Source organism: Nonomuraea sp. NPDC049607, assembly GCF_040675375.1.
Lineage (GTDB): Bacteria > Actinomycetota > Actinomycetes > Streptosporangiales > Streptosporangiaceae > Nonomuraea.
Window position 1 is genome coordinate 56,248 of sequence record NZ_JBFAOV010000027.1, and the last position, 56,943, is coordinate 113,190.

The 56,943-nt window shown below is 72.6% G+C and carries 51 protein-coding genes (2 of these 51 cut by a window edge); 22 read left to right on the top strand and 29 right to left on the bottom strand.

The genetic code is table 11. The features are described 5' to 3' along the window. The 5 genes from AB0J97_RS37325 to AB0J97_RS37345 form a co-directional block, all read right to left on the bottom strand. On the bottom strand, positions 1-418 hold the 5' portion of the coding sequence (locus AB0J97_RS37325) for a hypothetical protein (RefSeq protein ID WP_357701071.1). It extends 29 nt beyond the left edge of the window; the window shows 418 of its 447 coding nt (coding positions 1-418); the start codon lies at positions 416-418; its stop codon lies off the left edge, out of view. Next, entirely contained in the window at positions 415-1,164 is a 750-nt protein-coding gene (locus AB0J97_RS37330) for a LytTR family DNA-binding domain-containing protein (protein WP_357701073.1), read from the bottom strand. The genes AB0J97_RS37325 and AB0J97_RS37330 overlap by 4 nt, the downstream gene beginning before the upstream one ends. Positions 1,165-1,273: 109 nt before the next feature. Continuing rightward, the gene (locus tag AB0J97_RS37335; RefSeq protein ID WP_357701074.1) at positions 1,274-2,452 is read right to left on the bottom strand and encodes a histidine kinase; all 1,179 of its coding nucleotides are present in this window, start codon (positions 2,450-2,452) and stop codon (positions 1,274-1,276) included. A 104-nt stretch (positions 2,453-2,556) separates the two neighbouring features. Continuing rightward, the gene (locus tag AB0J97_RS37340; protein WP_357701076.1) at positions 2,557-2,973 is read right to left on the bottom strand and encodes an HIT domain-containing protein; all 417 of its coding nucleotides are present in this window, start codon (positions 2,971-2,973) and stop codon (positions 2,557-2,559) included. Further along, complete coding sequence (locus AB0J97_RS37345; RefSeq protein WP_364097848.1) at positions 2,970-3,677, bottom strand: DUF1838 family protein; 708 nt, start codon at positions 3,675-3,677, stop codon at positions 2,970-2,972. Before AB0J97_RS37345 ends, AB0J97_RS37340 begins: the two co-directional genes overlap by 4 nt. Before the next feature lie 52 nt (positions 3,678-3,729). Here AB0J97_RS37345 and AB0J97_RS37350 point away from each other — a divergent pair, with 52 nt between their 5' ends. Together AB0J97_RS37350 and AB0J97_RS37355 are read left to right on the top strand one after the other, a co-directional pair. Then, on the top strand, positions 3,730-5,286 hold the full coding sequence (locus AB0J97_RS37350) for an MFS transporter (RefSeq protein WP_364097851.1): 1,557 nt from the start codon (positions 3,730-3,732) through the stop codon (positions 5,284-5,286). Positions 5,287-5,291: 5 nt separating this feature from the next. Then, positions 5,292-5,870 (top strand): helix-turn-helix domain-containing protein, encoded by a 579-nt coding sequence (locus AB0J97_RS37355; RefSeq protein WP_364097854.1) that lies wholly within the window; start codon positions 5,292-5,294, stop codon positions 5,868-5,870. On the opposite strand, the gene AB0J97_RS37360 is transcribed toward AB0J97_RS37355, so the two are convergent. From AB0J97_RS37360 to AB0J97_RS37380, 5 genes are read right to left on the bottom strand one after another with little or no spacing between them, the layout of a single operon-like run. Continuing rightward, complete coding sequence (locus tag AB0J97_RS37360; protein WP_364097857.1) at positions 5,857-6,303, bottom strand: protease inhibitor I42 family protein; 447 nt, start codon at positions 6,301-6,303, stop codon at positions 5,857-5,859. The genes AB0J97_RS37355 and AB0J97_RS37360 overlap by 14 nt on opposite strands. After that, on the bottom strand, positions 6,300-7,238 hold the full coding sequence (locus AB0J97_RS37365; RefSeq protein WP_364097860.1) for a YihY/virulence factor BrkB family protein: 939 nt from the start codon (positions 7,236-7,238) through the stop codon (positions 6,300-6,302). Before AB0J97_RS37365 ends, AB0J97_RS37360 begins: the two co-directional genes overlap by 4 nt. Positions 7,239-7,240: 2 nt before the next feature. Then, positions 7,241-7,876, bottom strand: coding sequence for a DUF3618 domain-containing protein (locus AB0J97_RS37370; RefSeq protein WP_364097863.1), 636 nt, complete (start codon positions 7,874-7,876; stop codon positions 7,241-7,243). Continuing rightward, positions 7,873-8,253, bottom strand: a complete 381-nt coding sequence (locus tag AB0J97_RS37375; RefSeq protein ID WP_357701090.1) for a phage holin family protein — start codon at positions 8,251-8,253, stop codon at positions 7,873-7,875. Before AB0J97_RS37375 ends, AB0J97_RS37370 begins: the two co-directional genes overlap by 4 nt. A gap of 51 nt (positions 8,254-8,304) precedes the next feature. Further along, positions 8,305-8,469 (bottom strand): hypothetical protein, encoded by a 165-nt coding sequence (locus AB0J97_RS37380; protein ID WP_357701092.1) that lies wholly within the window; start codon positions 8,467-8,469, stop codon positions 8,305-8,307. Between the two features lie 79 nt (positions 8,470-8,548). On the opposite strand from AB0J97_RS37380, the gene AB0J97_RS37385 reads away from it, so the two are divergent. Together AB0J97_RS37385 and AB0J97_RS37390 are read left to right on the top strand one after the other, a co-directional pair. Then, positions 8,549-11,461 (top strand): DEAD/DEAH box helicase, encoded by a 2,913-nt coding sequence (locus AB0J97_RS37385; protein WP_364097867.1) that lies wholly within the window; start codon positions 8,549-8,551, stop codon positions 11,459-11,461. Between the two features lie 2 nt (positions 11,462-11,463). Further along, the gene (locus AB0J97_RS37390) at positions 11,464-12,300 is read left to right on the top strand and encodes an SWIM zinc finger family protein (protein WP_364097870.1); all 837 of its coding nucleotides are present in this window, start codon (positions 11,464-11,466) and stop codon (positions 12,298-12,300) included. A gap of 1 nt (position 12,301) precedes the next feature. Here the strand turns inward: AB0J97_RS37390 and AB0J97_RS37395 are convergent, their stop codons facing one another. The 3 genes from AB0J97_RS37395 to ctaD all read right to left on the bottom strand — a co-directional run bounded on the left by AB0J97_RS37395 (position 12,302) and on the right by ctaD (position 18,026). Further along, positions 12,302-13,240, bottom strand: coding sequence for a diacylglycerol kinase family protein (locus AB0J97_RS37395; RefSeq protein ID WP_357701098.1), 939 nt, complete (start codon positions 13,238-13,240; stop codon positions 12,302-12,304). 79 nt (positions 13,241-13,319) lie between these two features. Continuing rightward, positions 13,320-16,070, bottom strand: coding sequence for an immune inhibitor A domain-containing protein (locus AB0J97_RS37400; protein ID WP_364097874.1), 2,751 nt, complete (start codon positions 16,068-16,070; stop codon positions 13,320-13,322). A gap of 222 nt (positions 16,071-16,292) precedes the next feature. Next, positions 16,293-18,026, bottom strand: a complete 1,734-nt coding sequence (ctaD, locus tag AB0J97_RS37405) for a cytochrome c oxidase subunit I (protein WP_364097877.1) — start codon at positions 18,024-18,026, stop codon at positions 16,293-16,295. Positions 18,027-18,209: 183 nt separating this feature from the next. Here ctaD and AB0J97_RS37410 point away from each other — a divergent pair, with 183 nt between their 5' ends. Further along, entirely contained in the window at positions 18,210-19,415 is a 1,206-nt protein-coding gene (locus AB0J97_RS37410; protein WP_364097880.1) for an aminotransferase class I/II-fold pyridoxal phosphate-dependent enzyme, read from the top strand. Here AB0J97_RS37410 and AB0J97_RS37415 read toward each other — a convergent pair. Then, entirely contained in the window at positions 19,412-19,966 is a 555-nt protein-coding gene (locus AB0J97_RS37415; RefSeq protein WP_357701106.1) for a hypothetical protein, read from the bottom strand. The genes AB0J97_RS37410 and AB0J97_RS37415 overlap by 4 nt on opposite strands. A 69-nt stretch (positions 19,967-20,035) precedes the next feature. Here AB0J97_RS37415 and AB0J97_RS37420 point away from each other — a divergent pair, with 69 nt between their 5' ends. The 7 genes from AB0J97_RS37420 (at position 20,036) to AB0J97_RS37450 (ending at position 30,483) form a co-directional block, all read left to right on the top strand. Further along, complete coding sequence (locus tag AB0J97_RS37420; protein ID WP_364097884.1) at positions 20,036-21,397, top strand: FAD-linked oxidase C-terminal domain-containing protein; 1,362 nt, start codon at positions 20,036-20,038, stop codon at positions 21,395-21,397. Positions 21,398-21,559: 162 nt separating this feature from the next. After that, positions 21,560-23,854, top strand: a complete 2,295-nt coding sequence (locus AB0J97_RS37425) for a protein kinase (RefSeq protein WP_364097887.1) — start codon at positions 21,560-21,562, stop codon at positions 23,852-23,854. 60 nt (positions 23,855-23,914) lie between these two features. Continuing rightward, complete coding sequence (locus AB0J97_RS37430; RefSeq protein WP_357701112.1) at positions 23,915-24,544, top strand: TetR/AcrR family transcriptional regulator; 630 nt, start codon at positions 23,915-23,917, stop codon at positions 24,542-24,544. Between the two features lie 53 nt (positions 24,545-24,597). Then, positions 24,598-26,130 carry a carboxyl transferase domain-containing protein gene (locus AB0J97_RS37435; protein ID WP_364097978.1) on the top strand — a complete coding sequence of 511 codons (1,533 nt, stop codon included), beginning with the start codon at positions 24,598-24,600 and terminating at the stop codon, positions 26,128-26,130. Continuing rightward, on the top strand, positions 26,127-28,016 hold the full coding sequence (locus AB0J97_RS37440) for a biotin carboxylase N-terminal domain-containing protein (protein WP_364097891.1): 1,890 nt from the start codon (positions 26,127-26,129) through the stop codon (positions 28,014-28,016). The genes AB0J97_RS37435 and AB0J97_RS37440 overlap by 4 nt, the downstream gene beginning before the upstream one ends. Then, positions 28,013-28,774, top strand: a complete 762-nt coding sequence (locus AB0J97_RS37445) for an enoyl-CoA hydratase-related protein (protein WP_364097894.1) — start codon at positions 28,013-28,015, stop codon at positions 28,772-28,774. Before AB0J97_RS37440 ends, AB0J97_RS37445 begins: the two co-directional genes overlap by 4 nt. Continuing rightward, the gene (locus AB0J97_RS37450) at positions 28,774-30,483 is read left to right on the top strand and encodes an acyclic terpene utilization AtuA family protein (RefSeq protein ID WP_364097897.1); all 1,710 of its coding nucleotides are present in this window, start codon (positions 28,774-28,776) and stop codon (positions 30,481-30,483) included. The genes AB0J97_RS37445 and AB0J97_RS37450 overlap by 1 nt, the downstream gene beginning before the upstream one ends. On the opposite strand, the gene AB0J97_RS37455 is transcribed toward AB0J97_RS37450, so the two are convergent. Then, positions 30,418-31,314 carry an ROK family protein gene (locus AB0J97_RS37455; protein ID WP_364097900.1) on the bottom strand — a complete coding sequence of 299 codons (897 nt, stop codon included), beginning with the start codon at positions 31,312-31,314 and terminating at the stop codon, positions 30,418-30,420. The genes AB0J97_RS37450 and AB0J97_RS37455 overlap by 66 nt on opposite strands. Positions 31,315-31,362: 48 nt before the next feature. Here AB0J97_RS37455 and AB0J97_RS37460 point away from each other — a divergent pair, with 48 nt between their 5' ends. The 5 genes from AB0J97_RS37460 (at position 31,363) to AB0J97_RS37480 (ending at position 34,840) form a co-directional block, all read left to right on the top strand. Next, positions 31,363-32,169, top strand: coding sequence for a GNAT family N-acetyltransferase (locus AB0J97_RS37460; protein ID WP_364097903.1), 807 nt, complete (start codon positions 31,363-31,365; stop codon positions 32,167-32,169). Positions 32,170-32,232: 63 nt separating this feature from the next. Further along, positions 32,233-33,246, top strand: a complete 1,014-nt coding sequence (locus tag AB0J97_RS37465) for a phosphotransferase family protein (RefSeq protein WP_357701124.1) — start codon at positions 32,233-32,235, stop codon at positions 33,244-33,246. An 86-nt stretch (positions 33,247-33,332) separates the two neighbouring features. Beyond that, positions 33,333-33,593 (top strand): hypothetical protein, encoded by a 261-nt coding sequence (locus AB0J97_RS37470; RefSeq protein WP_357701126.1) that lies wholly within the window; start codon positions 33,333-33,335, stop codon positions 33,591-33,593. Positions 33,594-33,652: 59 nt separating this feature from the next. After that, positions 33,653-34,504, top strand: a complete 852-nt coding sequence (locus AB0J97_RS37475) for a helix-turn-helix transcriptional regulator (protein ID WP_357701128.1) — start codon at positions 33,653-33,655, stop codon at positions 34,502-34,504. Positions 34,505-34,573: 69 nt separating this feature from the next. Then, positions 34,574-34,840, top strand: coding sequence for a hypothetical protein (locus AB0J97_RS37480; RefSeq protein ID WP_357701130.1), 267 nt, complete (start codon positions 34,574-34,576; stop codon positions 34,838-34,840). A 39-nt stretch (positions 34,841-34,879) separates the two neighbouring features. On the opposite strand, the gene AB0J97_RS37485 is transcribed toward AB0J97_RS37480, so the two are convergent. From AB0J97_RS37485 to AB0J97_RS37510, 6 genes are all read right to left on the bottom strand, one after another. After that, a complete protein-coding gene (locus tag AB0J97_RS37485) occupies positions 34,880-35,497 on the bottom strand; it encodes a TetR family transcriptional regulator C-terminal domain-containing protein (protein WP_364097908.1) in 618 nt (205 codons plus the stop codon). A 57-nt stretch (positions 35,498-35,554) separates the two neighbouring features. Then, positions 35,555-37,528 (bottom strand): glycosyltransferase family 39 protein, encoded by a 1,974-nt coding sequence (locus AB0J97_RS37490; RefSeq protein ID WP_364097911.1) that lies wholly within the window; start codon positions 37,526-37,528, stop codon positions 35,555-35,557. Continuing rightward, positions 37,525-38,700: a bifunctional glycosyltransferase family 2/GtrA family protein gene (locus AB0J97_RS37495; protein ID WP_357701136.1), complete on the bottom strand. Its 1,176-nt coding sequence runs from the start codon at positions 38,698-38,700 to the stop codon at positions 37,525-37,527. The genes AB0J97_RS37490 and AB0J97_RS37495 overlap by 4 nt, the downstream gene beginning before the upstream one ends. Positions 38,701-38,724: 24 nt before the next feature. Next, positions 38,725-40,104 carry a HAMP domain-containing sensor histidine kinase gene (locus tag AB0J97_RS37500; RefSeq protein WP_364097914.1) on the bottom strand — a complete coding sequence of 460 codons (1,380 nt, stop codon included), beginning with the start codon at positions 40,102-40,104 and terminating at the stop codon, positions 38,725-38,727. Next, positions 40,101-40,799 carry a response regulator transcription factor gene (locus AB0J97_RS37505; RefSeq protein WP_364097917.1) on the bottom strand — a complete coding sequence of 233 codons (699 nt, stop codon included), beginning with the start codon at positions 40,797-40,799 and terminating at the stop codon, positions 40,101-40,103. The genes AB0J97_RS37500 and AB0J97_RS37505 overlap by 4 nt, the downstream gene beginning before the upstream one ends. Before the next feature lie 64 nt (positions 40,800-40,863). Next, positions 40,864-42,066 (bottom strand): cytochrome P450, encoded by a 1,203-nt coding sequence (locus tag AB0J97_RS37510; protein ID WP_364097920.1) that lies wholly within the window; start codon positions 42,064-42,066, stop codon positions 40,864-40,866. A gap of 86 nt (positions 42,067-42,152) precedes the next feature. Here AB0J97_RS37510 and AB0J97_RS37515 point away from each other — a divergent pair, with 86 nt between their 5' ends. After that, a complete protein-coding gene (locus AB0J97_RS37515) occupies positions 42,153-42,707 on the top strand; it encodes a helix-turn-helix domain-containing protein (protein ID WP_364097923.1) in 555 nt (184 codons plus the stop codon). Between the two features lie 95 nt (positions 42,708-42,802). Here AB0J97_RS37515 and AB0J97_RS37520 read toward each other — a convergent pair whose 3' ends face one another. From AB0J97_RS37520 to AB0J97_RS37530, 3 genes are all read right to left on the bottom strand, one after another. Continuing rightward, entirely contained in the window at positions 42,803-44,308 is a 1,506-nt protein-coding gene (locus tag AB0J97_RS37520) for an NAD(P)/FAD-dependent oxidoreductase (RefSeq protein WP_357701145.1), read from the bottom strand. A gap of 82 nt (positions 44,309-44,390) precedes the next feature. Then, the gene (locus AB0J97_RS37525; protein WP_364097926.1) at positions 44,391-44,693 is read right to left on the bottom strand and encodes a hypothetical protein; all 303 of its coding nucleotides are present in this window, start codon (positions 44,691-44,693) and stop codon (positions 44,391-44,393) included. Positions 44,694-44,808: 115 nt separating this feature from the next. Further along, positions 44,809-45,699: a LysR substrate-binding domain-containing protein gene (locus tag AB0J97_RS37530; RefSeq protein ID WP_364097928.1), complete on the bottom strand. Its 891-nt coding sequence runs from the start codon at positions 45,697-45,699 to the stop codon at positions 44,809-44,811. A 70-nt stretch (positions 45,700-45,769) separates the two neighbouring features. On the opposite strand from AB0J97_RS37530, the gene AB0J97_RS37535 reads away from it, so the two are divergent. The 4 genes from AB0J97_RS37535 to AB0J97_RS37550 all read left to right on the top strand — a co-directional run bounded on the left by AB0J97_RS37535 (position 45,770) and on the right by AB0J97_RS37550 (position 51,165). Continuing rightward, positions 45,770-46,861, top strand: a complete 1,092-nt coding sequence (locus AB0J97_RS37535; RefSeq protein ID WP_364097931.1) for a putative sulfate exporter family transporter — start codon at positions 45,770-45,772, stop codon at positions 46,859-46,861. 119 nt (positions 46,862-46,980) lie between these two features. After that, positions 46,981-47,907 carry a pseudouridine-5'-phosphate glycosidase gene (locus AB0J97_RS37540; protein WP_357701153.1) on the top strand — a complete coding sequence of 309 codons (927 nt, stop codon included), beginning with the start codon at positions 46,981-46,983 and terminating at the stop codon, positions 47,905-47,907. After that, on the top strand, positions 47,904-48,833 hold the full coding sequence (locus AB0J97_RS37545; protein ID WP_364097936.1) for a PfkB family carbohydrate kinase: 930 nt from the start codon (positions 47,904-47,906) through the stop codon (positions 48,831-48,833). The genes AB0J97_RS37540 and AB0J97_RS37545 overlap by 4 nt, the downstream gene beginning before the upstream one ends. An 82-nt stretch (positions 48,834-48,915) precedes the next feature. Beyond that, positions 48,916-51,165, top strand: a complete 2,250-nt coding sequence (locus tag AB0J97_RS37550; RefSeq protein WP_364097939.1) for a hypothetical protein — start codon at positions 48,916-48,918, stop codon at positions 51,163-51,165. 17 nt (positions 51,166-51,182) lie between these two features. Here the strand turns inward: AB0J97_RS37550 and AB0J97_RS37555 are convergent, their stop codons facing one another. The 5 genes in view from AB0J97_RS37555 to AB0J97_RS37575 are tightly spaced (at most 58 nt apart) and all read right to left on the bottom strand, a layout consistent with a single transcriptional unit that may run on beyond the window. Further along, entirely contained in the window at positions 51,183-54,095 is a 2,913-nt protein-coding gene (locus AB0J97_RS37555; RefSeq protein WP_364097942.1) for an AAA family ATPase, read from the bottom strand. 58 nt (positions 54,096-54,153) lie between these two features. After that, positions 54,154-54,588, bottom strand: coding sequence for a GNAT family N-acetyltransferase (locus AB0J97_RS37560; protein WP_357701161.1), 435 nt, complete (start codon positions 54,586-54,588; stop codon positions 54,154-54,156). 55 nt (positions 54,589-54,643) lie between these two features. Then, positions 54,644-55,780 carry an acyl-CoA dehydrogenase family protein gene (locus AB0J97_RS37565; RefSeq protein ID WP_364097945.1) on the bottom strand — a complete coding sequence of 379 codons (1,137 nt, stop codon included), beginning with the start codon at positions 55,778-55,780 and terminating at the stop codon, positions 54,644-54,646. A gap of 2 nt (positions 55,781-55,782) precedes the next feature. Beyond that, entirely contained in the window at positions 55,783-56,688 is a 906-nt protein-coding gene (locus AB0J97_RS37570) for a hydroxymethylglutaryl-CoA lyase (RefSeq protein WP_357701165.1), read from the bottom strand. Further along, on the bottom strand, positions 56,688-56,943 hold the end of the coding sequence (locus tag AB0J97_RS37575; protein WP_364097948.1) for a biotin carboxylase N-terminal domain-containing protein. Its footprint extends 1,694 nt past the window's final position; 256 of the gene's 1,950 nt are visible here — the last part of the coding sequence; its start codon lies beyond the right edge, outside the window; it ends in the stop codon at positions 56,688-56,690. The genes AB0J97_RS37570 and AB0J97_RS37575 overlap by 1 nt, the downstream gene beginning before the upstream one ends.

A 56,943-nucleotide genomic window follows, 5' to 3' on the forward strand; every position in this document is an offset into this window, starting at 1 on the left:
GGCGTTCGTTGCGCTCGGCCTGGCGGACGTACAGCCAGGCGCCGATGACGAAGGCGGGGTAGATGAGCCCGGCCAGCACCGCCCACGGCAGGGAGACGCCGAGGACGTCCACCTCGCGCAGCTCGGGGATGAGCAGGAACAGCAGCGGCAGGCCGCCGACCACGCAGGCCAGCACGGTGCAGACGAACAGGGCGAGCCGGAACTGGGTGCGCAGCAGGGAGCGCATGTAGACCTCGCCGAGGCGGGTCTGCTCGTCGATCTCCCTGGTGGCCGGGTAGCGGGGGCGGCGGGCGGCGGCGCGCGGGCTGGTGACGCTGACCCGGCGCGGCGTCTCGGACCGGCGGAAGGCGTCCATGCGGCGGGCGGCGTCGGTGCGCGGCGCCCCGGCGGGGCGCCCCGGACGGGGGTCGGAGGTCATTCCGTCCTGCCCTTCCTGGCCCGGCGGACCAGCAGGTCGCGCAGCTCGCGAGTGTGCCGCCGGCTCACCGGCAGCTCGGTGTCGCCCACCCGGACACTGCACCGGCCCGAGTCGATGTGCAGCTCCTCGATGTGCCTGACGGCGACCAGATGACTGCGGTGCACCCGGACGAACCCGGCCGGCGCCCAGCGTTCCTCCAGCGTGGCGAGCGGGATGCGGACGAGGTGGCTGCCGGTCGCGGTGTGCAGCCGCGCGTAGTCGCCCTGGGCCTCCACGTAGAGGACGTCCGCGCTGGAGACGAACCTGGTCACACCGCCCAGCTCGACGGGGATCGTGTCGGTCTCACCGGTCTCGGCGGGCACGTCGGCCGAGACCGCCACGCGCCTGATGGCCTCGGCCAGCCGTTCCGGACGTACGGGTTTGAGCAGGTAGTCCTCGGCCTTGATCTCGAAGGCGTCCACCGCGTGCTCCTCGTACGCGGTGACGAACACGACCCGCGGCGGGTTGGCGAACTGCGACAGCAGCCGTCCGAGCACGACGCCGTCCAGGCCGCGCATGCGGATGTCGAGGAAGACGGCGTCGATCGGGCGGCCCTCGGCGATGCCCCGGTCCAGCAGGCGCAGCGCGGCCGCCCCGTCGCGCGCCGTCATCACCTCGCCGATGCGGGCGTCGGCGCGGAGCAGGTAGGACAGGTCCTCAAGTGCGGGTAGCTCGTCGTCCACCGCCAGGACGCGCAGCCCGGTCACACGTGACTCCTCACACCTCGAATGCATTAGACAGTGATGAAACCGGCACCAAACGTCAAGGCCGTCACGGCAGGGTCACAGGTGGGGGCAGGTGTGTGTGAGGGACGGGTCAGCGGGCCGAGACGCCGGGGTGGTACTTCGGCAGGCGCACGTTGACCTTCGTGCCCGCGCCCGGTCCGGTCTCGACGACCAGGCCGTACTCGTCGCCGTAGACCTGGCGCAGCCGTTCGTCCACGTTGGCCAGGCCGACGCCGCCGGTGGGGGCGATCTCGCCGGCCAGGATGCGGCGCAGCCGTTCGGGGTCCATGCCGAGCCCGTCGTCCTCGACGCTGATGCGGCACTCGGCGCCGGCGTCCTCGGCGATGATCGTGATGCGGCCGACGCCGTTGCGGCTCTCCAGGCCGTGCCGTACGGCGTTCTCGACGAGCGGCTGCAGGCACAGGAACGGCACCGCGACCGGCAGCACCTCGGGCGCGATGCGCAGGGTGACCTGCAACTGGTCGCCGAACCTGGCGTGCTCAAGGGTGAGGTAGCGCTCGATCGAGTGCAGCTCCTCGGCCAGCGTGGTGAACTCGCCGTGCCGCCGGAAGGAGTAGCGGGTGAAGTCGGCGAACTCCAGCAGCAGCTCGCGGGCGCGTTCGGGGTCCGTACGGACGAAGGAGGCGATCGTGGTGAGCGAGTTGTAGATGAAGTGCGGCGAGATCTGCGCGCGCAGGGCCCGGACCTCGGCCTCCATGAGCAGCGTGCGCGAGCGGTCGAGCTCGGCCAGTTCGAGCTGCGAGTTCACCCAGCCGGCCACCTCCTGCGCGGCCCTGACCAGCCCGGCCGAGGCGTTCTGCCCGTAGGCGGCCAGCGCGCCGACGAGCCGGTCGTCGGTGGTGAGCGGCACGACGACGGCGTGCCGGATCGGGCATTCGAGCAGCTCGCAGTCGATGGTGAGCACCTGGGTACGGCCGTCCTCCAGGGTGGCGGCGGCGTGCTCGAACGCCTGGGCGGCGTGGTGGTCGCCGGCGCCGTCGTAGACGAGCAGGCGCTCCCGGTCCGTGATCGCGAGCGCGGCCGAGCCGAGGAGCGCGCGCAGGTGGCGGGAGGCGCGCTCGGCGCCCTCGGCGGTCAGCCCGGCCCGCAGCGGCGGGCCGGCCATGGAGGCGGTGTGCAGGGTCTCGAACGTGGCCCGCTCGGCCGGGCTCGTGCCCAGCTCGCGACGGCCCCGCATGACGCGCCAGAGCACGATCGCGGGCACGCCCACGAGCACGGCCACGACGGCGACGCCGACCAGGTACTCCACGCGCCCCGAGCCTAGCGCCCCCGCCTCCCGGCCCTGACCCCGCCTGCGGCCCTCACTCCCCCACCTGCCCTCACTTCCCCACGGCCCTCACTCCCCCACGGCGCTCATTCCGCCGCCGTCAGCGCCTTGGCGACGGCCGCCGCGTACGACTCGGCCTCCTGCGCGGACTCGTACGTGGTGCGCGGCCAGAAGAAGCCGCGCAGGCCGTCCTTGCGGTTGCGCGGCACGACGTGCACATGCAGGTGGGGCACGCTCTGGCTGACCCGGTTGTTCATCGCCACGAATGTGCCGGCCGCCTCCAGCCCCTCCTCCACGGCCCTGGCCACGGCCTGGACGCGCGCGAAGAACGGCCCCACGTCGGCGAGGTCGGCCAGCGTCTCGACGTGGACCCGGGGCACGACGAGCACGTGCCCCTTGAAGACCGGCCGGGTGTCGAGGAAGGAGACGGCCACCTCGTCGGCGCTCACCACGTACGCAGGACGCTCACCCGCGACGATCTCGCAGAACAGGTCGGTGCTCACCGGCCGACCTTATCGGCGAAGGCCGTCCAGCTCGTCATGTTGGGCGCCGTCCACTCGGTGGGGGCGTGCAGGAAGTGCTCGCCGACGCGGTCGCGCAGGCGCTGGGGCACGTCGGTGACCTTGGCACCCCTGCAGTGGTAGACCAGCCCGCCCGGACGCTGCCCCATGGCCATCCAGGGCAGCCAGGGCGAGACCCGGCACCAGGAGAAGACCGCCGGCACGTCCGGCATCCCGGACTCGACGTCGGCGGCGGAGGCGAAGAACTGGAACAGCTCCAGCGCCCGGTACATGTCCCGAGCCGAGTTATCCGGATATTTCGCGACAGGCAGCGGCGAAGGGTAAGAAAGGCGGATATCGGCGTTGAAGACCACCTGCTCCCCCAACCGCGTCACCGGCACCGGATACGCCCCGAGCCGCTGGTTGACCGGGTCGTTGAAGACGTGCATCACCTCCACGGACCGCCCGGTGAGCGGGTTGTCCCACACGTCGAGCGGTTCCCTGGTCCTCGGGTCGAGGTAGAGCGCCGCCTCCCTGGTCAGCAACTCCCAGCCGCCGTCCGCCGGACGCGCCCGCGCCACGTTCAGCCCCTCGAAGCCGAACAGGTGGTGGGGGCCGTCGTCGTCCTGCCAGCCGTAGACGTCGCCGGTCCAATACGAGATCGTCTCGGCGCCGTCGGCCGAGGCACGCACCCGGATGAAGTCCATGATCCGGAGCTTACCCCTTGTTTCGCGACAGCTTGTTGCTATGTTTAGGGACATGGTGTCGCTAAATGAGCGGACCCGGCAGAGCTGGCTCCCGCTGTTCGTGCTCGGCGTCGGGATGTCGATGATCATCATCGACGCGACGATCGTGAACGTCGCCGTCCCCGCGATCATGGGCGATCTGGGGCTGTCGGCCACGGACGTCGAATGGGTGAACTCGATCTACTCGCTGGCCTTCGCCGCCCTGCTCATCCCCCTCGGCCGGACCGGCGACGTGCACGGCAGGCGCCGGATGTTCGCCGCCGGGCTGGTGGTGTTCCTGGCCGCGAGCATGCTGGCCGCCTCCGCGCCGACCGGCGCGCTGCTCATCGCCGCCCGGGTCGTCCAGGGAGTGGGGGCGTCCATGGTCGTCCCGATGACGCTGGCGATCATCAACTACCTCTACACGGGCTCGCGCCGGACGATCGCCTTCGCCGTCTGGGGCTCGATCATCGGCGGCATGGCCGCGCTCGGCCCGCTGCTCGGCGGCTGGGTGGTGACCGACTTCGGCTGGCGGTGGGCGTTCTGGGTGAACCTGCCGATCGGCCTGCTCGTGCTGCTCGGCGCGGCAAAGGTGCCCGAGTCGAAGGACCCGGCGGCGGGCGGCTCGGACGTCCCCGGCGTGCTGCTGTCGGTGATCGGCCCGGCCGCGCTGGTGTTCGGGCTGATCGAGGGCCAGCGCTACGGCTGGTTCACGCCGACCGGCGAGGCCACCCTGTTCGGATGGACCTGGCCGCTCGGCGGCGTCTCGCCGATCCCGTTCGCCTTCGCGCTCGCGGTGCTCGCGCTGGTGGCGCTGCTGCTGGTCGAGCGGGCGCGGGCGCGGGCCGGCCGCCCGGTCGTGCTGGACCTGTCCCTGTTCTCCATCCCCTCCTTCAGGTACGGCGGCGCCGCCGCGATGATCATCACGCTCGGCGAGTTCGGCCTGATCCTGGTGCTGCCGCTGTTCCTCCAGGCGGCCATGGGGTTCACCCCGTTCACCACCGGGCTGATCATCGCCTCGCTGGCCGGGGGCACGTTCCTGGCGGGCGGCGTCGTCCCCCGGCTCAACCTGGCGCCCAGGCTGATCGTGCGGTTGGGGCTCGTGCTGGAGGCCGCCGGCGCGATCGCCATCGGCCTGGCCGTCTCCCCCTCGCTCGGCCCGTGGACGCTGGTCCCCTGGCTCGTCCTGTACGGAGTCGGCGTTGGCTTCGCCTCGGCCCAGCTCCCGAACGTGATGCTCGCCGACGTCCCCGCCCGCCGCTCGGGGGTGGCCTCCGGGCTCCAGAGCACGATCCGCCAACTGGGCGCCGCCGTCGGCATCGCGGTGCTGGGCGCCGTCCTGGTCACCGGCCTGGACGCGGCGATGGCCGAACGCCTGCCGGACAAGCCCGCCCTCGGGCACGCCGTACGGGAGAGCGGCGGCGCGGCCATCGCGGCGATCAGGGAGCCCGCCGACCACGCCGCCGCGGTCGCGGCGGGCGCGGACGCCACCCGCCGGGTCACGATCGTGACCGGCATCGTGCTGTTCGGCGGCGTCGGGGCGACGTTCCTGCTGCCCGATACTGGGAGGAGACGACGCGAGGAGGAGTGAGCCCGGTGCCGAGGATCAGCGCGGCGACGGTGGCCGACCATCGGGCCAGCCAGCACGCGGCCCTGCTGGCGGCCGCCATGGAGATCCTGGTGGCCGAGGGCCCGGCCGGGCTCACCCCCGCGGCCGTCGGCGCGCGGGTCGGGCTGGCCCGCTCCAGCGTCTACCGCTACTTCTCCTCCACCGCCGACATCCTGTCCCAGCTCGTGGAGGACGCGATCCCCCGGTGGGCCGAACGGCTCGTCACGGCCACCCGCGACGGCGGCCTGGAGGAGCGGGTGCGCGCCTTCGGCACCGTGTCGCTGGCGTTCGTGACCAGCCCCGACTACGCGCTGCTGCGCGCGGTGGCCTCGGTCGACCTGCCCGGCGAGTGCCGGCACCGGCTCGACCAGCTGCACGAGACGATGATCGAGCCGCTGCGCGGCCTGCTCGCCGAGGCCGGGCAGCCGCATCCCGACCTGGTGGCCCACCTGGGGTGGAGCATCCTGGGCGAGGGCCAGCGCCGCCTGGCCGCGGGCGCCGACACCGACGTGGTCACGACGACCACGCTCGACGTGCTGTGCCGCGCCGTGCTCAGCGCACGGTGATCTCGAAGACCGCCTCGCCCGACTGCCGCCTGCTCGCCTCGTCGGGCGGCGTCGAGCCCTGCCCGCAGCGCCAGCAGTCGCGCAGCGTGATCCGGGCGCTGCCGGGGCTCTTGGTGTTGAAGACGAAGTAGGCGGTGCCGCCGCTGCCGGGGCCCTCGCCGGCGCTCTTGCGCTCCTCGCTGATGTAGGAGGCCACCTTGGCGTCGGGCACCGCCACCAGCCGCCAGTTGTCGCCCACCGACGGGTTGTCCGGCACTGCCAGCGAGAACCGCTGCCCGGCGCGCAGCTCGGCGCGCACGGTGGTGCCCTTGGCGCCCTTGACCACCGTGCCGAAGTCGCTGACCGCCGAGCCGTCGCCGCAGCCGGCCACCAGGCCCGATGTCGACACCGACGTCAACAGGGCGATCGCGACGACGAACCTCCCACGCTTCACTCCGGCAGGCTATCCGCCTTCGGCGGGTCCCGGGGCTCCACGTACGGCTCCCGCTCGGCGGGCTCCCCCTCGGCGATCCGGCGTTCCCTGATCAGCTCGGCGTCCAGTTCGGCGCCCAGCAGCAGGGCCATGTTCGACAACCACAGCCAGATCAGGAACACCACGACACTGGCCAGCGTGCCGTAGGTCTTGCCGTAGGAGCCGAAGTTGGCCACGTACAGGGCGAAGCCGCCGGAGACGACGACCCAGAGCACCACGGCGAGCAGCCCGCCGGGGCTGATCCAGCGCACGCCCGGCTGGCGCACGTTCGGCGCGGCCCAGTAGAGCACCATGATCAGCCCGGCCGCGACGAGCGCGAGCACCGGCCATTTCACGATGTCCCAGGCGGTCACCAGCGCGCTGCCCAGGCCGAGCGCCCTGCCGACGGTCCTGGCCAGGTCGCCGGTCAGTGCGACGGAGATCGCGCCGAGCGCCAGCAGCACGGTGGCCAGCACGGTGAGCCCGATCCGGAGCGGGGTCACCTTCCAGAACGGGCGTCCTTCGTCGATGTCGTAGATGGTGTTGCCGGCCCGGATGAAGGCGCCGATGTAGCCCGACGCCGACCAGAGCGCGACCAGCAGGCCGATGACCGCGACCAGGCCGGCCGAGGCCGCGTTCTGCTGGACCGACTGGACGCCCGACACGATCAGGGAACGCACCTCGTCGGGCGCCAGCACCACGAGGTTGCCGACCAGGCTGGCGGTGTCGCGCCGCCCGAGCAGCCCGAACACCGAAACCAGCACGATCAGCGCGGGGAAGATGGACAGGACGGCGTAGTAGGTGAGCGCTGCCGCGAGATCCTGGACCCCGTCGTTCCGGAACTCGACGACGGTCCTCCTGAGGACGCTCCACCAGGCCCTGCGCGGCAGTTCAGCGGGTCTTTCGGGGGAACGCACGCCTACTTCGTCCTGCTGCGCTTCCTGAGGCTCCGCACGATGATGGCGGTCACCGCCGCCGCCGCGGCCATCAGCAGCACGGGACGCTTCCTCGCCCCCGTGGCGGCGTCCTTGACCTGGTGGGGGGTGGCCTCGCGGACCTTGTCCGCGACCTCGCCGGCCTTGCCCTTGGCCACGCCGGTCACCTCCGCGGCCTTGCCCTTGGCCACGCCGGTCACCTCGGCGACCTTGCCCTTGGCCGTGCCCGCCGCCTCGGCGGCCCGGCCCTTGAGGTCGGCCTTGTGGGCCAGGGCACTCACCGTGTCGCCCAGTTCGTTCCTGGTCTCCTTGATGCTCTTTCGCACGTCGTCGTCCTCCTCGTCTTCGTCTTCGTCCTCCCCGCGTCCCCCGGTCAACGACTCCTCCTCGACCGCGCGGCTGTCCACCGCCTCGGTCCGGTCGTCGGGCACGGGGGTCTCGGGGATGAAGGTCTCGTGTTCCTGCCGGGCCAGCTCGGCGCGCCTGGCGTTCTCCGCCGCCCCGGGTCTCGTCGGGGGCACGTTGATCGACTCGCGCTCGGTCGGCGTGCCGACGGTCGCCCTGCGGGCGCCCACGTCACCGGCGTGCTGTTCGCTGTATCCGGGATCCGTCTCGCTCATCGGCGTGCCCTCTCCTTGACCATGTCGATATCGGCCTTGACGCTCGCGATGGTCTCCGCGGGGACCGGCGGCCCGGCCTGTTTCACCTGGTTCTTGCCGGTCAGGCCGAGCAGTGCGGCGGCGATGAGCAGGACCGCCCCCACGATCGCGGCGGCCGCCCACCCGGGCAGGACCAGGGCGAGGAGCAGGATGACGGCGGTCACCAGCGCGGCACCGCCGAAGAACGCGGCCATCCCGGCCGCGCCGAACAGCCCCGCGCCGAAGCCCGCGCGCTTGCCCTTCTCCGCCAGCTCCATCCTGGCCAGGCGCAGTTCGTCCTTGACGAGCCTGGAGACCTGGTCGGAGAGATCACTGACCAGCTTGTGGGTATCGTTCACGACGTCGCCTCCTCCGCTGCGGAAGGCGACTACCCAGCTGACCGCCGGTTATTACCTCTTGGCGGCCTTCAGCAGGAACCCCAGGACGGACACCACCGGCGACTTGGGCACGTCGCACCAGTTGTCAGGCTGCTTCGGCCTGCTCCACGGAGAGGGCAGCTCGCACGAGGGAGCCTGCGGCTCGGGCCGCTCACACCACGATCCGGGAGGATTCATACCTTCATGCTACAACTTCGGGTTCGGCTGGGCTAAGCCGCGGGATCGGCCGCCCGGCGGGCGGCGGTAATCTGCCGAGGTGCTGGTACACGGGGTTTGGGCGGGTGACGGGCTCGCCTTCTGGGGTGAGGATCCCGGTCGTGCCGGCGCCGCCGTGCCGCGTGGGGCGGGCGCGCGTCCCCATCCGTTCGCCGCGTCGCCGGGTGAGCTCGCCGGCGTGGCGGGGCTCGGGGTGGGCGGGCCGCCGTCCAGGGTGCTGGAGCTGCTGCTGCCGGGGTCGGCCAGGGGCCCGCTGCCCTCGCCGGAGACCGGGCTGCTGACGGAGGTGGTCCGGCCGCGGCTGCTGCCGTGGGAGGTGCCCGCGGTGGTCCTGCCGCCCGCCGAGGCCCTTCAGGCGCTGGAGGAGCATCCGGGCGAGGCCACCGCCACCGTGCGCCACTGGGCCGCCGTCGCCGCCCTGGCCCGCGACCTGGTACGCCGCGGCCGGGTCGTCCCCCAGCTCATTCCCGGGAGCCCCGAGGACGGCGGCGCGCTGGCCCTGTGGCGGCCCGTGCCGACCGGGGCCGACGCCGCCTACTTCCGCGACCTGGCGCTCGCCATGCCGCCCGCCTGCCGCACCTGGGCCGCCGAGCGCCCGGCCGCCGTCGTGCAGCTCCAGGCGCTGGAGGCGTTCACCGACGCGCTCGTCCGGCGGGCTGTGGCCGCGCCCCTGGCCGCACCCCTGGTCGCCGGCCCGAGGACGCCGCGGGAGCGGTGGCTGGCCGCGCTGACCGGCGACCCGGCCTGCCCCGACGACCCCGCGCTGCGCGAGGAGCTGGACCGCTGGCGGGCGGCCGTCACGGCGGCCGAGGGCGCCACCCGCGTGTGCTTCCGCCTGCTCGAACCGGCCGAGGGCGACGACTGGCGGGTCGAGCTGGCGTTGCAGGCCGCCGACGACCCCAGTCTGTACGTCCCCGCCGCCCGCGTCTGGAGCGGCGAGAAGGGCCTGCCCGGCCGGCCGGAACGCGAGCTGCTGGCCGGGCTCGGCCGGGCCGTGCGGCTCTACCCGGAGCTGGACCGGGCCCTGCGCGTTCCGGAGCCGAGCGAGCTGGCCCTCGACACGGCGGGCGCGTTCGGCTTCCTGCGTCAGGCCGCGCCGCTGCTCCAGGCGGCCGGGTTCGGGGTGCAGCTGCCGCGCTGGGCGGGCCGTACGCGGCTCGGGCTCAAGCTCACCACCAGGACCAAACCGCAGACGGCGGCCGTCAGCCAGGGCTTCGGGCTGCGCGAGCTGGTCGACTTCCGCGTCGACCTGGCCGTGGGCGAGGAGACGATCAGCGAGGCGGAGCTGGCCGAGCTGGCCAGGCTCAAGGTGCCGCTGGTCCGGGTCCGCGGCCAATGGGTGGAGCTGGACGACCGGCAGCTCAAGGCGGCGCTGCGGGCCGTGGAGGGGGTGCGCGCGGGCGAGGCGGCGGCGGCCGACCTGCTGCGTCACATCGTCCAGGGCGACGACGAGCTGCCGCTGCTGGAGGTCGACGCCGACGGGGTGCTCGGCGACCTGCTGTCCGGCCAGGCCGAGCGGCGGCTCGTCCCGCTCGCGACCCCGCCGGGCCTCGACGCGGTGCTGCGGCCCTACCAGGAGCGCGGGCTGGCGTGGTTGAGCTTCCTGTCGGAGCTGGGCCTCGGCGGGGTGCTCGCCGACGACATGGGGCTGGGCAAGACGGTCACCACGCTGGCGCTGCTCGTCCACGAGCGGGCCGCCACGCCCACGCTGCTGGTCTGCCCGATGTCGCTGGTGGGCAACTGGCAGCGGGAGGCGGCCAGGTTCGCCCCCGGGCTGCGGGTCTACGTCCACCACGGCGCCGGCCGGGACGCCGCCCGGATCGCCGGGGCCGACCTGGTGATCACCACGTACGGCACCGCCCACCGCGACCTGGAGACCCTGCGCGGGCACGAGTGGCGCCGGGTGGTGTGCGACGAGGCCCAGGCGATCAAGAACAGCGGCACCCTCCAGGCCCGCGCCGTACGGTCGATCCCCACCGGCACCCGGCTGGCCCTGACCGGCACGCCGGTCGAGAACCACCTCGCCGAGCTCTGGTCGATCATGGAGTTCGCCAACCCGGGCCTGCTCGGGCCGCGTTCCCGCTTCCGCACCCGCTTCCAGGAGCCCATCGAGGCCCACCAGGACGAGCAGGCCACCGAGGCGCTGAAGCGGGCGACCGGCCCGTTCATCCTGCGCCGTCTCAAGACCGACCGGTCCGTCATCTCCGACCTGCCGGAGAAGATGGAGGTCAAGGAGTGGTGCCCGCTCACCCCCGAGCAGGCCACGCTCTACCAGGCCGTCGTCGACGACATGCTGGCCAGGATCGACGACAGCGAGGGCATCGAGCGGCGTGGCCTGGTGCTGTCGGCCATGGCCCGGCTCAAGCAGGTCTGCAACCATCCGGCCCACCTGCTCAAGGACGGCTCCCGCCTGGCCGGCCGGTCCGGCAAGCTGGCCCGGCTGGAGCAGCTGGCCGAGGAGATCCTGGCCGAGGGCGAGAAGGCGCTGCTGTTCACGCAGTACGCCGAGTTCGGCACCATGCTCCAGCCCTACCTCGCCCAGCGGCTCGGCCGCCCGGTCCTGTGGCTGCACGGCGGCCTGCCGAAGAAGACCAGGGACCGGCTGGTCGACCGGTTCCAGCACGACCCCGAGCCGATGTTGTTCCTGCTGTCGCTCAAGGCGGCCGGCGTCGGGCTCAACCTGACGGCCGCCGGCCACGTGATCCACGTCGACCGCTGGTGGAACCCGGCCGTCGAGGACCAGGCCACCGACCGCGCCTACCGCATCGGCCAGCGCAGGAACGTCCAGGTGCGCAAGCTCATCTGCGTCGGCACCCTCGAAGAGCGCGTCGACCAGATGATCGAGCGCAAGAAGGCCCTGGCCGAGCGGGTGGTCGGCACCGGCGAGGAGTGGCTGACCGACCTGTCCACCGACGAGCTGCGCGAGGTGTTCCGCCTCACGGGAGGGGCCTGACCATGCCCAACCGGCCCAACCGGCCCAACCGGCCCAACCGGCCCGACCGGCCCGACCGGCCCGACCGGCCCGACTGGTACGACGGCGGCGGGCCCGTCGAGGTCGAGGGCGGCCTGCGGGCCCGCTCGCAGCGCGGCAGCATCGGCTCGGCCTGGTGGTCCAGGCTTTTCGTGGACATCCTGGAACGCGTCTGCGACAAGGGCCGGCTCGGCCGGGGCCGCGCCTACGCCCGCAAGGGCCAGGTGCGCTCGATCGACCTGTCCGCAGGGCTGGTACGGGCCTCCGTCCAGGGGTCGCGGCCCGCGCCGTACGACGTCGTGGTGCGGATCGACGCCTACGGCGAGGACGTGTGGGCGCGGCTGGAGGAGGCCGTCGCGGCGCAGGCCGTCCACCGGGCCAGGCTGCTGGCCGGGGAGATGCCGGTGGAGATCGAGGAGCTGTTCGCCGCGCAGGGCGTCGACCTGTTCCCGCGCGACCTGGACATGGAGTGCTCGTGCCCCGACTGGGGGTTCCCGTGCAAGCACCTGTCGGCCGTGCTCTACCTGCTGGCCGAGTCGTTCGACGACGACCCGTTCCTGGTGCTGGCCTGGCGTGGGCGCACCCGCGAGCAGCTGCTCGGCTCGCTGGCCGACGACCCGCCCGCGCCCGATCCGCTGGAGGTGGCCGACGTGCCGTTCGCCGACCGGCTGGCCGACTTCTACGCGCCCGGCGCCACCGCGCACCGCCCCGAACGCCGCCCGGCCGCGGACGCGCCCGACCTGCTGCCGCGGGTCTTCCCGCCGCCCGCCGGCCTGGCGGACGCGCTCATCCCCGCCTACCGGTCGCTGGGCGGCGGCTGAGTCAGTTGTCCTCGAAGGAGTCGGGCACCATCACGCGCACGCCGTTGGGCACCACGCGCAGCGTGATCGGGGTGCGCAGGCGCACCTCGCCGTCGACGTCGGCGGCCATCGGCGGGTCGGTCTCCAGCAGCATCTCCCGGCCGACCACGAACGGGCCGCCCGCCAGGCTGCGCCAGCGGCCGGTGGTCGCCCGCAGCAGCGTCTCGCCGAGCAGGCGCAGCTTCTTGCCGGAGCCGAGCTGGTAGGCCACCAGCATGCCGTTGTCGATGCTGATGTCCTTGGCCACCTGCCAGCCGCCGTGGAATCGGCCGTTGGCGATGTTGAGCTGGTGGGTGAGCAGCTCGTGCCGCCGCCCCTCGACGGTGATGTACGCCCGGAAGGGCCGGTGCCCCGGCAGGACGGTGAGGGCGGTCATCGGGTAGGCCGGACGGCCCACGATGCGCTTGAGCCACGGCTTGACCCGGCCGGCCACCTCGACCGAGACGCCGAAGCTGGCCAGGTTGGCGAAGGGCCGGTCGCCGGCCATGCCGAGGTCGATGTCGGCGACCTTGCCGGTGGAGAACACCCTGATGGCCCCGGCCAGGTCGAGCGGCAGGCCGAGGCTCCTGGCGAAGTTGTTGGTGGTGCCGAGCGGCAACACACCGAGCGCCACGTCGCGGTGGGCGACGTGGCGCACGGCCGAGGAGAGGGTGCCGTCGCCGCCGCCCACGATCAGCAGGTCGGGGTCGGTGGCGAGGGCGGTGTCGAGCAGGTCGCGCAGCCGCTTGGGGTTGTAGACCGACAGCTCGGCCAGCGGCTCGAACCCCAGGTTGTGCAGCTGCTCGATGACCTCGAAGTAGTGGCGGCGGCCGCGGCGTGAGCGAGTGTTCACCACCACCGCCACCCGGCGATCCCGCCGGATCGCCTCAGTGTGCTCGATCTTGGTGCGCAGTTCGCTCATGGTCATCAATCGTAGGCGCTGGATCCGCCGTTCCGTGCTGGAACGAGGGGCCGCCGGGATGCGGCGGCCCCTCGTCGCCCTACTTCTTCGGCGGGACGACCTGGACGATGGCGCCCAGGTTGCCCGGCAGCGGGCTGATCAGCTTGAACTGCACGCCCAGCGCCTTGCCCTCGTCGCCCGGGTTGCCGGTGCCGGCCACGTGGCCGTTGCCGAGGTCGGTCCCGTACAGCTCGGTGGCGGGGGTGCCGTCCACGTGCACCACGCGGGTGCTGTACGGCTGGTCGCCCTTGCTCGGCACCACCGTGGAGGCGTCGAAGTCACGGTAGTAGAGCGAGCCGTTCTGCAGCTCGAAGCCCGGAACCCAGGTCTTCGCGTCGGTGAAGTTCGGCACGCCCTTGAGCGCGGGGATGGTGGAGCAGTACTCGCTGAACGGCTCGTCCGGCGCCTCCAGGCACTCCTTCAGCGGGTAGGTGTTGTTGAAGGAGAAGGCCGCGTTGGAGGACTGCGTACGGCCTTCCAGGTTCTTGTGCCTGCTCGGGTCCTTCTGGGCGGCGGTGCCGTTGCGGCGCAGCGGGTCGTAGTGCGAGTCCACGACCAGCAGGCTGCCCTTGGAGCCGATGCTCGGCGGCAGGGTCAGGTTGTTGACCACCGAGTTGTTGGTGAAGGTCGAGTCGCGGTACCAGACCAGCAGGCCGGGCGCGTTGTACTTGACCTTCTCCACCTTCCACGCCCCGTCGCGGGAGTAGTTGGTGTCGTAGGCGTACTGCAGGCCCTTGTCGAAGCCGTCGAAGTTGCGCCACTCGGCGAGGTAGAAGCGGGCGATCTCGCGGGAGCCGTTGTTGACGGTCCAGCCCTGGCCGCTGGTGTTGGTGAACGTGCCGCCGGTGGCCTTCCAGCCGTTGTCGCCGTTCTCGACGTCGTCGCTCCAGACGGTGGTGCCGCCGTTGGTGAGCGAGAAGTCGTCGGCGTGCCAGCCGCGCGGTTCGAAGGCGGCGTCGGTGTTGTAGGCCAGACGCAGCTTGACGGACTGGCCGGCGTACGGCGTCAGGTCGACGTAGTCGTGCCGCCACTGGCCGCCGGTGTCACCGGTGAGCCCGTACTTCTTGTTGCCGAACGTCTTGAGGTTCTTGTTCGGGTCCGGGTAGCCGTCGGGCGTGGTGACCTCGTTGCCGGCCTCGTCGCGCACCTTGAGCTGGCTCCACGTCTGGCCGCCGTCGGTCGAGACCTCCACGAAGCCGAAGTCCCAGTCCTGCTCGATCTCGTAGTTGTTCCACATCCAGAACCGCACGTCGGAGCCGGCGGGCACCGGGACCTCGCGGGTCAGGGTCTGGTTGGCCCAGTCCTGGTCCAGGTTGGACCACCAGGCCTTCGTGCCGCTGTGCGGGTCGATCATCTTCAGCGGGGTGGAGGCCAGGTTCACCCGGACGCCGTCCTCGGTGAGCTTGGGTGTGCGCGAGGACTGTCCGACCGTGACGATCCTGGAGGCGTCACCCGGGTTGAACGTCTTCGGGTTGGCCCAGCCGAGCACCCACTTGTCCCACAGGCCCATGTGCGTGGGCATGGACTGGAAGATGGGGCCGGAGTGGGAGCCGCTGGACATCAGGTCCCAGAAGTCCACCGCGGAGCTGGCCTGGCCGCTGGTGTCGTACAGGTCGGGCAGGCCGAGGTCGTGGCCGTACTCGTGGGCGAAGACGCCGACGCCGGAGTCCTCGGGCTGCACGATGTAGTTGGAGATCTTCTTGTCGCTGCCCGGGATCTTGTAGCCGCCCGCGACCGCGCTGGAGTGCGCCCAGATGGCGTAGGTGCCCTCGGCGCCGCCGTCGGAGGACTTGTCCTTGCCGGCGTGCACCATGACCAGGTGGTCGATGACGCCGTCGGGCTCGTCGAAGTTGCCGTCACCGTCGGAGTCGGCCACGTCCTCGACGTCGTAGTCGGCCCACGGGAAGTTCGGCTGCGCCTTGGCGAGGGCGTCGACCGTGTCGATGGCGAGCTGGCCCGCGCCGGTCGGGTTGCTGGGGTGACCCGACATGTCCTGCGGCTGGCCGCCACAGGCCGCGGCGCCGTAGTACGCCTCGGAGTGCGGGGCCTTGATCCAGCCGACGGCCGAGCCGGTGACGGAGTAGGCGCCCTTGGACAGCTCCTCGTACATCTTCTTCATCGTGTAGCCGGAGATGTCGATGCCGGGCTTGCCGTCGCGGGGGTCCTTGAGGTCCTTGCGCACGCGCTCGGTGATGCCCTTGTCGCTGTAGAGCATCTTGTTGAAGTGGTCGGTGCTGAAGTCCTTGAGCCAGAAGGAGTTGTTGTCCTTGTTCGGCAGCGTCGCGGGGTCGGGGATGTTGTTGTGCAGCGGGCCGTTCTTGAACGTGCCCGCCGGCTCGACCACGCAGTCGTCCGGCGCGCTGTCGGTCGTGCGCAGCCGGTTGAAGCCGGAGAAGTCGTCGTTCGCCTGGTCGTTGAACTCGACCAGCACGGTCAGGAGCTTGGCGGTCTTGACCTGCTTGGAGTTCTTGAAGATCCATTCGGCCGGGTTGCGGCCGGTCCTGATCGCCTGGTTCTCCCGGGCGGCCAGAACGCGGGCCGCGGCGGGGTTGCCGGTGACGAACTTCCTGTCGAACTTCTCCGCCGGTGAGAGCGAGCGGGCCTTGCCCTTGTTCAGCCCGGGTTCCTGCGGCTCCTTCTCGACCCGCGGAGGTGCGTAGTTGATGTAGTAGTCCGCCGCCGTGGGCTGGTAGTTGGCCACTGACGTGGCCTGGGCCGCGGGGACGGTCAGCGCGGCGCCGAGGAGGGCGACCGCCGGGAACGCGACTAACAGGCGCTTTGAGCTTGGCACCAGGTACCCTCTCTGCCCGGGGTCGCCGGGCGCATGGCCATAGGGTGTGCAATGCCGGACGCTAGAGGGTGGATAAACGGGTCGTAAAGTACGTTGTTGAAACGTGATCAAACTACGACATTTCAACCAGCAGAATTGCGGCGGCGGTACTGCCCGCAATGGCCCTCGGATAAACGCGACAACGCGATCATGAAATGCCGGCCGCACGGCCCTCCGGGAAGGTCAGTCGGAGGCGAGCACCGGGGGCGGCTCGGGGCCGGCGTCCGGCTCGACCGAGGGCTCGACGGCGGGCTCGTCGTCGTGCGGGGCGTCCTTGTGCGGGGCGTCCTCGTGCGGGTAGTGCAGGTCGAACGCGGGCCGCTCCGAGCGGATCGGCGGCATGCTGGTGAAGTTGTGCCGCGGCGGCGGGCAGGAGGTCGCCCATTCCAGCGAGTTGCCGTAGCCCCAGGGGTCGTCGAGCGTGACCTTGGGCGCGTGCCTGGTCGTCTTGTAGACGTTGTAGAGGAACGGCAGCGTCGAGGCGCCGAGCAGGAACGCCCCGGCCGAGGAGATCTCGTTGAGCGCGGTGAAGCCGTCGGCCGCGCTGTAGTCGGCGTAACGCCGCGGCATGCCGAGCTGGCCGAGCCAGTGCTGGACGAGGAACGTGGTGTGGAAGCCGACGAACAACGTCCAGAAGTGCACCTTGCCGAGCCGGTCGTCGAGCATCCTGCCGGTCATCTTCGGCCACCAGAAGTAGAAGCCGGCGAACATGGCGAACACGACCGTGCCGAAGACCACGTAGTGGAAGTGGGCGACGACGAAGTAGGTGTCGCTGATCTGGAAGTCGAGCGGCGGCGAGGCCAGGATGACCCCGGTCAGCCCGCCGAGCAGGAACGTGACCAGGAACCCGACCGAGAACAACATCGGCGACTCGAACGACAGATGCCCCCGCCACATCGTGCCGACCCAGTTGAAGAACTTCACCCCGGTCGGCACCGCGATGAGGAACGTCATGAACGAGAAGAACGGCAGCAGCACCTGCCCGGTCGCGAACATGTGGTGCGCCCACACGGTCATCGACAGCCCGGCGATGGCGATCGTGGCCCCGATCAGGCTCATGTAGCCGAAGATCGGCTTGCGGCTGAACACCGGGATCACCTCGGTGATGATGCCGAAGAAGGGCAGCGCGATGATGTAGACCTCGGGATGGCCGAAGAACCAGAACAGGTGCTGCCACAGCAGCGGCCCGCCGTTGGCGCCGTCGAAGACGTGCGTGCCGAGCTTGCGGTCCGACTCCAGCACCAGCAGCGCGGCGGCCAGCACGGGGAAGGCCATCAGCACCAGCATGCTGGTCAGCAGCACGTTCCAGGTGAAGATCGGCAGGCGGAACATGGTCATGCCAGGGGCGCGCATGCCGATGATCGTGGAGATGAAGTTGACCGCGCCCAGGATCGTGCCGAGCCCGGACATCACCAGGCCCATGATCCACAGGTCGCCGCCGACCTGCGGCGAGTGGATCGCGTTCGACAGCGGCGTGTAGGCGAACCAGCCGAAGTCGGCGGCGCCGCCGGGGGTGAGGAAGCCCGCCAGGACCATGAGCCCGCCGAACAGGAACAGCCAGTACGCCACCGCGTTCAGCCGGGGGAAGGCGACGTCGGGCGCGCCGATCTGCAGCGGCATGACCACGTTGGCGAACCCGGCGAACAGCGGCGTGGCGAACAGCAGCAGCATCACCGTGCCGTGGATGGTGAACAGCTGGTTGTACTCGTGCTGGTTGACCAGTTGCATGCCGGCCTGCGCCAGCTCGGCCCTGATGATCATGGCCATGATGCCCGCGACCAGGAAGAAGCCGAAGGAGGTGATCAGGTAGAGGTACCCGATGACCTTGTGATCGGTCGTCGAGAGCCAGGAGGCGATGACGGTCCCGGTACGGCGGCGCCTGACCTGCTCGATCGAGGTGTCCCGAACAGTCGTCACGGCTGCTCCCTCCTTCGCGGAGTTGTGCCTGCCCGATGCCGTCCATTCCACGCCAACCAACGCCGGACGGGAAGCGCTTCTTTAGAACGTCTTTGAACCGGTGTCCCACATGCCGGGCGATTACCGGTCCCCCTGTGGATTTCTTCTATCCTTTGGACCGAACCGACCCGGAGGAGAGATCTCGTGACCGCACAGAGTGACTACGCCGCCCTCGTCCAGCGGGGGCTCTCGCTCGACCTCACCAGGGGCAAGCCGTCACCGCGCCAGCTCGATCTCTCCGACGGCCTGCTCGGGCTGCCCTCCTCCGTCAAGGCCGCCGACGGCACCGACGGCCGCAACTACGGCAACCTGCAGGGCCTGCCCGAGCTGCGCGAGATCTTCGCGCCGCTGGTCCAGGTGCCCGCCGGGCAGCTCGTCGTGGGCGGCAACTCCAGCCTGACGCTGATGCACGACACGATCGTGCACGCGCTGCTGTCGAAGGTGCCGGGGGCCGAGCGCCGCTGGGTCGAGGAGCCGGAGATCACGTTCCTGTGCCCGGTGCCCGGCTACGACCGGCACTTCACCATCTGCGAGCGGCTCGGCATCAAGATGACGGCCGTCCCCATGGACGGCGACGGCCCCGACATGGACGTCGTCGAGCGCCTGGTCGCCGCCGACCCGACGGTCAAGGGCATCTGGTGCGTGCCGAAGTACAGCAACCCCTCCGGGATCACCTACGGCGACGAGACCGTGCGCAGGCTGGCCGCCATGCCGACGGCCGCCCCCGACTTCCGGATCATGTGGGACGACGCCTACGCCGTCCACCACCTCACCGACACCCCTGACGAGCTGGCCGACCTGCTCGCGCTGGCGGCCGAGCACGGCAACGCCGACCGCGTGTTCGTCTACGCCTCCACCTCGAAGGTCACGTACGCGGGCTCGGGCGTGTCGTTCTTCGGCTCCTCGCCGGCGAACGTGGAGTGGTTCCTCGCCAACACCGCCAAGCAGTCCATCGGCCCCGACAAGCTCAACCAGCTCCGGCACGTCGAGTTCCTGCGCGACGCCGCGGGCGTGGCCGCGCACATGCGGCGGCACGCCGCGCTGATCGGGCCGAAGTTCGAGCTGGTCGACAAGGTGCTGACCGAGCGGCTCGGCGACCTGGCGAGCTGGACCAGCCCGCGGGGCGGCTACTTCATCAGCCTGGAGGTGCCGCACGCCGCCGAGGTCGTGGCCAGGGCCAAGGCCGCCGGCATCGCGCTCACCCCGGCCGGCGCCACGCACCCCTACGGCCAGGACCCGGCCGACAGCACGATCCGCATCGCCCCCACCTTCCCCGAGCTGGACGAGCTGGAGCAGGCCATCGAGGGCCTGGCCGTCTGCGTCCGCCTGGTGGCGGAGGAGCGCGGCTAGATCGCCCGGCCCCTGAAGCCGAAGATGTACTCGCGCGTCTCGCCCGGATGGAACGAGACGCCGACCCCCGGCTCGAACGCGACGTTGTCGCGGGCGCAGTAGTACAGCCGTTCCCACACGGCCAGCGCCTTGTCCCGGGCCGGGGCCTCGGCGTGGTCGCGCCTGCGGGCGCCGCGCGCGCCGAGCACGAACAGCAGCCCGAGCCCCCAGAACAGCCCGGTGAGGCAGAACGGCGCCAGCAGCACCTCGGTCCACCGCGAGTCCTTGCCCATCGCGATCACCAGCGACACGACGAGATGCACCAAGGCCGCCGCGCCGAGCATGATCCACCCCTGGTTCCTGGCCCAGGGCGTGTAGTGGCGGCTGGGGAACGACATCCACACCGCGAGCTGCGTACGGCTCATGACGTGCTTCGACGCGCCCATCGACGGCGCCGTCGGCAGGTCGGCGATCTGCCGCTGCCCGGGCAGCCTGACCCTGCCGATCCGGTATGTCGTCCCCGCGGCGACCGCCCCCGGAACCGAGACGAGCTGGTCAGCCTGCGTACACACCGGGCACCTGACTTCCACCCGGGCAGTCTGGCCTTAAGGCACGTTCCGCGCAAACCGTAAGGTGCAGGTGTGAGACCGATTGATGCCCTGGTGAACTCGCTGTCCGAAGCTCGTGTGCTGACCGACCCGGACGTGATCGACTCCTACGCCCGCGACCGCACGTTCGTGGAGCCCGGCAAGCCGCTCGGCGTGGTGCTCGCCGCCTCCCGCGAGGACGTGGTGACGACCCTGCGGTGGGCCACCGAGCACCGGGTGCCGGTCGTTCCGCGCGGCGCCGGGACGGGCCTGGCGGGCGCGGCCACGGCGGGCGACGGGACGATCGTCCTGTCGCTGGCCAGGATGACGGCCATCAGGGAGCTCTCCCCCGCCGACGAGATCGCCGTGGTGGAGCCGGGCGTCATCACCGCCGACCTCGACCGCGCCGCCCGCGCGCACGGGCTCATGTACGCGCCGGACCCCTCGTCGTACGAGATCTCCACGATCGGCGGGAACCTGGCCACCAACGCCGGCGGCCTGCGCTGCGTGAAGTACGGCGTCACCAGGGACGCCACGCTCGGCCTTGAGGTCGTGCTGGCCGACGGGCGCGTCCTGAACACCGGCCGGCGCACGATGAAGGGCGTCACCGGCTACGACCTGACCGGGCTGTTCGTCGGCTCGGAGGGCACGCTGGGCGTGATCACCGCGGCCACCGTGCGGCTGAGGAGGGCCCCCGCCGCGCCGCCCGCGACGTTCGCCGCCGAGTTCGGCTCGCTGCGCGAGGCGGGCGCGGCCGTGTCGGCGATCATGGCCGCGGGCTGCCAGCCCTCGCTGATGGAGCTGCTGGACCGGGCCACGCTGGAGGCCATCGACGACTGGCGCAACATCGGGCTCGAACCCGCCACGCAGGCCATGCTGATCGGCCAGTCCGACGCGACCGACAGCCAGGACATGGCCGCCCGCATGGAACGGCTCTGCCTGGACAACGGCGCCTCGTTCGTCGCCGTCTCCTCCAGCCCGCAGGAGACCGAGGAGCTGGTCGGGCTGCGCAGGATGGCCTATCAGGCCAAGGAGCGGCTGGGGGCGTGCCTGGTCGAGGACGTGTGCGTGCCGCGCTCGGCGCTGCCCGAGATGATCACGGCGATCGAGGCGGCGGCGGTCCGGCACGGTGTGCGCATCTGCACGGTCGCCCACGCCGGGGACGGCAACCTGCACCCGGTCTTCATCTTCGAGCACGGCACGGCCGAGCCGCCCGCCGAGGTGTGGGCCGCGGCCGACGAGGTGTTCCGGTACGCGCTGTCGCTCGGCGGCACCCTGACCGGCGAGCACGGCGTGGGCGTGCTCAAGCGGCGCTGGCTGGGACTGGAGTCGGGGCCGGTGGCGACCGAGGTGCAGCAGGGCATCAAGGCGGTCTTCGACCCTCTGGGGATCATGAACCCGGGCAAGGCCATCTGAATTTGCCAAGCCGTGACCTTGGCCTCCGACACGGACACGACCTGCGACGAGACACTGACATCTTTCGTCAGAAAGTGGAAGTTACTTACACGTCCGGCAGACGCCCCACTTGTCACGCTGGTAGCGTTTTGCCCCATCTGTTGGTTGTGATGGGGGTCCGACGTGAATCAGTTCCAGCCGTTGGCAGGGGACGACCCGCGGCGGCTGGGGGCGTACGACATCGTCGCCCGGCTCGGCGAGGGTGGTCAAGGCGTCGTTTATCTGGGCAAGAGTGACTCAGGTGAACAGGTCGCCGTCAAGCTGCTGCACCATGCCCTCGTGGCCGACGCCGACGCGCGGACCAGGTTCCTGCGCGAGGTGGCGGTGGCCCAGCGGGTCGCCCGGTTCTGCACCGCGCCCGTCCTCCACGCCGACCTGGACGGGAGCCGGCCGTACATCGTGAGCGAGTACGTGCCGGGGCCCTCCCTGCGCGAGCTCGTCATCAACGAGGGCCCGCGGCGGGGCGCGGCGCTGGAACGGCTGGCGATCAGCACGGCCACCGCGCTGGCGGCCATCCACCGGGCCGGGATCCTGCACCGCGACTTCAAGCCCGCGAACGTGCTCATGGGCCCCGAGGGGCCGGTCGTGATCGACTTCGGCATCGCCCGCGCGCTGGACTCGCCGGGGGCGACGGCCACCGGGATGGCGATGGGGACGCCGTCGTACCTGGCGCCCGAGCAGCTCAGCGGGGCCGCCGTGTCGGAGGCCGCCGACGTCTTCGCGTGGGGCGTCACGATGGTGTACGCGGCCACCGGCAAGCCCGCGTTCGGGGCCGACTCCATCCCCGTGGTGATGAACCGCATCCTGAACGAGGAGCCGCAGCTCGGCGGGATGGAGGGCGAGCTCGCCGCGCTGGTGGGGCTGTGCCTGTCCAAGGACCCGGCGCAGCGGCCGAGCGCCGACGAGCTGATCGTCCGCCTCACGGGGCAGCCCGCGCCCAAGGCCGCCGTCGAACCGGTCACCGGCGCCACCGTCACTCCCGCCGTCCCGCAGCAGGCCGGTCCGTCCGGGGCCGGGCAGGACGCCTATCCGGGGCCGTGGACCCAGATGTCCGGGACCAATCCCGTCCCGCAGCAGGGCGGGCCGCACAACCGCCCCGCCCCCGGCGCCCCGCAGGGACCGGCGGGCGCCATGCCCGGCGCTCCCCAGGGCGTCCCCCACGCCGGTGCGCCCGGCGCCCCGGGCGCGTCCGTCCCCGGCGGCCAGCACGCACCGGGCGGCCCTCAGCCAGGCGCGCCCCAGGGCGGCGCGCCGAACGGCCCTCAGGGCGGCGTTCCCGGCGCACCTCAGCACGGCGCACCCCAAACCGGCGCACCCCAGCACGGCGCGCAGGGCGGCCCGCAGGCCGGCGCCATGGGCGGACCGGCCGCGCAGGGCGGCCAGCCGGGTGCGGCCCCGCACGGGCACCCGCACGGCGGCATGCCCGGTGGCCCTCAGGCGGGACACCCCGGCGGACCCCAGGCGGGTCATCCCGGCGGGAACCCGGGGGCGACCCGGATCGGAACCGCCGGTGGTCCGCAGGGCGAGCCGTCCGGTGGAGCGCCGGACAAGCAGCGGCGGACGTTGACGCTCGCCCTCTCCGGCGCGGCCGCCGCCGCGCTGCTCGTGGTGGCCGGGGCCGTCGTCGTGCAGGCCAACAGCGGCGACGTCGCGATCACCGCCACCGGCAACGCCTCCCAGAACCCCAAGGGTGACGGCCAGGGCGCCGGGCAGCCCGGCGAGCCGCCGGTCGCCGAGGTGACCCCCGACCCGATCCTGACGGCGGACACCGGCGAGCCCGTCCCCACGCTGGACGTCGGCCAGGCCGATCCGCCCAAGAAGGCCAAGCACACCAAGGAACCCGTCATCGCGGTCCCGAACCCGGTGACGAACGTGCCCACGACCCACCCCACCACCACCAAGGCCCCCACGGCCAAGCCGACCCCCACCAAGACGAAGAAGCCCACCGGCCTCGTCGACGGCGAGGACGAGCCGACGGCCGACCCGACCTCCGGCCTCTCGGCCACGGCCCCGACGAAGAAGCCGGCGACGACCAAACCCACCACGAAGCCCACCGCCAAGCCCACGGCCAAGCCGACCGCCACGCTCAAGCCGAACACCTTCAACGTGGTGACCGTCTGCGGCTCGGGCTTCAAGGTGATCGACTCGCACGCGCTGGGCGGTTCGGCCACGATCTACCTGCTCTACAACACCAGCGCGGGCAAGAACTGCGTGGTCACGATGTCGAAGCTGGTCTATCCCGGCAAGGTCTCCATGAACGCCACCCTCCAGGTCCAGGGCGGCGCGAGCGGCAGCAACCCGGGCAAGTTCACCGCGTACGCGGGGCCGGTGCGGCTGGCGGCCGTGAAGAAGTGCGTGATCTGGGGCGGTTCGTGGAACTCGCTGAGCTGGAAGTCCGGCTGGAGCCACTGCACCTGACCCGGCCGCGCGCGGCGGGACCCCTTCCTTCCGCGCGCCCCGGTCGCTACCGTGACTGACGTGATCGTCAGGTCCCTGACCCTTCGTGGCAAGCGCACGCGGGCCACGTTGCTCGCGGCCGGGCGCGAGGCGTTCGAGGAGCACGGGTACGACGCCGTGCGGATCGACGACGTGTGCGCGCGGGCGGGTGTCTCCCACGGCACCTTCTACACGTACTTCGACTCCAAGGAGGCGTTGTTCGGGGAGGTGGCGCAGGCGGTGGTCGGCGAGATGTTCGCGGCGAGCGCGGTCGGCGCGGCCGCCCCCGACGACCCCTACGCCCGCGTCGAGGCCGCCAACCGCCTCTACCTGCGAGCCTGGGCGGCGAACTCGCGCCTGGTCCGCATGGTGGAGCACGCCGCCGACGCCGACCCCCGGTTCGGGCGGCTGCTGCTGGAGCTGCGCGAGGCGTTCGTCCGGCGCGGCGCCGACGGGCTGCGCCGCCTTCAGGAGCAGGGCCTGGCCGACCCCTCGCTCGACCCGCGGCTGACGGCCGTCATGCTGGGCGGCATGGTCGAGCACTTCGCCCACGTGTGGCTGGATCTCGGTGAGCAGGCCGGCGAGCAGGACGCCGTCGACCACCTGACCCGGCTGTGGGCGCGGGCCATCGGGTTGACGCCCACGTCGACTTCGTCACAGGAGGCTTCGTGATCAGGAGCCGGCTCGACCCGCGCGGCGCCGAACAGCGGGCCCGGCGCGAGGCCATGCTCGCCAAGCTGGCCGAGCTGGACGCCGAGCACGCCAAGGCGGTGGGAGGCGGCGGCGAGAAGTACGTCGAACGTCACCGCCGGCGCGGCAAGCTGCTCGCCAGGGAGCGCATCGAGCTGCTGGTGGACCCCGACTCGCCGTTCCTGGAGCTGTCGCCGCTGGCCGCGTGGGGCAGCGAGTTCCAGGTCGGCGCGGGCGTCGTGACCGGCATCGGGGTGATCGAGGGCGTCGAGTGCCTGATCACCGCGAACGACCCCACGGTCAGGGGCGGCGCGTCCAACCCGTGGACGCTGCGCAAGACGCTGCGCGCGGCCGACATCGCGCTCACCAACCGGCTGCCGTACGTGAACCTGGTCGAGAGCGGCGGCGCGGACCTGCCGACGCAGAAGGAGATCTTCATCCCGGGCGGCCGCGTCTTCCGCGACCTGACGCGGCTGTCAGCGGCGGGCGTCCCGACGATCGCGCTGGTCTTCGGCAACTCCACGGCCGGCGGCGCGTACGTGCCCGGCCTGAGCGACTACGCGGTGATGGTCCGCGACCGCGCCAAGGTGTTCCTCGGCGGCCCGCCGCTGGTCAAGATGGCCACCGGCGAGGAGTCCGACGACGAGTCGCTGGGCGGCGCCGAGATGCACGCCAGGACCAGCGGCCTGGCCGACCACCTGGCCGAGGACGAGCACGACGCGCTGCGCATCGGCCGCGCCGTCGTGCGCTCGCTCAACTGGCGCAAACAGGGCGTGACGCCGCTGCCCGCCCGCGAGCCCGCCTATCCGGCCGAGGAGCTGCTGGGGATCGTCCCGGAGGACCTGAAGATCCCCTTCGACCCGCGCGAGGTGCTCGCCCGGGTGGTGGACGGCAGCGAGTTCGACGAGTTCAAGCCCCTGTACGGCCCGTCGCTGGTCACCGGCTGGGCGCGGGTCCACGGCTACCCGGTCGGGGTGCTGGCCAACGCGCGCGGGGTGCTGTTCAGCGAGGAGTCGCAGAAGGCCACCCAGTTCATCCAGCTCGCCAACCAGTCGCGCACGCCGTTGCTGTTCCTGCAGAACACCACCGGCTACATGGTGGGCAAGGACTACGAGCAGGGCGGCATCATCAAGCACGGCGCCATGATGATCAACGCCGTGTCGAACTCGACCGTGCCCCACCTGACCGTCGTCATGGGCGCCTCCTACGGCGCCGGCAACTACGGCATGTGCGGGCGCGCCTACGACCCCCGGTTCCTGTTCAGCTGGCCGAGCGCCAAGTCGGCGGTGATGGGCCCGGCCCAGCTCGCCGGGGTGCTGTCGATCGTCGGGCGGGCCGCGGCGCAGGCCAGGGGGCAGGTCTACGACGAGGAGGCCGACGCGGCGATGCGGGCCATGGTGGAGTCCCAGATCGAGGCGGAGTCGTTGCCGTTCTTCCTGTCGGGGCGGCTCTACGACGACGGGGTGATCGACCCGCGCGACACCCGTACGGTGCTGGGCATGTGCCTGTCGGCGATCAACAGCGCGCCGGTGCCGCCGGCCGCGGGGTTCGGGGTGTTCCGGCCGTGATCACCCGTCTGCTCGTCGCGAACCGGGGCGAGATCGCCCGCCGGGTCTTCCGCACCTGCCGCTCGCTCGGCGTCTCCACGGTCGCCGTCTTCTCCGACGCCGACGCCGGCGCGCCGCACGCCCGGGAGGCCGACCTCGCCGTCCGCCTGCCGGGGTCCCACCCGGCCGAGACGTACCTGGCGGTGGACCGGATCGTCGAGGCGTGCCGGGCCTCCGGCGCCGACGCGGTGCACCCGGGTTACGGCTTCCTGTCGGAGAACGCCGCGTTCGCGCGGGCCGTGCTGGAGGCCGGGCTCACGTGGGTGGGTCCGCCGCCCGCGGCGATCGAGGCGATGGGCTCGAAGATCGCGGCCAAGCGGCTGATGGCTGAGGCCGGGGTTCCGGTGCTGCCTTCGCTCGACCTGGCCGCGCCGGGCGAGTTCCCGCTGCTGGTGAAGGCGTCCGCGGGCGGGGGCGGGCGCGGCATGCGGATCGTCCGGGACGCCGGCGGGCTGGCCGCCGAGGTGGAGTCGGCGCGGCGGGAGGCCGCGGCGGCCTTCGGCGACGGCGCCGTGTTCGCCGAGCCGCTGCTGGAGGCCGCCCGGCACGTCGAGGTGCAGGTGCTGGCCGACGTCCACGGCACGGTGTGGGCGCTGGGCGAGCGCGAGTGCAGCGTCCAGCGCAGGCATCAGAAGGTCGTCGAGGAGTGCCCGTCGCCGGGGATCTCGGAGCGCACCCGCGAGCTGCTGTGCGCGGCGGCCGTACGGGCGGCCCGCCGGATCGGCTACGTCGGGGCCGGCACGGTCGAGTTCCTGGTCAAGGACGACCGGGTGGCGTTCCTGGAGATGAACACCCGGCTCCAGGTCGAGCACCCGGTCACCGAGCTGGTCTTCGGCGTCGACCTCGTACGGCTGCAACTTGAGGTGGCCGAGGGCGCGGCGCTGCCGCCGGAGCCGCCCGGCCCGCGCGGCCACGCGATCGAGGCGCGGCTGTACGCCGAGGACGCCGGCTACGTGCCCCAGACGGGCGTGCTGCGCCGGTTCGAGGTGCCGGGTGACGTGCGGGTGGACTCGGGCGTCGAGTCCGGGTCGGAGGTGTCGCCGCACTACGACGCGATGCTGGCCAAGATCGTCGGCTACGGGGCGACGCGGGCGGAGGCGGCGCGGAAGCTGGCCGCGTCCCTGCGCCGGGCCCGGCTGCACGGCGTCACCACCAACCGCGACCTGCTGCTGGAGATCGTGACCAGCCCGGCCTTCCTCGCGGGCGAGACGAACACCGCCTTCCTCTCCTCCGGCGGCCCGCTGTCGCCACTGTCGGCGCCGTCGTCCCCGCCTTCCGGCGACGGCGGACTGCCGGCGCTGGCCGCCGCGCTCGCCATGGCCGCCGCCAACCGTCGCGACGCCCGCGTCCTGGCCGGGCTGCCGGCCGGCTGGCGCAACGTGCGCTCGCAGCCCGCCCGCGCCCGCTTCGAGGAGGCCGACGTCGTCTACGACCCGCTGCCCCCGGGTGTCAGCGTGGTCTCGGCCCGGCCGGAGGAGGTCGTCCTGGAGAGCGGCGGCCTGCGGCGGACGTTCCAGGTCGCCCGGTACGACGGCGACGACCGCGTCTACGTCGACTCCGCGGCGGGCGCGGCGGTGCTGACGCCGGTGCCGCGCCTGCCCGAGCCTGTCGAGCACGTCGCCCCCGGCTCCCTGCTCGCGCCCATGCCGGGCAGCGTGCTGCGGGTCGAGGTGGCCGAGGGCGACACGGTGGTCCAGGGCCAGCCGGTCCTGGTGCTGGAGGCGATGAAGATGGAGCATCGCATCGCGGCCCCGGCGGGCGGCGTGGTGTCGGACGTACGCGTCGAGAAGGGACAGCAGGTCGAGGCCGGGGCCGTGCTGGCGATCATCCAGGAGGAGAACCCATGACGAGCCTGGTGCACAGGGAGCTGGCGGAGGGCGTGGCCACCGTCACGCTCGACTCGCCGGCCAATCGCAACGCGCTGTCCAGGCGGCTGCTGGCCGAGCTGGCCGAGCAGCTGCGCTGGGCGCTGGCCGAGCCGGACGCCCGGGTGATCGTGCTGACCGGCACGGGCCGGGTGTTCTGCTCGGGCGCCGACCTGAAGGAGCAGCGCGGCGACTCCGACGCGCCGGTGACGGCGTCCTTCCCGGAGATCATGACGCTGCTCTGGGAGAGCCCGAAGCCGGTGATCTGCCGCCTGAACGGCACGGCCCGCGCGGGCGGCCTCGGCCTGGTCGCCGCGTGCGACTTCGCGATCGCGCCGGACACGGCGTCGTTCGCGTTCACCGAGGTGCGGCTCGGGGTGGCGCCTGCGATGATCTCGGTGCCCGTGCTGCGCCGGCTCGACCCGCGGGCGGCGGCCGAGTACTTCCTGACCGGCGAGGTGTTCGACGCCGCCACGGCGGCCCGCATCGGCCTGCTGACCAGGGCCGTGCCCGAGGACGAGCTCGACCCCACCGTGCGCCACTACGCGGGGATGCTGGTCAGGGGCGGCCCCGAGGCGCTGGCCATCACCAAGCGGCTGGTGCGGGAGGTTCCGGCGGTGTCGTTCGAGGAGGGGCTGCGGCGGATGAGCGAGCTGTCGGCCGAGCGGTTCACCTCGGCCGAGGGGCAGGAGGGCATCGCGGCGTTCATGGACAAGCGGCCGCCCAAGTGGATGCCGTGATGGCGTTGCGCGTCGCCAATTGCAGCGGTTTCTACGGCGACCGGCTCTCGGCGGCCAGGGAGATGGTCGAGGGCGGCCCGATCGACGTGCTCACCGGCGACTGGCTGGCCGAGCTGACCATGCTGATCCTGGCCGGCAACCGGCTCAAGGGCCGTCCCGGCTACGCGCCCACGTTCCTGCGCCAGCTTGAGGACGTCCTCGGCGCCTGCCTCGACCGCGGCATCAGGATCGTGACGAACGCGGGCGGGCTCGACCCGGCCGGGTGCGCCGAGGCCGTGCACGAGCTGGCCGCCCGGCTGGGCCTGTCGCCCAAGGTCGCCCACGTCACCGGCGACGACCTCATGGGCCGCCCGCTCGACCTGATCGACACCGGCACCGACACCGGCGAGCGCGCGCCGGCCGCGCCGCTGACCGCCAACGCCTACCTCGGCGGCCGTCCCATCGCCGCCGCGTTGTCGGCGGGCGCGGACGTCGTGGTGACCGGCCGCGTGACCGACGCCGCCCTGGTCACCGGCCCCGGCATCTGGCGGTACGGGTGGGGCCCCGGCGACCTCGACCCGCTGGCCGGCTCGGTCGTGGCGGGGCATGTCATCGAGTGCGGCTGCCAGGCCACGGGCGGCAACTACGCCTTCTTCCAGGACGTGCCCGACCTGGCCCACTGCGGCTTCCCCATCGCCGAGCTGCGCGCCGACGGCTCGTCCGTGATCACCAAGCATCCGGGCACGGGCGGCCTGGTCTCGGTCGGCACGGTCACCGCGCAGCTCGTCTACGAACTGGGCGGCCCGCGCTACCTGGGCCCCGACGTGGTCGCCCGGTTCGACACGATCACGCTCTCGGACGACGGCCCCGACCGGGTGCTGATCTCCGGCGTCCGGGGCGAGGCGCCGCCGGACACGCTCAAGGTCGCCGTCAACTACCCGGCCGGCTACCGCAACACGATGACGCTGGTCCTGACCGGCCTGGACGTCGAGGCCAAGGCGCGGGTCGCCGAGGAGGCCATCTGGGCACGGGTGCCGCGCGAGACCTTCGACCAGGTGGACGTGACCCTGACGGACGCGGGCCTGCTGCGGATCACCGTCATGGACGCCGACCGGCGCACCGCGGGCCGGGTCTTCTCCTCGGCCGTGGTGGAGACGGGCCTGTCCAGCTACCCGGGCTTCTACGGCCTCACCCCGCCGGGGGACGCCTCCCCGTACGGGGTGTACCGGCCGGCCCTGGTGCCGGCGTCCGAGGTGCGGCCCCGCGTCTTCCTGGACGGCGTGGAGCTGCTCCTCCGGGAGACGCCTCCGGTTTCCCAGGGCGAGCCGATCGAGCCGCCGGTCGAGCCGTCCGTTCCGGCGCCGCCCGGCGGACCCACCGTGCGCGTGCCCCTGGGACGGGTAGCGGGCGCGCGCTCCGGCGACAAGGGCGGCGACGCCAACCTCGGCGTGTGGGCCGCGACCGGCGAGCAGTACGCCTGGCTGGCGGCCACCCTCACCGCCGACCGGCTCAAGGTCCTGCTCCCGGAGCTGGCCGCCCACCGCGTCGACCGGCACGAGCTGCCCAACATCAGGGCGCTCAACTTCGTCGTCCACGGGCTGCTGGGCAGGGGCGTGGCGGCCAGCCCGCGCATGGACCCGCAGGCCAAGGCCCTGGGCGAGGAGCTACGCGCCCAGGTGGTCGACGTCCCCGCCGCCCTGCTCCCGCAGGCCGAGCAGGCCGGCGCCTAGCAGGCCCGCGTCCACGCCGAGCGCCGAGACCCGTACCTCGGGCGCGGGACGGAAGGCGAGGCGGGCGGCCAGCCGGGTCCGCAGCGGGGTCAGCAGGGCGTCCCCGGCCAGGGAGAGGCCGCCGCCGACGACGATCACCGCGGGGTCCAGCACCAACGTGTACGTGGCCAGGCCCAGCGCGAGCGCCTCCACGGCCTCCGCCCACACGCGGGCGGCCGGTTCGTCCCCGGCCGCGGCCCGGCGGACGACGTCCTCGGCGGAGGTCTCGCCGGCGCGGGCGGCGACGGAGGCGGCCGAGGCGTAGGCCGCCAGGCAGCCGCGCTGCCCGCACGGGCACGGGAGCCCGCCGGGGTGCACGGGGACGTGCCCGATCTGCCCGGCCCACCCGGCGGCGCCGCCGTACAGGGAGCCGGACAGGACCACGGCTCCGGCGATGCCGGTGCCGATGGGCACGTACAGCGCGTCGGCGGCGGCCGATCCGTAGGCCAGCTCCGCCTCGCCGGCCGAGCGCACGTCGTGGCCGAGGGCCAGCGGGAGCGTCCCGTCGGTGAAGGCGGCGGCGGGGACGTCCCGCCAGCCGAACGCGGCCGAGAAGACGGCCCGCTCGGGCGTGACCAGACCGGGCACGGCCAGGCCCACGGCCTGGGGGCGCAGGAGGGCGCCGGAGACCGTGCGCGGCGGGGTCAGGTCGGCGACGAAGGCGGAGATCGCCGCGATGACGCGTTCGGGCCCTTCGGAGCGGGGAGTGGGACGGCGTTCCCGGTAGAGGATGGTGCCGTCCTGGGCGATCAATCCGCCTTTCAGGGTGGTCCCGCCCACATCAATCGCCACAACACACTTCATCAACCCATATTCCCCCAATGCGGGATGATGTCTGACATGACGCTACGTCGCCTGACATTTGATGACCTGGAGGACTGCACCCGGCTCGCCGAGGACCGCGGCTGGGGCGCCGAGCGGCACAAGTGGCGCCTGCTGTTCGAGGTCGGGGAGCCGTACGGCATCGAGGCCCCCGACGGCGACGGCCTGGCCGCCACGAACATCCTCACTCTCTACGGCGACGACCACGCGGTGATCAGCATGGTCCTGACCGCCTCCAGGTTCGCCCGGCAGGGCCTGGGCCGCACGCTGATGCGGCACGTGCTGGAGCGCGCGGGCGGCCGCACCGTCTCGCTGCACGCCACCGAGCACGGCCGCCCGCTCTACGAGGAGTTCGGCTTCCGCGTCACGAACCGGACCGCGACCAGGACCGGCGTCTTCCACGGCGAGCCATCGGGCCGCACCCGCCCGGCCACCCCGGACGACCTGGACACCATCCTCGCCCTGGACGCCGAGGTGTTCGGCACCGACCGGTCGCCCGTGCTGCGCCGGATGTTCGGCTTCGGCGAGGGCGTCAGGATCACCGACGGCGGCTACGCCCACCGCTGGGACAACGACGGCACCGCCACCATCGGCCCGGTCGTGGCCCAGGACGAGCGGACCGCCCGCGACCTGATCGGCGACCTGGCCCTGGACTCCGGCCGCAAGGTCAGGATCGACCTCGACCTGGCCAGGGAGGACCTGACGCGCTGGGCGGACGGGCACGGCCTGACCGAGGCGTTCACGAGTTCGCAGATGGTGTGGCACGGCGACCTGCCCGGCGACCGCTCGCGGCAGTTCCTGCCGTTCATGCTGGCCCTGGGTTGACCGGCCCTCGGAGGCTCTCATAGGTTGAAGCTCTCCAGAATATCGTTCTGTCAAAGGGCGGCCATGACCTCCACCCACATCGACGTCAGCGCCATCGACCTCGACGACCTCGGCGCGTGGATGGACGCCGAGGGGCTGCCGGGTGGGCCGATCACGGAGGTCGCCCCGATCCCGGGGGGCACGCAGAACGTCATGGTCCGCCTCGAACGCGGCGGCCGGCCGTACGTCCTGCGCAGGCCGCCCCTGCACGCCCGGCGCAGGAGCAACGAGGTGCTGCGCCGCGAGGCGCGGTTGCTGGCCGCGCTGAGCGGCACGGCGGTGCCCGCACCGCGTCTGGTGGCCGCGCAGACCGCCCGGGAGCCGGTGTTCTACCTGATGGAACCCGTGGCCGGGTTCAACCCTTCGACCGGGCTGCCCGAGCCGCACGCCTCCGACCCGGCGATCCGGCACCGGATGGGCCTGGAGGCCGCCGCCGCGCTGGCCGAGCTGGGACGGGTGGACCCGGACGTGCTGCCCGGCTTCGGCCGTCCCGAGGGCTTCCTCGAACGCCAGGTGCCGCGCTGGCTGAAGGAGCTCGACTCCTACGGCGAGCTCGACGGCTACCCCGGCCCCGACATCCCGGGCCTGGAGGCGACCGCCGGCTGGCTCACCCGCCACCGTCCGGCCACGTTCGTCCCGGGGATCATGCACGGCGACTACCACTTCGCCAACCTGATGTTCGCCCTCGACGGGCCCCGGGTGGCGGCGATCGTCGACTGGGAGATGTGCACGATCGGCGACCCGCTGCTCGACCTGGGCTGGCTGCTGGCCACCTGGCCGGTCAACAACGGGCACGTGCCTGGACTGCCGGGCGAGCGGGAGCTGGTCGCGTACTACGCGGAGCTGTCGCGGCGCGACCTGTCGGCGATCGACTGGTACGCGGTGATGGCCTGTTTCAAGCTCGGCATCGTGCTGGAGGGCACGCACGCGCGGGCGTTCGCCGGCAAGGCGCCCCGCGAGATCGGCGACGTGCTGCACGCCACCACCCTCGGCCTGTTCGCCCGTGCCCACGACATCATGGAAGGTTTGTTGCGCTGAACCCGATGCGGGAAAAGGATCACGCCGGACGCCCAGATGCGTACAATTGCGCGCAATTGCATCTGGTATTCGGGGAAAGGATCGTCATGCGCATGCGGTTCCTCGGCTCCACCTCGGAGGCGGGCGCCTGCCCCACCCTGTACGAGACCGATCGCGGCACCATCGTCGTCCAGGGGCTTCACGTCACCGACCCCGAGGCGCTCGCGGACCTCCGCGACGTGCTCGACGGCGAGGCCGCCGTCGAGGTGCCCCGCGAGCTCCTGACCGAGATCGCCCGCCGGGTCCTGCCCGACGGGTCCGCCGGTGTCCGGCCCACCAGCGACGGGACACCGTCGGCAACCGCTTGATCACGATTGCGCGGCTGGGCCTGGCATGATCGGTGCCCGCGAGGCTAGCCTCTTGCCGCGTGACGTCCTATCAGCAGGCGCGGATCGACCTCGGCGGCCAGCTTCGACAGCTGCGCGAGGCCGCCCACCTGTCGGGCAAGGACCTGGCCGAGCGGCTGCGCTGGCAGCCGTCCAAGGTCTCGCGCCTGGAGAACGCCAGGCAGACGGCGACCGAGGACGACGTCGTCGTGTGGGCGCAGGCCGTGGGGGCCTCGCCCGACACGGCCGACGAGCTCATCAGGCAGGCCATCGCGCTGCTGGAGCGGCACGACGACTGGAAGCAGCGTCACCGCAGCGGCCTGGCCGCCATCCAGGAGGACATCCGCGACCTGGAGGCGCGCACCAAGCTGTTCCGCGTCTTCGAGCCCGGCATCGTGGTCGGCCTGCTCCAGACCTCCGAGTACGCCCGGCACGTGTTCCGCAAGGTCAAGCGCCTCTACAGCGCGGCCGACCAGATCGACGCGGCCGTCCGCGTGCGCATGCAGCGCCAGGAGATCCTCTACGACCGCACGCGCACGTTCCGGTTCGTGGTGCCGGAGTCGGCACTGCGCAGCGCGCTGGCCCCGGCCGACGTCATGCGCGGCCAGCTCGACCGGCTGCTGGCCGTCAGCACGCTGCCCAACGTGGAGTTCGGCGTGATCCCCTTCGGCACCGAGCTGCCGTCCGCGCCGATCAACGGGTTCTGGATCTACAACGAGGCCATGGTCGGCGTCGCCACGATGACCAAGGACCTGGTGCTGCGCGACCCCGACGACATCGCCTTCTACGTCCGGGCCTTCGACGACTACGCCAAGGTGGCCGAGTTCGGGGAGCCGGGGCGAGAAGTCATCATCCGTATTCTTCGCGAATACCTGCAACAAACTCCACATTAACCTCAGCAATTGCTTGCCACCCGCAGCAAGATCGTGCAATTCTGTCGCGAGACGTTGCGGAGGTGACGCATGATGCTGGATACCGCGCTATGCCTTGAGCGGTTCGCGTGGCACGCGGGCCGTCACGCCGATCTTTCGGTGCAGAGTGTCGCGCTGGCCAGCGACCCGGCGTACGTGTCGGTGCGCAATCGTTTCTCCGCGACGCTGGCCGAGACCGTGACCTGCTCCGACGAGGGCGCGTACATCACCTCGTGGGGCTACCGCCTCGGCACCGCCGAGGACGTCGAGTCGGCGGCGGCCCGCCTGGCCTTCCTGCTGGCCGCCCTGCCCGCCTGACCCGGGAAGCCCGCCTGACCCGCAAGCCTGCCCGCCGGGTCAGCCGAAGCTCTCCTCCGCGATACCCGCCTCCCTGGCGGCGGCCGTGCGCGCGTGAGCCAGCAGCCGCGCCCGGTCGAGCACGTTGGGATGCAGGGTGTAGCGGATGATCAGGCCGTCGAGCATGGCGTCGATGCGCTCGGCCGCGCCCGCCGGGTCGGCGCAGGCGAACTCCCCCGCGTCGGTGCCCGCCGACAGCACCTGGGCCAGCGCGTCGAGCCAGGCCGTCTCCAGCTCCAGCATGATCGCGTTGACGGCGGGCTCGCGCAGCGCCGTGTTCCAGGCGTCGATCCAGAGCAGCCAGCTCTGGTCGGAGGGCGACTCGGGGATGTAGTAGCGCAGCACCCGGTCGAGGCGCTCCACCGCCGTGCCGGGGCCGTCGGCCAGCTCCTTGAGCCGGGCGCTCTCGATGTCGAGCGTGGCCCGCAACATGGCGGTGATCAGCTCGTCCTTGGTCGCGAAGTGGTAGTGGATCAGGCCGCCGCTGACATTGATGGACTTGGCGATGTCGGCGATGCGCGTGTGGGCCAGGCCGCGTTCGAGCACCACCTTGCGGGTGGCCTCGAGCAGCTCCGCTCTGCGCTGGTCGGCCTGATCGGCTCGGGTCGTACTCGCCACCCGATCAGCCTATAGCGCGCCGCGGGGATGATCCCCGCGGCCACTCTCGCTCGTTCGTCAGCCGGCGCAGTCGTACAGGCCGGTGTGGCCGTCCACGGCCGCGCAGTTGGCGGTGACCCAGGCGGTGACCTCGGTGTCGCCGCCGCCTCTGCCGCCGCCGGACAGCACGTACCTGAGTCGTCCCGCCGCGACGAGGCCGCGGAGGCGGGGGACGGTCATGGCGGGGTCGGAGCCGGTGAAGCCGCCCATGGCGATCACCGGGCGGCGGGTGGACAGGATCATCGAGGACGCCTGCTGGGCGCTGCTCACGGCCGCCAGCCAGGTCGCCTTCCCCTGGTTGGCGACCAGGTACTTCACCGTGGAGTCGGCCACGCCGCCCATGAAGCCGCCGCCACGAGCGCCCGGCCGCTCCTGAGCCGACCCACCGCCCGGCGCCTCGCCGCCCTGAGGCGGGCCTCCGGGGAACTCGCCGCCCGGGGGTGGGCCGCCGGGGCCGCCGAAGCCGCCCATGCGGCCCGTGGACGGGCCCGCCGTGGGGTTGGTGCCGTTCACCGGCGACCCCAGAGGCGAGACGGCGTAGGCCGCCGGACCGGCGAGCCCCGCGACCAGGACGGCCGCCAGCGCCACGGCGGTCACCCCGCCCGCCGTCCGCGACCTGGCCACCGTCCGCGACCTGGCCACCGTCCGCGACCTGGCCACCATTCGCGACCTGGCCGGTACGAGCACCGCCACGGCGGCCGAGGTCGCCCCGAGCACGACCCAGGCCAGCCACGGCAGCCACTCCGGCGTACGGCGCAGCACCGCGAACGCCCACCCGCCCGTCACCGCGACGCCCAGCGGCAGCGCCCACGCCCACCCCCGCGACCTGCGGTACGCCTGCCACATCACGGTCACCCCCATGCCGGTCAGCGCGGCCACGGCGGGTGCCATCGCGGTCGTGTAGTAGGGGTGGAAGGTACCGCTGGAGAAGCTGAACACCGCGTAGTGCACGACCAGCCAGCCGCCCCACACCAGCCACGCGGCCCCGTCGAAGGGCATCCCGCGCAGCCGCAGCAGCACGGCGAGGACCAGGGCCACCGCGCAGAACGGCAGCAGCCAGGAGATCTGCCCGGCCATGACGTCGTTGAACAGCCGCCCGGCCCCGGCCTGCCCGCCGAAGTTCGCGCCGCCGAACCCGCCGCCGGCCCGGTCCTGGCCGAAGATCCGGCCGAGCCCGTTGTAGCCGATCACCAGGTCCCGGACGGTGTTGTCGGTCGAGCCCCCGACGTAGGGCCGCGAGCCGGCGGGCCACAGGTCGACGACCACCATCCACCAGGCGCTGGACACCACCATCACGACCCCGGCCGCCAGCAGGTGCCCCACCCGCCGGGCCAGGCCGTGCCGCGCGCACGCCAGGTACGCCACCCCGAACGCCGGCACGACCAGGTACGCCTGCAACATCTTGGCGTTGAACCCGAGCCCCACGAACAGCGCGGCGAGGAGCAGCGGCCGCAGCCGTCCCGTGCGCAGCGACTCCAGGCAGAACCAGGCCGCCAGCACCAGCAGCAGCACGAGCACGGTGTCGGGGTTGTTGTCCCGGTTGATGGCCACGGTGATCGGGGTGAGCGTCATGACCACGGCCGCGACCAGCGCCGCGACGTGCCCCTGACGGCCCTGCCCGAAGGACCGCCGGACCGCCGACCAGACCGTGCCGACGGCCGCGACGCCGGCGAGGACCTGCGGCAACAGCATGCTGTACGTGCTGTAGCCGAAGATCCGCGCCGACAGCCCCATCACCCACAGGGCGAGCGGCGGCTTGTCCACCGTGATGAAGGACCCGGCGTCGATCGCGCCGAAGAAGAACGCCTTCCAGCTCTGCGTGCCCGACAGGACGGCGGCGGCGTAGTACTCGTTGGCGTCCCCGCCGAGCGCCCAGGCGTACAGGACGAAGGCGGCGGCGAGCACCGTCCACATCGCGGGCCGCGACCAGCGGGGGTCGCCCTCGGCCCCGGCGAGCAGGCGGACACGGGCGGGCGCGGCGACGGCGGTCATCGCGCGCTCCTGCGCCTGGGGTTGAACACCCACACGCGCAGCAGCAGGAACCGTACGAGGGTGGCCGCGGCGTTGGCGGCGATGACCGCCATCAGCTCCACCTCGTGCGCGACCCCGTCGGGCAGCAGCGCGAGGCTCCCGGACGTCAGCGCCAGCCCCACCAGGAACGCGATCAGGCCCTCGAACTGGTGGCGCAGCGCCCCGCCCGAGCCCCTGACGCCGAACGTGAAGCGGCGGTTGGCCGCCGTGTTGGCCACGGCCGTGACGAGCAGCGCGACCGCGTTGGCGAACTGCGCGGGGACGACCTGCCGCGACATCGAGAACAGCGCCAGGTAGGCCAGCGTGCTCACCACGCCCACGATCGCGAACCTGGGGAGCTGCCTGGCCATCCCCTTCGGCAGCTCGGCCCGCCGCACCCGGGCGGGCATCGGCAGGCCCGCCGCGCCCGACAGGGTCCTGCGGGCCACCCTGGCCAGCCCGCGCAGGTCGTCCAGGGCGGTCCGGAGGAGGTCCACGCGGCTGTCGGGGTCGTCCACCCAGTCGACGGGGACCTCGTGGATGCGCAGGCCGTGCCGTTCGGCCAGCAGCAGCAGCTCGGTGTCGAAGAACCACTGCTCGTCCTCGACGGCGGGCAGCAGCGCCTGCGCGATCTCCGTGCGCGCGGCCTTGAACCCGCACTGCGCGTCGGAGAACCCGGCGCCCATCACCGAGCGCAGCAGCAGGTTGTACGAGCGCGAGATGAACTCCCGCCTGGGCCCGCGCTCCACCCGCGAGGCCCTGGCCAGGCGGGTGCCGATGGCCAGGTCGCTGTGCCCCGACAGCAGGGGTGCCACCAGCGGGAGGAAGGCGTCCAGGTCGGTGGACAGGTCGACGTCCATGTAGCTGACGACGTCGGCCTCGCTGGTGGACCAGACCTGGCGCAGGGCCCGGCCGCGGCCCTTCTCCTCCAGGTGCACGGCCTGGACCTGCGGCAGTTCACGGGCCAGCTCGGTGGCCAGCCGCCAGGTGTCGTCGGTGCTGGCGTTGTCGGCGATGGTGATGCGGAAGCCGTACGGGAACGTCGTGGCGAGGTAGTCGTGCAGCCGGGCGATGCTCTCGCGCAACGCCCGCTGCTCGTTGTGGACCGGGACGACCACCTCGACCAGGCGCGTCCTTACTGCTGTTGTCTCCATGCAGCCAGCTCACGATTCGGGTCTTTAAGAGGACTTATCCGATTCTGAGTGACGAATGAGAGTTCCGGGAAGCTCGATCGTCGCGATCGCGCCGCCGCCGGGCGCGTTGGACAGCCGTACCCTGCCCCCGATCTCGGACACCGCCTGCGCCACGATCGCCAGGCCCAGCCCCGAGCCGGGCAGGCCGCGGGCCGAGGGCGAGCGCCAGAAGCGCTCGAAGACGTGCGGCAGCTCCTCCTCGGGGATGCCGGGGCCGTGGTCGCGGACCGTCAGGCGGCCGTCCTTGAGCGAGACCTCGACCTGGCCCTCGGGGCTGAACTTGCGGGCGTTGTCGATGAGGTTGAGCACGGCGCGTTCGAGCGAGGCGGGGCTGCCGACGACGTACCAGGGGTGCAGGTCGGTGGCCACGTCGGCGCCGCGCAGCCGGGCGCGTTCGGCGGCGGCCGTGGCGACGTCGTGCAGGGCCAGCTCGACGTGCGGCTCGTGGTCGGTGTCGCCGCGCGCGAGCTGAAGCAGGTCGCCGACCAGCGTGGACAGCTCGGCGAACTGGGCCTTGACGTTGACCAGCAGGCGTTCCTTGGCGCCCGGGTCGAGCTGCCTGCCGGTCTGCTCGCTGCGCAGCAGCAGGTCGATGTTGGTGCGCAGGGTGGTGAGCGGGGTGCGCAGCTCGTGACCGGCGTCGGCGACGAGCTGCTGCTGACGTTCGCGGGAGCCGGCCAGGGCGGCGGTCATGGCGTTGAAGGAGGAGCTGAGCCGGGCGATCTCGTCGTTGCCCTGGACGGGGATGCGCGTGTTGAGATCCTCGGTCTCCGCGATGTGCTCGGCCGCCTTGGTCAGCCGGACGACGGGACGCAGCGCGGCGCGCGCGATGAGCAGCCCGACCCAGGCCGCCAGCAGGACGCCGAACAGCGCCACGCCGCCCAGCAGCAGCGCCACCGCCTTCAGCGTGTTGCGCAGCTCGCGCAGGGGGGCGGCGTCCATCACCGCGACGCCCGGCGCGATCTGCTGGGTGAGGACGCGCATCTCGGTGCCGTCCGCGGTGACGCCGTTGTGGAAGTGCCTGGACTCGGGCCACTCGCCCTTGGCCACCGCCATGTCCTCGGGCGTCACCACCAGCGCGGGGCCCACGTAGCAGGGCGGGGTGCCGTTGGCGAAGATGAGCTGGGTGGAGTGCGGCGGGCCGTAGTGGTCCTTCGGCGCGGGGGTGGCGCGGCAGCTCTCGCGGATCCAGACCAGGTCGTTGTCGGGGTCCTTGTCCGGCTGGGAGCCGAGCTGGCGGTCGGCCTGCTCGTAGGTCTGGTGGCGGATGATCAGGAAGCAGGCGCCGGCGCTGATCGCGACCGCCAGCGCCACGGCGAACGTGATGAGCAGCGTCAGCCGGGCGCGCAGGCTGTTGCGGATCATGGTGTGGCCCGTAGGACGTACCCCACCCCGCGGACCGTGTGGATCACCCGGGGCTCTCCCCCGGCCTCGGTCTTGCGGCGCAGGTACATGACGTACACGTCGAGGGAGTTGGAGGTCGGCTCGAAGTCGAAGCCCCACACCTCGTTGAGAATCTGGTCGCGGGTCAGGACCTGGCGGGGGTGGGCGAGGAAGAGCTCCATCAGCAGGTATTCGGTCCTGGTCAGGTCGAGCCCGCGGGCGCCGCGGGTGACCTCCCTGGTGGCCGGGTCCATGCGCAGGTCGCCGTACGACATCGTGCCGCCGTCGGCGGCGCCGGTGCTGAGCGCGCCGCGGCGCAGCAGCGCGCGCACCCGGGCCAGCAGCTCGTCCAGCTCGAACGGCTTGACCAGGTAGTCGTCGGCCCCCGCGTCGAGCCCGGACACCCGGTCGCCGACGGCGTCGCGGGCGGTGAGCATGAGGACGGGGATGTGGTTGCCCTGCGCCCGCAGCCGCCGGCAGGCGGTGAGCCCGTCGAGCCGCGGCATCATCACGTCGAGCAGCACCGCGTCGTACGGCTCCCCCGCCAGCGCCTCCAGCGCCGCCTGGCCGTCGTTGGCGGTGCCGACCCGGTAGCCCTCGAACTCCAGGCTCGACTGCAGCGCCTCGCGCAACGCGGGCTCGTCGTCCACCACCAGCAACCGTGCGGGCTCAGTCATGTCTCACAAGATATGAGCCCACTATGAGAACACGATGAACGGGTTCGCGGGTGTCCGCCGGGAGTCACCACGCCACGGGCAGGGCCTTGAGCCCGAAGATGACGCCGTCGTACTTGGCGGGCACGTCCTCGTCGGCGACCGTGACGCGCAGGCCGGGGACGCGCTCGAAGAGGGTGCGCAGGGCGATCTCCAGCTCGGCCCGGGCCAGGTTCTGGCCGAGGCACTGGTGCACGCCGTAGCCGAAGGCCACGTGGTGGCGGGCGCCGCGGGCGACGTCGAACTCGTCCGGCCGGTCGAAGACGCGCTCGTCCCTGTTGGCGGAGGCGCCGAGGACGAAGATGCCCTCGCCCTTCCCGACCCGCTGCCCGCCGATCTCCTGGTCCCGCGTGGACACCCGGTCGAAGGCCACCCAGTCGACGACCGAGTGGTAGCGCAGCAGTTCCTCCACCGCCATCGGCCAGCCCGCGGGGTCGGCGCGCAGGGCGGCGAGCTGGGCGGGGTGGCGCAGCAGCGTGAGCACGCCGAGCGGGATCATGTTGGCCGTGGTCTCGTGGCCGGCGACGAGCAGCAGGAAGATCACGCCGACGAGCTCCTGGTGGGTGAGCTGCCCGCCGGTGACCAGGCGGCCGAGCAGGTCGTCCTTCGGCGCGCGTTCGGCGGCGGTGACCAGCTCGTCCAGGAAGCTCCTGATCTCCATCATTGCCGTGTAGCCCGCCGCGGGGTCCTCGGTGGCCGAGACGATCAGGCGGGTGCGCGACTGGAAGAACTCGTGCTCGGCGTACGGGACGCCCAGCAGCCGGCAGATCACCAGGGACGGCAGCGCCAGCCCGAACGCCTCGACCAGCTCCGCCTCCGGGCCCTTGGCCAGCATGTCGTCGATGAGCTCGTCCACGAGCCGCTGGATGGACGGCCGCAGCTCCCTGACCCGCCGGACGGTGAACTCGGGGATGAGCAGCTTGCGGAAGCGGGTGTGTTCGGGCGGGTCGAGGTCGATGAAGTGCCCGGTCGCGGACTCGCGCAGCGTCTCGGCCTGCTCGGGCGAGGGCGGCTCGGGGGTGAGCAGCGTGTTGGGGTGGCCGGGCGTGGCGGGGTTGGTGCTGATGCCCTCACCCGACAACACCCGCTGGGCCTCGGCGTGCCGGGTGACGAGCCACACCTCGCCGCCGGGGAGCGCGGCCCGGACGAGCGGGCCCTGCTCGCGCAGGCGGGCGTACTCGGGAGGCGGAGCGAACGGGCACGTGCGCTGGACAGGGAAGTGCTGAGCCATAGTCTGCTCCCTACAAGCCGGACCGCATTGCTTACTTACGCGAAAGTAAGCAATGGGCGGCCCGGTCGTCAAGGGATGGGAGCACAATGGCAGGGCGGCGGACGGACACTCGCGAGCGGATCCAGCGGGTGGCGCTGGAGTTGTTCGCCGAGCGCGGCTACGACAAGACGACCCTCCAGGAGGTCGCCGAGCGCCTGGGGATCACCAGGCCCGCGCTGTACTACCACTTCCGCACCAAGGAGGAGATCCTGACCGGCGTCGTCGACCACCTCGTGGTCTCGATCGACGAGCTGGTGGCGTGGGCGGGCGAGCAGCCGCGCACGCTGGAGGCCCGGCAGGAGATCCTGCGGCGCATCTCCGGGCTGCTGGAGGACAGGTGGCGGCCGCTGTTCAGGTTCGCGCAGGTGAACCAGGGGGTGATGCAGGACCTGCCGTCCGGCTCGCGGATGCAGGAGGGCCTCATCTCCATGGTGTCGGTGCTGAGCGCGCCGGAGGACGATCCCGTTCAGCAGTTCGAGGCCAGGCTCGCGGTGTTCGCGGTGATCCTGGGGAGCATCCCTTTCCTCTTCGACCTGCAACTGCCCGACGCCGACCGCACGGATGTGGCGCTCACGGTGGCCACGAAACTGATCTCCCGGTGATTCACGCCCGATTCACCGGTTGATTCACACCGGGTTCACGGCACAGTTCACGGCACAGTTCACGGCACAGTTCACGGCACAGTTCACGGCACAGTTCACGGGCGCAGGAGGGCCATGGCCGCGTTGTGGCCGCCGATTCCGCTCACGCCGCCGCCTCTGCGGGCCGCGGCGCCGCACAGCAGAATGCGTTCGTGCCCGGTCTCGACGCCCCATCCCTTTTCTTCCGAGTACGGCCAGCTCAGGTCGGCGTGGAAGATGTGACCGCCCGGCAGTCCCGCGTCCTTCTCCAGGTCGACGGGGGTCTTGACCTCGACGCACGGGGTGCCGTCGGGGGCGCGGAGCAGGCAGTCCTCGATGGGCTCGGCGAGCACCGCGTTCATGGAGGCGAATGTGGCCCGCAACGCCTCTTCGCGCGCTTTTTCTGGATTTTTCCGGAAAAGTCGGGCGGGCATGTGCAGGCCGAACAGGGTCATCGTCTCGGCTTTCCCCCGGAGTTCCGGGCCGAGAATGGACGGGTCCGTCAAGGAATGGCAGTAGACCTCCGCGGGCGGCAATTCCGGGATCTCCCCTCGCGCCGCCTGCTCGTACGCCTTCGCGAGCTGGTCGCGTCCCTCGTTGATGTGGAAGGTGCCGCTGAAGGCGGCGAAGGGGTCGGCCGACGGGTCCTTCAGCCGGGGCAGCCGGGCCAGCACCATGTTGACCTTGAGCTGCGCCCCCTCGGGCACGGTCGCGGGCCTGCCGAGCACCCGGTCCAGCACCGCCGGGGGCAGGTTGACCAGCACGTGGCGGCCGTCCACGGTGTGCTCGCCGTCCTCGGCGACGTAGGTGACCTCGCCCGACGGCGAGATGCCGACGATCTCCGCGCCGGTCCTGATCTCGGCCCCCGCCCGCCTGGCCGCCCGCTCCAGCGCGCCGGAGACCGCGCCCATGCCGCCCACCGGGACGTTCCACTCGCCGGTGCCGTCGCCGATCACGTGGTAGAGGAAGCACCTGTTGGCCAGCAGGTCGGCGGCCGGGTCGGCGAACGTGCCGATGAGCGCGTCGGTGAGCACGACGCCGCGCACGGTGTCGTCGGCGAACCGCTCGTCCACGGCCTGGCCGACGGGCCGGGCGAACAGGTCGCGCCAGGCCTCCGGGCCGACCAGGCGCTCGATCTCGGCGGGGGTGCGCAGCGGTTCGAGCAGAGTGGGGGCCAGGACGCGGGCCACGTCCGCCGTCATGGCGTAGAAGTCGCGCCAGGCCCGGTGGTCGTGCTCGCCGCCGGTGACGGCGCGGAAGGAGGCGGCGGTGCGGGCCTCGTCCTCGTTGTCGACGAGCAGGCCGGTGTCGCCCTTGGGGGTGTAGGAGGCGTACCGGCGGCGGCGCAGGTCGAGGTCGAGACCGAGGTCGCGGACGATCCGGGCGGGCAGCAGGCTCACCAGGTAGGAGTAGCGGGACAGGCGTACGTCCACGCCCGGGAAGGCCCGCGTGGAGATCGCCAGCCCGCCGACGTGCCCGAGGCGCTCCAGCACCAGGACCCGCCGGCCCGCTCCGGCGAGGTAGGCGGCCGCGACCAGCCCGTTGTGCCCGCCACCTGCCACGACGACGTCATACGCACCCATCCCCGCACCTTATGACCCGACCTGTGCCATTCGTCAACGGTTTCGGGGCAAGGCGCCGCTTCCCGGTGAGCCCGCGGGACGGTCAACCCGTCTTGTTCACCCAGACGCGCTTGACCGGCCACGGCGTGAGCCGCACCGAGGAGACCCCGCCGACGGCCGTCCAGCCGCCGGTGAGCACGATGGGCCCGGCGTAGGGGTGCGACTGCTCCACGCCGACGGCGTGCTGGCCGGTGCCGGAGGTGCAGCTGCTGTAGGCGTAGCCGTTGCTGACCCAGGCGGTGCAGTCGGTGGGCGCGGCCAGCGCGGGCGACGGCGCGAGGCCCGCCGCCACCAGGCACAACACGGCCGATCCGGCCAGGGCGACGAGAGGACGACGAAGGCTCATACGGAGTCTCCAGAGGTTCGGGGGGTGAACACGCGTCTTACTCTTAGGAAACTTTCCTAAGGGAAAGCTAGATCGTCCTCAAGGCGGCGTCAACGGCCCCTTTTCGGCGGCCTTCTCACGGGCGGCTGGCGATGGCGAGCAGGGTGGCGGCCGGGGCGGTCAGCGAACGTCCGCGCCGCCACACCGCGCGCAGGTTCCGGACCAGGTTGAGACCGGCGAGCGGCACCTCGACCAGGCGTCCGGTCGCGATGTCCGCCTCGACCGCGTAGCCGCTGAGCACCGCGGGCGCGGCCCCGGCCTGCGCAGCCCCCTTGACCGCCGAGTTCGACCCGAGTTCCAGGCGCGGGCTGGCCCGGTGGAGGCTCTTGAACGCCACGTCCAGGGTCTCGCGCGTGCCGGAGCCCGGCTCGCGGACAACGAGCGGCGTGGCGGCCAGCTCGGCGCCCCGCAGGGCCGTCCGGCGGCGGGCCCACGGATGGCCGGGGGCCACCACGACGACCAGCCGGTCGGTGCCCACGACCCGGCTGTCCAGCCCCTCGGGCACACTCGGCCCCTCGACGAAGCCCAGCTCCACCTCCTCGCCCAGCACCCTGGCCGCGACGTCGGTGGAGTTGACGACGTCCAGCCCCACCTGGACCTCGGGCTCGCGGTTCTGCAGCTCGCCCAGCCAGCGCGGCACCAGGTACTCGGCGACCGTCATGCTGGCGGCCACCCGCAGGTGGGCCGCCTCGCTGTGGCGGACGGCCTCCACGGCCCGCATCAGCTCCTCGGCCGCGGCCAGCACGTGGGCCGCCCAGCCGGCCACCATCCTGCCCTCGACGGTGAGCGTGGACCCGCGCGGCGTGCGCTCCAGCAGGGGGACGCCGAGGCGGCGTTCCAGCATGGCCACCCGCTTGCTGGCCGACGGCTGGGCCATGCCCGCCGCCTTGGCCGCCTGCCCGAGGCTGCCCAGCTCGCCCACGTCGACCAGCAGCTTCAGCGAGTCGAGGTCCGGCAGCGCACTCATAGCCACAGGCTATGGCCTCCTAGGCAACGCGTGTCTACCGGCCGGTACGAAGGCCCCGAAGACTGGGATCATGCCTCTCCCCGACCAGCAGCTCCCCCAGCTCACCGCCCCCGCGCGCCCCCAGGGCGGCACGCCGACCGGAGCATCGACGTGGCCCGGGATCGGGCTGGCGGCCGTCGCCGTGGTGGTCGCCATGGTGGTGAACCGGTCCGCCCCGGCGTTCAGCCCGGCGGTGATCGCGGTCCTGTCGGGGGCGGTGCTGGCCAACCTCGCGGCGTGGGCGTCCTCGTCCGCGCGGTGGAGCGGGACGGGGGCCGCGTGGGAGCGGTTCAGGCCGGGGCTGGCGTTCGTGGCCAAGAGGGTGCTGCGGGTGGCGATCGCGCTGCTCGGGCTCCAGATCGCGCTGCCGCAGGTGTTCGCGCTCGGCTGGCAGACGCTGGTGATCGTGGTGACGGCGACCGGCGTGACGTTCACGGTGACGCCGCTGATCGGCCGCCGGATGGGCCTGTCGCCCGGCACGTCACTGCTGGTCGCGACCGGCGTGTCCATCTGCGGGGCGGCGGCGGTCGCGGCCATGCGGGAGAGCGCGGAGGACGCCGACGACGACGACGCGGCCGCCGCCCTGAGCGTGGTCGTCCTGTACGGCAGCGCGGCCATCGTGGCCGTCCCGGCGCTGGCGGCACTGCTGGGGTTGTCGCCGGCCCAGCTCGGCGTCTGGACGGGCGCCGCCGTGCACGAGGTGGCGCAGGTGGCCGCGATCGGCGCCGCGTCGGGCGTCCTGGCCGCCGCGGTGACGGTCAAGCTGGCCCGCGTGATCCTGCTGGCCCCGATCGTCGCCCTCACCTCCCTGCGTGCCCGCCGTGCCCGCGCCGACGCGCCCGCGGCGAACCGGCGGGAGGGACGCCGGACGCCCGTCATGCCGCTGTTCGTGGCGGCGTTCCTCGCCATGGTGGCGGTACGCGCCACCGGCTGGGTCCCGGACGCGGTCACGCAGGCCGTCCCGCAGGTCACCAACGTGCTCATGGCCGCCGCCCTGTTCGGCCTGGGCACCGGGATCGACGTGCGGAAACTCCTCAAGGGCGGCCGGGCCGTGCTGCTCGGCGCCATCGTCACCGGCCTCATCGCCGCCGTCTCGCTCACCGGGGTCGCCGTGCTGCTGTGAGGCGCCTGAGTGGACGTCCTGGCCGGGCCCCCGTACGCTGCTCCGTTCGGAACAAATTCCGACAGGCACGCCGTTCTCCCTGAACCGGCCAGCACCACTCAAGGAGCTTGAAACCCACCATGCGCAGCACCACCGTTCCCCTTCTCCAGCCGTCCGACGAGGTCGCCGAGGCCCTGGCGGGCGGCGCGCCCGTCGTGGCCCTGGAGTCCACGATCATCTCCCACGGACTGCCGCAGCCGCGCAACCTGGAGGTGGCCCGCGAACTGGAGGGCGTGGTCCGCGCGGCGGGCGCGGTGCCGGCCACGATCGCCGTCCTGGACGGCGTGGCCAGGATCGGCCTGAACGAGCTGGAGCTGGAGCGCATCGCGACCGAGTCCGGGCTGCGCAAGCTGGGCCAGCGTGACCTGCCGCTGGCCTCGGCGCTCAAGGCGAGCGGGGCGACGACCGTGTCGGCCACGTCGTTCCTGGCCGCCCGCGCCGGTATCCGGATCTTCGCGACCGGCGGCCTGGGCGGCGTGCACCGCGGCTGGACCGAGGACCAGGACGAGTCCGCCGACCTCGACACCCTCGCCCGCACCCGGATCACGGTCGTCTGCGCGGGCGTGAAGTCGATCCTCGACGTGCCGGCGACGTTGCAGCGGCTGGAGACGCGCGGCGTGACCGTGGCCGGCTACCGCACCGACACCTTCCCCGGCTTCTACCTGAACTCCTCCGGCCAGCCGATCGACTGGCGCATCGAGACGCCCGAGGACGCCGCCGCCGTGATGCGCGGCCAGGACGCGCTGGCCGGCCCGGAGACCGCGTTCATCGTCGCCAACCCGGTGTCGCAGGACCAGCAGCTCGACCCGGCCCTGCACGACCGCGTGCTGGCCGAGGCGCTGGCCGCCGCCGAGCGCGAGGGCGTCAAGGGCCAGGCGATCACGCCGTTCCTGCTGAGCTACCTCGTCAACGGCACCGCCGGCGCCTCGCTGGAGGCCAACCTGGCCGCCGTGCGCGGCAACACCGCGCTGGCCGCCGAGATCGCCGTGGCCTGGTCGCGGGCGTGAGTGACACGGGCCTCCTGGTCATCGGTGACGTGGTCACCGATGTGGTGGCGCTGCACGGCTCGCCGGTCATGGCGGGCACCGACACCGCCGCGGAGATCGTGCTGCGACCCGGCGGCTCGGGGGCGAACACCGCCGCCTGGGCCGCCCACCTGGGGGCCGACTCGCGGCTGCTGGCCAAGCTCGGCTACGACAGCAGCGAGTGGCACACGACGGAGCTGGTCAAGGCCGGGGTCCGGCCGCACGTGACGGTGGACCGGGAGCATCCCACGGCGGTCGTCATCGCCATGGTGGACAAGACCGGCGAACGGTCCATGCTCACCAACCGCGGCGCGGGCGGCCTGATCTCCGAGGCCGACTGGGACCCGTCCCTGCTCGACGGGGTCGGGCGGCTGCACCTGTCGGGGTACACCCTGTTCGCGGCGCCCGGCCTCCGCCTGGTCAGGGCCGCCGTCCGGGACGCCGTCGCCGCCGGGGTGCCGATCAGCGTCGACCCGGCCTCGACGGGGCCGCTGCGGGACTTCGGCGTCGAACGTTTCATGCGGGAGACGTCCGCGGCCGACCTGATCATCCCGAACCTGGACGAGGCCCTGGTCCTGACCGGCGTCCCGGCGCCGGAGCGGGCCGCCGTCCTGCTGAGTGAGACGTACGGCACAGCGGTCGTGAAGATGGGCGCCGAGGGCGCGCTGGTGGCGGTGGACGGCGAGCTCACGGCCACGTGCGCGGGCGTGTCCGCCGAGGTGGTGGACTCCACGGGCGCGGGCGACGCCTTCGCGGCCGGGTACCTCGCGGCCATCCTCCAGGGAGCCGGCGCCGCGCTCGCGCTGGAGGCGGGTTGCCGTGCCGGGGCGGAATGTGTGGCCCAGGTGGGCGGCCGTCCACGGTACGGTTTGGATCTGAACCGTCTTTACCCTATTCACACTGATTGATAGCTTGCCGCGTAGGCTGCACCATTAGCCACATGCGTACCGGGTTGCCCACGCGGCCCACTGGGGAGGATAAGGTCCGCCGATGGAAGTCGAGTCATCGATCTGCCTGAGCGACCTCGTCCCTGCTCTGCGCTGGAGCCGCCCTCAGCAGGTGGCCGAGGTGCTGGGGGATCCGCGGCTGCCGGCGGGGTGGTGGTCCTCCCTCGCGGTGTCCAGGGCGCTCGGCACGGCCGGTCTCGACTGGGTCTGCGAACGGCTCGCCCGGCTGATCTCCGCCCGCTGGGACCATCTGCCGCTGATGGACCTGCTTCCCGCGCTCGCCGTCCACCAGGTCGATCCGGCGCTGCCCGGCTGGCCGGAGGCCAGCCGTACGGCCGTCACGGGGCTCGGCGGCTGGCAGCGGCTGCGCCGCCTGGCGCCCGGCGAGCTCGGCACCCCGTCGGCGACGCCCGAGGTGGTGATCGGCTCGGTCCTGCGTGAGGTCCTCGGGCGCATCCCGGCGCAGCGGGAGGCCGTACCGGCCCAGCAGTCCGGGTCGCCGGACGTCACCCGTCCGCTCGTACGCGGCTCGGGCAGTCAGACGGGCTCCTTCCCGGCCGTCCCGGCGGCCGAATCCGGTGCGTACGCCGCCCAGCCCGGCAGCGGCCCCCAGCGCCGGCCCGCCGCCTTCACCCCGCACAGCGACGCCTTCCCCGCCCAGCCCCAGGCCGCCTCGGGGCAGGGACCGACCGGCGAGGGCCCCCTTCCGCAGCGTCCGGCCGCGTCCCGCCCGGCCGCCCAGCAGCCCGGCTCGTTCCCCCCGCCGCCGGAGAACGCCCCGGGGCATCAGACCGGCTCCTTCCAGGCGCAGCCCGAGGGACGCCAGACCGGCTCCTTCCCCGCGCAAGGTGGCGGCGGCCCTCAGACCGGCTCGTTCCCCGCCCAGCCCGACCCGGGACGCCAGACGGGTTCCTTCGCCGCCCAGCCCGATCCGGGCCGCCAGACCGGCTCCTTCCAGGCGCAGCCCGAGGGACGCCAGACGGGCTCGTTCCCGGCCCAGCCGAACAGCGGCCCGCAGACCGGGTCGTTCCCGGCGCAGGGCGGTGCCCGGCTTCCGCAGCGGCCCACCGCCGGCCGTCCGGACGGCGGCCCGCAGACCGACGGCCCCGCGTACGCCGCCCCCGTCCCAGGCGCCCCCGTCCCAGGCGCCCCCGTCCCCGGTGCCGCAGTCCCCGGTGCCGCTGTGCCCGGGGCCGCCGCTTCCGGCCAGGTCCCGGCCGACCCCGACCACGCGATGGTCCGCGTCGTCGACGGCCTGTTCCGCGGCCTGGACAAGCTGGAGCTGGCCGTCGCCGTGCACCGGCTGTTCGCCGAGGACCCGGTCAGCCTGCGGACCCTGGCCCACAAGCTGCTCGTGGACCGCGACGTGCTCTCCCAGGCCCAGCGCACCGCCGAGGAGCGCGTCCTGCACTGGCTGCGCTCGTCGGAGTCCGCGCCGGTGACCGGCCACATGTTCCGGCTCACCGAATGGCTCGGCGCGGCGGCCACCGAGGAGCAGCTGATCGGCGCCGACCCGGCCCACCCGGCGATGGTCCCGTCGCTGCGCACGCCCCTGTGGCGGGTCCTGGTGACGCTCATGCCCGACCGCCGCCTCCAGGACGGCTGGCTCGTCGTCGGCGACATCCACGGCCTCCAGGCCCGTACGCGGCAGCTCCTGGCCGCCGCCCCGCCGGACACCGACGTCGTGGAGCTGCTGACCGAGCTGGGCATCCGGGCCCACTCCGCCAAGGCGTGGCTCGACGCCCTGCCGTCGGAGTCGGCCCCCGGCCCGATGGACGCCTCGCCGCAGCCCGCCCAGCCCCTCCCCCGCCGTACGCCGGGCGCCAACGGCCACCACCACCGCGGCGGCCAGCCCATCCCCGCGGCGAACGCCAACTCCATCGACCCCTCGGCGGCCCTGGCCACGTTGTCGGCGCTGTCCGGCGGGCTGTCGGGCGGCCGGCCGGGGATGATGCCCGGCGCCCTGGCCGGAACGCCGTCCACGCCGCCTCCGCCGCTGCCGAGCCCGTCGTCGGACCCGCGCCGCTGGCAGCGCATCGAGGTCACCCCGGAACACCTCAGGGGCGGCCCGGTGCCGGTGCCGGAGGGCTACGCGGCCCAGCTCGGCATGCGTCCCGGCACCCTGCTGTCGGTGACCGGCCCGGGCGACAACGCCATCGTGCTGGTCTGGCAGGGCCACCAGCCGGTCTTCGACTCGCTCCAGCCGGTGCTCATGCGCCTGAACGCCCGTCCCGGCGACCAGGTCTACGTCACGGTGGACGGCTACCGCCTGGAGGCCCAGCTCACCGGCTGACGGCCGTCCCGGGCTTCTCAGCCGAACAGGCCCAGCCGGTGGGCCGTCGCCGCCGCCTCGCCGCGCGTGGCGACGCCCAGCTTGGCCAGGATGTTGGAGACGTGCACGCTCACCGTCTTGACCGAGATGAACAGCACCTCGGCGATCTCCCGGTTGCTGCGCCCGTTGGTCACCTCGCGCAGCACCTCCAGCTCGCGCGCGGTCAGCCCCAGCGGCGGCCCGTCGGGCTCGTCGGTGCCGCCGATGCGGGCCCGCCGGCCGAACACGTCGAGCTGTTCGAGCAGCGGCGTGGCCCCGAGCTGCCCGGCCAGCTCCCGCGCCCGCGCGAGCATCCCGGCCGCGGCCCGCCGGTCCCCCTCGGCCAGCGCCGCGTGGGCGGCGCCCATCAGGCACTGCGCCTCCGCGTACGGCTGCCGCAACCCCGCCCAGGCCGCCACCGCCGACTCCCACGCCTTGAGCTGGGCCGCCCCGCCGAGCCCCTCCTCCGGCCCGGTCAGCGCCGCGAACGTCAGCCGCTGCGCCTCCTGGAGCTCGCCGTCCACCGCCAGCTCCCGCGCCACCTCCCGCAGCCGCGCGACGACGGACGCCGCGACCCCGGCGTACGGCGAGCCGCTCTCGCCGAGCACCGGCCGCGCGAGCTGCGCGAACGTCACCAGCACCGGCCAGGAGTAGCGCGGCGAGGGCAGCAGGTCCTGCGTCTCCAGCCCCCGGGCCGCGGCCTCCAGCGCCTCGCCGAGCCGTCCCTGCGCCCGCAGCAGCAGGACCTGCCTGCGCAGGTGCGGCAGCATGGTCTGGTCCCGGTAGGTGCCGCGGGCGAACACGCTGGCCGACGACGACAGCAGGTTGTCGGCCCGGTCGATCTGCCCCCGCGCGAGCGCGATGTCCATCACGAACCCCTGGAGGCTGGCCCGGTAGGGGGCCGGCGGCGCGAGGTCGAACGCCTGCTCGACCACCTGGAGCGCCTCGTCCCAGCGGCCCAGCGAGAGCAGCGGCTCGGTCAGGTTGATCGCCAGGAACGTGCCGGACGTGCGGGCCAGGCCGTAGTTCCCGGCCTCCTGGACGCCCTCGCGGGCGACCTGCGCGGCCCGCTCGTGCCATCCGGCGCCCTCCAGCGCGTCGGACTCGGAGATCGCGCAGCGCATCAGCGCGTTGTAGGCCCCCTGCGCGCGGGCGACCCTGCGCGCCTCGGCGAACTGCGGGAGCTGGGCCTCGATGTCGGAGAAGCACGACCGCGCCCAGGCCAGGCTGATGAGCGCGTGCGCCTCGACGTTGGCGTCGCCCGTCTGGTGGCCGATCTCCATGGCGAGCTGGGCCGTCGCCAGCTTCTCCGGCCAGTCCTCGGGACGGTGCAGCATGCGCGCCAGCGTCTCCAGGACCTGGCCGCGCAGCTTGGACGGCGGGTCGGCGGGCACCAGCTCGGCCGCCTTGCGCAGGTCGTCGAGGTAGCCGGCGCGGCCCAGGTCGTAGCGGGTCAGGCCGCGCTGGCGCAGCAGGGTGGCCGCCCTGATCGGGTCGGCGTCGAGGTCGACCTCGGCGAGCGCGGCCCCGGCCAGGGCCAGGCCGCGTTCGTACTCGCCGGCGAGGTGGGCGACCGTGGCGGTCTGCCTGAGCACGTCGAGGCGGTCGCAGCCGATGCGCTCGGCGGCGTCGGGCACCTGGTCCCACAGCTCCAGCACGCGCGAGAGCATCCGGAGCTGCTCGTCGTAGGCGGTGGACTTGCGGGCCGCGGCGGCCGCGCGCCAGGCGCTGACCAGCGCCCAGGTTGAGTCGTGGGCGGAGTGCCAGTGGTGGGCCAGCTCGATCGCGCCGCGCGGGGCGGGCAGGATCGACAGGTCGCGTTCGAGGGCCTGCGCGTAGCGGGTGTGCAGGCGGGTGTGCTCGCCGGGCAGCAGGTCGTCGTGGAGGGCCTCGCGGATGAGCGCGTGCCGGAAGCCGTAGCCCTCGCCGTCGACCACCAGCACGTTGCCCGCCACGGCGGGGCGCAGCGCCCGCGACAGGGCGGTGTCGTCGAGCCCGGCCACGGCGGTGAGCAGGTCGTGCTCGATGCGCTGGCCGCCCGCGCTGGCCACCCGCAGCAGCTCCTGGGTCTCGTCGGGCAGCCGTTCGACGCTGGCCAGCAGCAGGTCGCGCAGGGACTCGGGGAGCATGTCGCCGCCGTCGGCCTCGCTCAGCAGCGCCTCGACGAACAGCGGGTTGCCCTCGCTGCGGGCGTAGATCAGGTCCATCGCGGCGGGGGACGGCTCGCGCCGCAGGATGCTGGCCGCCTGCGCGACGGCCTCCCTGCGGGTGAGTCGGCGCAGCTCGACCCGGCTCACCCACTCGATGCGGCCCAGCTCGGCCAGCATCGGACGCAGCGGATGGGTGCGGTGCAGCTCGTCGGTGCGGTAGGTGACCACGATCATCAGCCGGGCCGCCGTGCGCTGGTAGCGGACCAGGAAGGAGAGCAGGTCGCGGGTGGAGCGGTCGGCCCAGTGGGCGTCCTCGACCACCAGCAGCACCGGGCGCTCCTCGGCCAGCCGCTCCAGCAGCCCGAGCACCTGCTCGAACAGCCGGGCCCGCGCCTCGGCGCCGTCCTTGTCCGGCTCGCCGAACTCGGGCAGCAGCCGGGCCAGCCCGCGCGTCGTGCCGCCGGGCACCAGCGCCGCCACCCCGTCGCGGCCCAGCTCGCGCACGAGCCCGCGCAGCACGGCCGTGAACGGCGCGAACGGCAGGCCCTCGGTGCCCAGCTCCAGGCAGCCGCCGACGAGCACCCGCGCCTCGCCGGCCCGGTCGGTGAACTCGTTGACCAGGCGGGTCTTGCCGACCCCCGCCTCGCCGCCGACGAGCACGGTGGACGACGCGCCCGCGCGTGCTCTGGCCAGGGCGTCTCCCAGAGCGTTCAGCTCGCGGGCCCGCCCGACGAACAGTGGGCTGACGGCGTGGATGCTCACGCCCCAAGGATGCCATCAAACACCGACAAAACGGACCGTTACTCGGAGCAATCGTCTGTCAGCGCAAAACCTTGCGGAAGAAGGTGGCCGACGCCTCGTAACCCAGCGCGTGGTAGAACTCCGGCGCCCGCCGGGTGGCCATCGCCACGTACCCGGCCTGCCGGGTACGTGCCCACGCCTCGAACTCCTCCAGGAGCCGGCGGCCGATGCCCTGCCGGCGCGAGCCCGACTGGACCATGGCCTCCTCGACCCAGGCGACCGGCCCGTTGGCGAACAGCGTCAGGTGCACGAACCCCAGCAGGTATCCGTGGACGCGGCCGCCCACGACGGCCGTCAGCAGCAGGGCGTCCTCGTTGCGCAGGAGTTGCGGGAGCGCGGCGTCGAAGGCCCCGCGCTCCGGCCTGAAGGTCAGCCCGAACTCGCGCGCCAACGCGAACACCTCGTCCGCGTCCGCCTTCTCCGCCCTCCTGATGAGAAGATCGTCCGCTGTCATGAGGTACGACACTAGAACCTCTGTGCCCTTTCGTCCATCATGGCGTTCTGGCGGGTCAGAGGTCGCCGAGGCCGAGCTGACGGGCGATGAGCATGCGCTGCACCTCGCTGGTGCCCTCCCCGATCTCCAGGATCTTGGCGTCGCGGTAGAAGCGGCCGACCGGGAACTCGTTCATGAACCCGTACCCGCCGAACACCTGCGTGGCGTCGCGGGAGTTGTCCATGGCCGCGTTCGAGGACACCAGCTTGGCGATCGCCGCCTCCTTCTTGAACGGCGCCCCGGCCAGCATCTTCTCGGCCGCGTGGTAGTAGGCCAGGCGGGCGGTGTGCGCGCGCACCTCCATGTCGGCGATCTTGAACTGGATGGCCTGGTAGTGGCCGATCGGGTGGCCGAACGCCTTGCGGTCCCTGACGTACTTGAGGCATTCGTCCACGCAGCCCTGCGCCAGGCCCACGCTGAGCGCGGCGATGGCGATGCGGCCCTCGTCGAGGGTCTGGAGGAACTGCGCGTAGCCGCGGCCCCGCTCGCCCAGCAGGTTGGCGGCCGGCACCCGGCAGTCGGAGAAGGACAGCTCGCGGGTGTCGGAGGCGTTCCAGCCGACCTTGGAGTACTTCTTGGAGACCGTGAACCCCGGCGTGCCGCTCGGCACGAGGATCGTGGAGATCTCCCGCTCGCCGGTGAGCGCGGCCACGCCGATCACGCCGGTGATGTCGGTGCCGGAGTTGGTGATGAACGCCTTCGTCCCGTTGATCACCCATTCGCCGCCGTCGAGCACGGCGGTCGTGCGCATGCCGCCCGGCACGTCGGAGCCGCCGCCCGGCTCGGTCAGCCCGAACGCGCCCAGCATCTCGCCCGAGGCCAGCCGGGGCAGCCACTCCTGGCGCTGCTCGTCGGTGCCGAACCGGTAGATCGGCATCGCGCCCAGCGAGACCGCGGCCTCCAAGGTGATCGCCACACTGGAGTCGGCGCGGGCCAGCTCCTCAAGGGCCAGGCACAGGGCGAAGTAGTCGCCGCCCATGCCGCCGAACTCCTCCGGGAACGGCAGGCCGAACAGCCCCATGTCGGCCATCTTGCGCACGATGTCGTACGGGAACTCCTCGCGCTCGTAGTAGTCGCCGATCACGGGCGCCACCACGTCACGGGCGAACGCCTCGACGGTCTTGCGCAGCTCTTGGTATTCGTCGTTCAGCATGATCAGCCTTTCGCGAGGGCCTGGACGACGCGCGAGGGGCTGGGCCGGCCCAGCCGCTCGGCCAGCCAGGTGCTGGTGGACACGAGTTTGTCCAGGTCGAGCCCGGTCTCGATGCCGAGCCCGCGCAACATCCACACGAGGTCCTCGGTGGCGAGGTTGCCGGTGGCGGACTCGGCGTACGGGCAGCCGCCGATGCCGCCCGTGGAGGCGTCGACGGTGGTCACGCCCGCTCTCAGCGCGGCGAGCGTGTTGCCGAGCGCCTGCCCGTAGGTGTCGTGGAAGTGCACGGCGAGCCGGTCGGGCCCACCGAACGCGCCGATCAGCTCGGTCACGTGGCCCGGCGTGCCGACGCCGATCGTGTCGCCGAGGGACAGCTCGTAGCAGCCGAGCCCGAGCAGCCGCTCGCCGACCTCGACGACCTGCCCGACCGGCGTGGGCCCCTCCCAGGGGTCGCCGAAGCACATCGACACGTACGCGCGCACCCGCAGCCCGTGCTCCAGCGCCCTGGCCACGACCGGCTCGAACATGTCGAACTGGCTCTCCAGCGTGCGGTTGAGGTTCTTGGCGGCGAAGGTCTCGGTGGCGCTGGCGAAGATCGCGATCTCGGTGACGTCCAGCTCCAGCGCGCGGTCGAGCCCGCGCTCGTTGGGCACCAGCACCGGGTAGCGCACGCCGGGCCTGCGGTCGAGGCGGCCGAGCAGCTCACCGGCGTCGGCGAGCTGCGGCACCCATCTGGGGTGGACGAAGCTGGTCGCCTCGATGACCCGGTGCCCGGCGTCGGCCAGCCGGTCGATGAACTCGGCCTTCACCTCGACCGGCACGATCGCCGACTCGTTCTGCAGGCCGTCGCGCGGGCCCACCTCGTAGACCGTGACCCGCTCGGGAAGCCCTTCCATGCGGTATGGCATCACGCCTCCTCACCGGTGACCACGGCCAGCACGGCGTCCATGTCGACCGGCTTGCCCGGCTGGACGGGCAGCTCGGCGACCACGCCGTCACAGGGGGCGGTGACCGTGTGCTCCATCTTCATGGCCTCGACGACGACCAGCGGCTGCCCCTCGCTCACCCGGTCGCCGGGCTGCACCTTGACCAGCAGGACGGTGCCGGGCATGGGGCTGCGGACCACGCCGTCGCCCGCGCCCGCGGCTCCGGGCCGGTCGCCC

Bases quoted from the DNA above. Each gene is read 5' to 3' on its own strand.
- AB0J97_RS37345 (WP_364097848.1), bottom strand. From the start codon at position 3,677: ATGGACTTCATCCGGGTGCGTGCCTCGGCCGACGGCGCCGAGACGATC.
- AB0J97_RS37350 (WP_364097851.1), top strand. From the start codon at position 3,730: ATGGTGTCGCTAAATGAGCGGACCCGGCAGAGCTGGCTCCCGCTGTTC.
- AB0J97_RS37370 (WP_364097863.1), bottom strand. From the start codon at position 7,876: ATGAGCGAGACGGATCCCGGATACAGCGAACAGCACGCCGGTGACGTG.
- AB0J97_RS37380 (WP_357701092.1), bottom strand. From the start codon at position 8,469: ATGAATCCTCCCGGATCGTGGTGTGAGCGGCCCGAGCCGCAGGCTCCC.
- AB0J97_RS37390 (WP_364097870.1), top strand. From the start codon at position 11,464: ATGCCCAACCGGCCCAACCGGCCCAACCGGCCCAACCGGCCCGACCGG.
- AB0J97_RS37395 (WP_357701098.1), bottom strand. From the start codon at position 13,240: ATGAGCGAACTGCGCACCAAGATCGAGCACACTGAGGCGATCCGGCGG.
- AB0J97_RS37435 (WP_364097978.1), top strand. From the start codon at position 24,598: ATGCTCGCCAAGCTGGCCGAGCTGGACGCCGAGCACGCCAAGGCGGTG.
- AB0J97_RS37445 (WP_364097894.1), top strand. From the start codon at position 28,013: ATGACGAGCCTGGTGCACAGGGAGCTGGCGGAGGGCGTGGCCACCGTC.
- AB0J97_RS37450 (WP_364097897.1), top strand. From the start codon at position 28,774: ATGGCGTTGCGCGTCGCCAATTGCAGCGGTTTCTACGGCGACCGGCTC.
- AB0J97_RS37460 (WP_364097903.1), top strand. From the start codon at position 31,363: ATGACGCTACGTCGCCTGACATTTGATGACCTGGAGGACTGCACCCGG.
- AB0J97_RS37465 (WP_357701124.1), top strand. From the start codon at position 32,233: ATGACCTCCACCCACATCGACGTCAGCGCCATCGACCTCGACGACCTC.
- AB0J97_RS37470 (WP_357701126.1), top strand. From the start codon at position 33,333: ATGCGCATGCGGTTCCTCGGCTCCACCTCGGAGGCGGGCGCCTGCCCC.
- AB0J97_RS37480 (WP_357701130.1), top strand. From the start codon at position 34,574: ATGATGCTGGATACCGCGCTATGCCTTGAGCGGTTCGCGTGGCACGCG.
- AB0J97_RS37490 (WP_364097911.1), bottom strand. From the start codon at position 37,528: ATGACCGCCGTCGCCGCGCCCGCCCGTGTCCGCCTGCTCGCCGGGGCC.
- AB0J97_RS37495 (WP_357701136.1), bottom strand. From the start codon at position 38,700: ATGGAGACAACAGCAGTAAGGACGCGCCTGGTCGAGGTGGTCGTCCCG.
- AB0J97_RS37500 (WP_364097914.1), bottom strand. From the start codon at position 40,104: ATGATCCGCAACAGCCTGCGCGCCCGGCTGACGCTGCTCATCACGTTC.
- AB0J97_RS37505 (WP_364097917.1), bottom strand. From the start codon at position 40,799: ATGACTGAGCCCGCACGGTTGCTGGTGGTGGACGACGAGCCCGCGTTG.
- AB0J97_RS37510 (WP_364097920.1), bottom strand. From the start codon at position 42,066: ATGGCTCAGCACTTCCCTGTCCAGCGCACGTGCCCGTTCGCTCCGCCT.
- AB0J97_RS37515 (WP_364097923.1), top strand. From the start codon at position 42,153: ATGGCAGGGCGGCGGACGGACACTCGCGAGCGGATCCAGCGGGTGGCG.
- AB0J97_RS37520 (WP_357701145.1), bottom strand. From the start codon at position 44,308: ATGGGTGCGTATGACGTCGTCGTGGCAGGTGGCGGGCACAACGGGCTG.
- AB0J97_RS37525 (WP_364097926.1), bottom strand. From the start codon at position 44,693: ATGAGCCTTCGTCGTCCTCTCGTCGCCCTGGCCGGATCGGCCGTGTTG.
- AB0J97_RS37530 (WP_364097928.1), bottom strand. From the start codon at position 45,699: ATGAGTGCGCTGCCGGACCTCGACTCGCTGAAGCTGCTGGTCGACGTG.
- AB0J97_RS37535 (WP_364097931.1), top strand. From the start codon at position 45,770: ATGCCTCTCCCCGACCAGCAGCTCCCCCAGCTCACCGCCCCCGCGCGC.
- AB0J97_RS37540 (WP_357701153.1), top strand. From the start codon at position 46,981: ATGCGCAGCACCACCGTTCCCCTTCTCCAGCCGTCCGACGAGGTCGCC.
- AB0J97_RS37550 (WP_364097939.1), top strand. From the start codon at position 48,916: ATGGAAGTCGAGTCATCGATCTGCCTGAGCGACCTCGTCCCTGCTCTG.
- AB0J97_RS37560 (WP_357701161.1), bottom strand. From the start codon at position 54,588: ATGACAGCGGACGATCTTCTCATCAGGAGGGCGGAGAAGGCGGACGCG.
- AB0J97_RS37565 (WP_364097945.1), bottom strand. From the start codon at position 55,780: ATGCTGAACGACGAATACCAAGAGCTGCGCAAGACCGTCGAGGCGTTC.
- AB0J97_RS37570 (WP_357701165.1), bottom strand. From the start codon at position 56,688: ATGCCATACCGCATGGAAGGGCTTCCCGAGCGGGTCACGGTCTACGAG.